Genomic DNA, 57671 nt, shown 5'->3' on the forward strand with positions numbered 1-57671 from the left:
GTTCGTCCTGAGCCAGGATCAAACTCTCAATTTTAAAGTTGACCTTTTGCTCAAGATGATATATTATCATCCATTATTTTGATTCTTAAAAGAATCGACTGGCTTAATGTACTCTGTTTAATTTTCAAAGACCATGTCGCATTTGCGACTTTCTTATATTATCATTTCTATTTATCTTTGTCAACAAGTTTTTTTAATTTATCTTGAAGAACTTTTGTCCTCTCAATCTTTATTGTTTTCTTTGTTTCTTGAGGACATGAGTTATTGTATCACATTAACCTCTCTAGATTATGCTATTAATATTATTTATTTAAAATTAGCATCATATATCTAAAGTTTTCAATGTTTTTCTTTATTTTTCGCAAGTGGATACACTAGGATAAGTATTTATAATAATTACAAGTTTTCTAATTAAAAAGAAGCTAAAATCAACTTTTTCATTGATTTTAGCTTCTTTTTATTCTCTAATTAATTATTATATTTTTAGTTAATCTAACAAATCTTATTTTAGCAACCTGGAGAAGTATAATTAGCTATTACCCTTACATTACAATCTAATGGTGAGCATAAATTACTCTCTGGAAGTAGGAAAGTAAATACTCTTGTTACATCTATACAAACTCCAGAAGGTCCACAATTACAATCCTTCATGTCATCAACAATTATGCTATCGTCTTCTATTACTCTGCCTCTATCCCTAGTAGCTATAAAGGTATCTGATTTGTAAACCAACGGATTTCCACTTGTATCTGTTACAATACATCCTAAGGTTACTTCTTTTCCAGGGCAAACATTCACTAATCTTATTCTTACTCTTAATAATCTAGATACATCAGCAAGACTTGGGTCTAACTCAACAGTTTTGCAAATTTGGCAGGCATTAAATCTCACATTTGTACAAGCTAAAGATCTATCATTATCAAAAAAGCTTGATAATCCTATGCTTCTATCTATATCTTTATTTTCTTTGTAATTATCTGTTTTACTCAATTACAATCACCACCACTTTCTTAAAATATTGTTTGTACTGTATTATATTAAGAGTAGTGTAAAATTGTTAATATTATTTCCAATCTGATTCAAAATATTGTCCTGTCATATTCATGTCATATTCAATTTCTACATCCACATCTTTATTTCTAACCGCCTTACTTATGTTTTTGGGCTCTTCAACTTTATTTAGCTTTTCTCTTTTAGGTAAAATTTCTATATCTTTATGTTTATCAACATCCCTACTATAAACAGGGCATGCAAGTAGTAAAAGTGAAATATAAAAACCTCTGTTACTGTTTTGAGTTATAATAACATCTTCAATAAAAACTCTAGTGTTTATTTCCTCACTCTTGCCATCCCCTATTGGAAAAAAGCATGAAAAGTGCTTATAAAACTCTACTGTTTTAATAGGCTTAGTAGTTTCATCTGCTACATATACCAGTTTTGTTGTTATTATCCCATGAATAAAAACTTTATTTTGCCCTTGTGTAGATATAGATTTGCTTTCTACAACCTTAGCATCAAAGAAAACTTGCAATGGAATGTCTATTGTAGCCATTTCTTCCGAAAAATCTATACCAAAAGTTTCACTTAGTTCTTTACGAGGATATTCCAAATTATAATTACTTAGTTCCTCCTGAGTAATAATCCCTGATATCTCTATATCATTAATTTTCATTTTTTACTCCTTTCTATATAAAATTACTAAAAATTCAATACTATTTTATGCAAAGAATTTTCTTTTGTTAACACTATCCACATAATGGTGCTATATAAGCTCTTGTTATCACCATTACTTCTTTAGGATTTACTATTTTATAATACAATTTATCCACTGGCACATATACTCCTTTAACATCACCTCTATCGTATCCATAGTATATCTCTGTAGAGAAGGGTATTTTATAATTTAACTGATGAACTTTATCCTTTGATTCTTCTGCAACATAATCAATGTCTATATTTCTAAATCCTATAATATTTACTTTACATCCTTTTTTTAACTTTGTTTTCTTAAATGTTTTTATACTAATACCTACGTTTATGCTTAATATCTTTGATATCTCATAAGGTATATAAGATAATTTAAGGGTATTATTATGGACTAAACTTGAATGTGGAATATTTCTTAAGTTTTTTAATACCTCTTTTGAAGGTGTCAAACCCTTAATTAATATATCGCCATCTTTCACTTACCTTCCTCCTTAAGAGTTTTTATATTATATAATATGTTTTATTACAATAAATTCCACAATATAATAAAAAAGTTTAAGTATTTAATATATAACTATTAAACACTTAAACTTTTTTTAATCATATTCTACTTATTATCTATATGACTACAACTTTAAATAAAGCTAAAATCAAAAGCACTGTTCCTATTACAATTCTATAAACAGCAAATACCCTCATTGGTTTTTTCTGAAGAAACTTTATAAATCTCTCTATTACTACTAGTGAAACTACAAAAGCTACAACGAAACCTATGCATAATGTAATTATTTCTATATTAGACATGACTAGTCCACTCTTGAATAACTTTAATCCTGAAGCTCCTACCATCATAGGTATCGCTAAGAAAAAAGAAAACTCTGCGGCAACTACAGGGGATAAACCTGCAATCCATCCTCCCATTATTGTAGAAGCAGATCTGGACATACCTGGCCATAGAGCTAAGCATTGAAATAATCCTACAAATAATGATTGTCTTAACTTAATTCTATCTACGGTTCTAGTTGTACTTTTTCTTCTATACTTATTTTCAACTAGAATCATTAAAATCCCACCTACAAGTAAAGCCGCGGCCACAGTAATTGGATTAAATAGTTTTTCATCTATAAAATCATCAAATAAAAATCCTAATACCGCTGCAGGTATAGCAGCCACCACTATGTTTATCCAAAATCTCAAATCTTTTGCCTCTAATTTAAATACCCCTTTTACACTTTCCCAAAGCTTATCCCAATAAACTACCACTACAGCAAGTATAGCTCCTAATTGAATTACTATTTGAAATAAATTCGCAAAACTACCTGTAAATCCTATAAAATGTCCTACAAGAATCATATGGCCAGTAGAAGAAACCGGTACAAATTCCGTTAATCCCTCCACAATTGCAATAATGATAGCTTTAAATATCAATAACACTAGACTTCACTCGCTCTCTTATTAAATTACCATTAATTATACTACTTTTTATATTCCATGTTAACTTCTCTTATTACTTTTTTTCCATCATTTGAAAATCTTATATTATTATTTCCTTCTTTTAAACTTAGGGTAAAAAAGCTTTTAACTTCCATCCAAGGCTTATTGTCAATACTTATATAATATTCTTCAATATTAGAACTATCCTTAAACACTGCACCATTAATAACAATTTCATCATTATTAGGCTTTTTATCTTCACTGGTTTTCCTTGTAAAAATCAAAGTAGCTACCTTATCCTTCTCTGCATTTTGTTCTTGTTGTACCAATCTTGGAGACTTGTTAAATAAAGTATCTTTTTTTACAAATATAGTAGGTCTTATAATATTTCCTTCTATTCTTATTTCAGGCAAATCATCCTTGCTATAGGTAATAAAAGAGTTGCTTTTAGGAACACCATATATATTATTATCAATTTCTATAGAATATGAATATAAATATGGCTTTAGCTTCTTTATGTACTTTTCAATGTTTTTTATTCCCATAGTATTAACTCCACTAAGCCCCGAGTTCAATACCTCAATAGCACTTAGAGGAATTCCATTACTTTCTATATAACTATTATTAACTACATCTAGCATAATCCATTTGCTGTATTTATCACTCCAAATCTCACATACTTTATAGTAAGACTTTTCTCCATCCTGTTGGCTATTTTCTATTCTAAATTCTCCCCTTCTTGCAAACATCCCTAAGGATGAGGCACTTTGACTATAAACTATAGCATAATCCTTATCAGATAAACTATTTTTATTTTCAGCCTGTTGCAGTAAGGTTAATGCATCTGTTTTTGTACTTAAACTACTTTTGCTATATTTCATTTTGTTACTAACCCAATTCATGAGCTTTATTGCTTTCTCAAAATCATCTTTACTATCTTTAACCACTTCATCTAAGTCATACTTATTCTTTAGCCTTTGAAGATTTGGATTGTCTTCACTTTCATAATAAAATATGATATTACTTCCTTCATAATAATTATCCCACTTTGTAATAAAAACGCCTTTATCACTATTTTTACCATTACACCCTGCTAAAGCAGACGTAAGAGCGATTAATAGTGCAATCGCTATATACTTAAAGAGTTTTTTCATAAAACAAACCCCCTCTTAATAAATTTATGTATATATATTATATCGAAATAACTACGGAAAAGTAAAAGGAATTTTGCAATGCAAAATTCCCTATAAATTTATCCTAATAGAACATAATTAAATCTGGCACCTTAAGCTTAGTATTTGCCTTAGATTTTGTATAACTATCATAAAGCTTTTTGGCCTTATCATAGTTGTCCTTTATAGTCTTTTTTGTATACTCATCCATGTCGTTTGTAATAGCTTTAACTGCAGCCTGTAAATTATATACTCCCCTTTGAATATCCGAAGGTATAGTTATATAGTAACATCCCGCATTATTTAAAGTTAATGCATCATTTTTATCAGCTTCATAAGCAAACCTGATTTCTGCTATAGCATCTTTTGTTTTTCCATTTAAATAATATACTGTACCCAATGTTCTATGGTACTTTGGCACATCATTTTTAATCTTTATAGCTTGTTTTAAAATCTCTATAGCCTTATCATCTTCTTTATTTGATAAATGAATAATGGCCATATTATATTTTATTTCTGCATCTTCAGGCTTAACTATTTCTGCAAATTTAAAGTATTCCATTGCTTTATCATCATTATCAGCATTCCAATAATGGTTTGCTATTGTAATCATTATATTATAATTATAAGGTTCCATAAACATAGCAGCTCTAAAATAAGGTTCTGATTCAATGGTTTTTCCTTTTTTCCTCAATATCTGAGGCATTAAGAAAGCATAATTATCCGGATACTCTTGATTTTTATATAAAGACTGTTTAGCGTAATCTTCTGCTTTCTCTAAATTATCCTTATTTAAATAATACCACGCTGCATTATGAAGAACTCTATAATCTCCTTTATGAGCAATCAAAAGGTCATTTACTATTTTTTCTGCTTCAGCATCCTTATCTAAGTTTTGTTGAATAGTTCCTTCAATTACAGCCCTTGCAATTTCCCCAATGTCTTTATCCTTTAAACTTTCCATTATAGATGATGCCTGAGCTACAGTATATTTACTCATAGAATAAATTTTAGCAGACCACATTTTATAAGCTAAGTCCTCAGGATTTTTTGTGGAAAGATTATGTATATCTTCTAATAAAGTATCCTTGTCGTAAAGGGCAATTTGAACTAGAACATCGTAAATTTTAAATTCATCTTTATCAATATCCCAAGCTTTTCTTAAGGTTTCAAATCCCTTTTCCTTATCTCCCATAAGCATTAACATTCTACTGTATTCCGCCATATCATAGGAAGATTTTGTATCTACAGGATAGGAAGATAAAATTTCCTTTGCTTTATCATAACTATCATTAGCCATATATACTGCAAACATTATTTTTATAAGTTCTTTATCTTGAGAATTATTTTTTAAAGCCTCTTCTCCATGTTTCAAGGCTTTTTTAAAATCTTTATTCATATATTCGGTAAAAATCGTAAGATTTATCACCTCTGGGTCCTTACCCTTTAGTTCTCCTACTTCTTTTAAATATTCATTAGACTTGTCCATTTCCCCTGTAACAGAGTAAATCTGTGCAATTTTAGCCTTCCACAAAGAAGATTTATCCTTTTCATAAAGTTTATTGAATTCTTCTATTGCTTTTTCGAACTCTCCACTATAATAAAATTGCTCTGCCTTATTAGTTGCTATACTAAATTTAGCTTTTTCAGTTTTATTTACATAAAAAAATATACTAAATATTAAAATACACGACAAAATTCCTGCTAAAACCTTTTTATTTTTTTTAGCCAAATTCATCAAATCCATAGGGGTTTCAGTATTATTCATAACAATCCTCCCAATTATAAGATTACATTTATTCTTACATATAATGATTTTATCAAATATACTCAAAAAATGCCACAGGATTATAATGTATTTTATAGTGACAGAGAGAAAAAAATACATTATTATTTTATTTAAAGAATGATTTAGACTTAGGAGGAATTTATGGGTAAAAAGAAAACTTCAAAATTATTGTTTACCTTTTTAATATTAGGAATGCTTGTTATTACTGGAATTGTTTCCTTTATTATGTATTATTCTAATGCAGATACTCCTGTTGCAGAGGAAGATAAGCAAGTTTCCACTTCAAAGGAAGAGAAAGAAGAAATTAAAGAAGAGGTTAAAGAGGATATTTATTCAGAGGTTCTGCTTAGCTTTGCTGGGGATTCTACTATTGGTCATGATAGTAACTTCGCCTTTGCAAATAGTCTTCCTTATGTGCTTAAAAATAACAATAATGACTTTTCATACTTTTTCAAAGGAGTAGCTCCAATATTTAAAGAAGATGATATTTCAGTAGTAAATTTAGAAACTACATTTACTAACGCAACCTCAAGAGAGGTTAAACAGTTTAACTTTAAAGCAGATCCAGAATATGCAAAGTCTCTTCCTTTAGGATATATAGAAGGAGTAAATATATCTAACAACCACATTTACGATTATAGGCAGCAAGGTTTTAAGGATACTTTGCAGTCATTAAAGAATGTCAATGTTAATTATTTTGGCGAAGGCAATGTTTGGACTACAGAGGTAAAAGGAGCTAAATTAGGATTTTTGGGATATATGGGGTATAATGATTATCCTGAATTTAGAAACAAGGTAGAAAAGGATATTAAAAAACTAAAAGACGAAGGGCGAATTGCTATAATAAATTTTCACTGGGGAGTGGAAAACAGCTACTACCCTGTAGGCTCCCAGGAAAACTTGGCTCGCTTTGCTATAGATAAAGGTGCAGATTTAATAGTTGGTCATCACCCTCATGTAATTCAAGGTATAGAACAGTATAAAGGAAAAATTATTGCTTATAGCTTAGGCAACTTTTGCTTTGGTGGGAATTTTAACCCAAGGGATAAAGACACTTTTATTCTTCAAGTAAAATATAAATTTAAAAACGGAAAACCTGAGTCCTACGGGATAAGAGTTATTCCAACTAGCATATCTTCTGTAGACTATATTAACGATTACCAACCTACACCTATGACTGGAGATAGTAAAACTAGACTTCTAAAGAAGTTAAATAATTTATCAAAGAATGCTGGTTTTAACATTTCTGATGAGTTTTTTGATATTTTGTATTATAATGAAGTAATGTGAGATTAATGTTAAATCCTAAATCTTAAATAAAGGGTGTGTTTAAAATTAATATTAGGTTTTACATAAGTGTAATAGCTTCAAAAATTGTTATGAAGCTTTCAAAAACCTTTTTTAAAGGAGGATCTAATTTCCCGGGAAAAGTAGCTTTAAAGCTAAATAAAAGTATATTAAAAACACTTGGAAAAGAATATAAGGTAATTCTTATTACAGGAACTAACGGCAAAACTACCACTACAAGTATGGTCTATAGCATGTTAAAAGATAGCGGAAAAAGGGTTATCACTAATCACACTGGCGCCAACATGCTTCCCGGTATTGTGGCATGTTTTGTAGAAAACTATAAATTTAATCATAGTTATAATGGCGAACAATATGCCGTAATTGAAATTGACGAAGCAAACGTAAAGTTAGTTACTGAGTTTATATCTCCTGAAGTAATTACCATTACAAATTTATTTAGAGATCAATTAGATAGATATGGCGAAGTTCACACTACTCTTTTAAAAATATTAGAGGGAGTAGAGAAGTCCCCCTTCTCTACATTGGTTTTAAATGGAGACGAATCTTCTTTAGGAGATATTCCAGCACCAAATAGAAAGGTTTATTATGGACTTAATTACGGACTAGAAAATGGAGATAACTTAGATAATAATGCAGACTCTAAGTTTTGCAAAAAATGTAAAAATCCATATACTTATAATTTCATTACTTATAATCATCTTGGCGACTATAAGTGTGAAAGTTGCGGTTATAAAAGACCTGACTTAGACTATAAAGTAGATGAAATAAAGGAGCTTTCTCGTGAAGGCTCAATGGTCTTAATAAATGGAGAGGAATTATACATAAACCAACCTGGGGTTTATAATATATATAATAGCCTTTGCGCTTATTCCATAGGAAAAGTTTTAGGACTAGATAAAAACATACTATTTGATGCCTTAAGAAAGCAAAAAAGTAGCTTTGGAAGACAAGAAGAAATTAAAATTGAAAATAAAGAAGTGAAAATAATTTTAGTGAAAAATCCCGCTGGTTACGACCAAGCATTAAGTACCGTTGCACTGGATTCTAGAAATATAAATTTAGCCCTTATGCTAAATGATAACTACGCAGATGGAAGGGATATTTCCTGGATATGGGATGTAAAGTTTGAAAAGCTTTCTTCTTTAGATGTAGAAAAGTTTATGATTTCCGGCGATAGATTATATGATATGGCTGTAAGATTAAAGGTTAGTGGTCTTGAAGAAGAAAAATTCACCCTATGCGAAAGTTATGATAAGTTATTAGAGGAAATTAAACTTTGCGAAAGCGATGTAGTGTATATTCTTGCAACCTATACCGCTATGATTAACTTTAGAAAATATCTTCATAGTAAAAATTATATAGAAAAACTTTGGTAAAAGGAGGGGTATTTTATGGAAATTAATATTTGTCACCTATACCCTGACCTCCTAAATGTTTATGGAGACATTGGTAATGTGCATATATTAAAGTACAGATTAGAAAAAAGAGGTATTAAAACAAATATAGTAAACCTATCTATAAATGAAGAGTTTAATGGTGAGAATTACGACATAGTGCTTTTTGGTGGAGGGCAAGATTGCGAGCAATCCATAGTTTCTAAAGACTTAATGGAAAATAAAAAAGAAGCCATAAAAGAATATATCGAAAGTGGTAAGGTAATGCTTTCTATATGTGCAGGATATCAGTTATTAGGTAAATACTATACCACTGCTGAAGGAGAAAGGCTTGAAGGACTAGATATTCTTCCTATATATACAGACAGTGGCATTGGCCGCTTTATAGGAAACACCGTAATAATAAATGAAGATTTTTCCGAAACCTATGTGGGCTTTGAAAATCACTCTGGAAGAACTTATATAGGAGACTTAAAACCTTTAGGTAGAGTAATTAGAGGTTTTGGCAACAATGGAGAAGATGGCTATGAAGGCTGTGTTTATAAAAACACCTTTGGTACATATTTTCATGGATGCTTACTTTCCAAAAATCCAGAACTGGCAGATAGACTTTTAAAAATCTCCTTAGAAAATAAATATGGTAAAGATATAGAACTCTCTCCTTTAGATGACTCTTTAGAGTTAAAAGCTAAAGATTATATAATAAAGAAAAATGATTAAGGACCAGATAATATCTGGCCCTTTTATTTTTTATCCTATAAATATTTTTATTGCATCTATGTAACTATATATTCTAAAGCCTGTACACACTAAAATAAAATAACATTCATTAAAAATCATATTTTTTACATCCCCATGGAAATCATTTTTTTAAGTCACTGTTAAATTATTAATTTTTCAAATTCACTACTTCTTAGAGGTTTGCTAAAATAAAATCCTTGAGCCTCATCGCAGTTAAGCTTTTTTAGCATTTGAAATTGCTCAAATAGTTCAACTCCTTCTGCAATAACTTTCAAATTTAAACAATGGGCCATTTCAATAATTTTTGATACTATTATTTCTTGCTTCTTATCTAAAGTAATTCCGTCCACAAAAGATTTATCAATCTTAATTATATCTATTGGCAGTTTGTTTAAATATTTAAAAGATGAATATCCTGTTCCGAAATCGTCTAAAGCTATTTTTATTCCAAGAGCTTTTAACTCTCTTAATATCTCTACCGTCCTCTCAATATTTCTTACAGCAATATTTTCAGTAATTTCAATTTCTAGCTGTTCTGGATTGAATCCCGTTTCATATAATATATCAGTAAGCCAAAAAATAAAATTTCTATTTTCAAATTGTTTAGCTGATATATTTACACTAAGTATCAAGTTTTTACCTTTCTTTAAATTCCATAAACTTGTTTCTTCACAGGCTATTTTCGTTACATAATCACTTATTTCGTATATTAAATTTGACTGCTCAGCTAAAGCTATTACTTTAGATGGCGAGATATTATTCCATCTTAATAATGCTTCCATCCCTATAATTGATTCATTTAAAATATTAATTCGAGGCTGATAATACACTTTAAGCTCTTCTTTTACTATAGAATTCTTTAAATTTTCTAATATACTCCCATTGTCTATATTTTTTAAATAGTACTCCATAATTTGTTGCTACCTCTTTTCGTCAATTTATTATATAATTAAATTTTTCACTTAACTATTGTAAGTATTTATACTTATTACAATATGAGGTCTTTTATTGAAAAAAATGTCAAAATAAAATGAGCCAGTACAATGTATTGTTTACATTAGCACTGGCTCACTTTTGGATAAAGTTTTCCATAATTACCCCTCCATTAGCTTAACCAATTATATAATTTTTAACACTATTACTTTTGAATTGTCTAAGATATTTTCTTCATCAGAAATAATAATTAATTCTTTACATAAAATTATGCATACCTGCTTTAGTATTTCTTCTGTCAAAATCGGTACTAATCCTTGCCTAAAATACTCTACCCTTTTATAATTATTTTCATGATTTAATACAGCTTTTTCTATTTCCGACAATATACCCCTAATCTCAATTGTAACATAATTACCTTTAATGTCAACCCTTGTCCTTTCTGGTCCTTTTCCACTAATTTTCTTTATTATTCCAGAGCAGCAACTTTCTAAAAGATAATTTATTTCTTTATTTACATTACTCAATATATTCACCTCCTTTCCATATCCTTCCCCCCTCCTTAAGTATTATAGGTTTTAATTATTGTATAAATTTAATAAATCATTTCCTTACTAATGCTTTCATTAAGTTGTATATCACATAATGCTAAATTGGTGATTTATGCCACCAAAATATATTGTATAATTCTTCACTAAATTTTTCAATATTTCTTATATTATTAAAACTTGTACTAAAATTATATAAATAACCAACAAAGCTAAGCTTGTCGGCTATCTTCTATTAACTATTCCCATTCTTATCATTGTTCTTCTTTCAGAATTAGTCATTTCTTCTAAAGTTTTAAATGTATATCCCTTAGCTTTAAGATCTTTTATTATACTATCTAAAGATTCTACTGTGGTACTTTTATAATAACTGTCGTGCATTAAAATAACTGCTAAGTTTGTATTGTTGCATCCATTTTTTATATTATGATTTAACACATTAACTGCAACTGTTTCCCCCTCAGCGTCTCCAGAAGATACGTTCCAATCTATATAATCCACACCTTTAGCATTAAGCTTATTCCTAATGGTTCTTAGTATTTCACCATTAGAAACCTGGTTATCGGAACCTCCTGGTAGCCTAGTATAGGTATAGTAATCTTTCCCCGTCAAATTGTTTATAACTTTAATACATTTATCCAAGTCTTGAAAATAATTATCCACGCTACTATACATTGCTTTATAATCGTGACTATATGTATGTGGAAGTATAGTCATGCCTTCACTATACATTTTTTTAATTATTTGTGGATTATTTTCTCCTAAAGCTCCAATAACAAAAAAAGAAGCCTTAACTCCATTTTCTTTAAGTATTTTTAATATTTTAGGAGTATTATTGGGGGACGGTCCATCATCAAAGGTTAAAAACACAACTTTTTCTTTATTATTATTTGCAGCTTTCACTTGACTAATTCCCGTTTTTAAAATTAATGATAGAATAAATATAAAAATGAGGAAATAAAGTCTCTTTTTCATAAAGTCACCTTCTTTTAAAATAATGTTTCTTTACTATATAGATTATCCTCTATTTCCTCATTCATGCTTACCAATTGAAGGAAGCTATTTAGTTTTTTCAATAATTATATTTTCATTTCTTGCATCTACCACTATAGTATCACCAGATGTAATAGTACCTTTTATTATTTCTCTTGCTATCTGAGTTTCTAAGGTGTTTTCAATATATCTTTTAAGAGGTCTCGCTCCATAAATTGGATCGTATCCTTCTTTACCCATAAGTTCTTTTCCTCTTTCTGTAACACTCAAACTTATATTCCTGTCTTTTAATCTACCCTCAATGCTTACTAGGAAAATATCAATAATTTTAGTAATTTCATCTTTAGTTAAAGGTTTAAACATAATGATATCATCAAGTCTATTTAAAAACTCTGGCTTAAATCTACCCTTTAACTCTTGCATAACTCTATCTTTATTGTTTTCTAGTAAATGTATACTTCCAATATTAGATGTCATTATAATTATGCAGTTTTTAAAATCTACAGTTTTTCCTTTATTATCTGTAAGTCTTCCGTCATCTAATATCTGAAGAAAAACATTGAATACATCTTCATGAGCTTTTTCTATTTCATCAAAAAGTATTACAGAATATGGCTTTCTTCTAACCGCTTCTGTTAATTGTCCCCCTTCCTCATATCCTACATATCCTGGAGGAGCTCCAATTAATCTAGATACTGAATACTTTTCCATGTACTCAGACATATCAATTCTTATTATACTTTCTTCACTATCAAATAGTGTTCTTGCCAAAGTTTTTGCAAGTTCAGTTTTACCTACACCTGTAGGACCTAAAAAAATAAAAGAACCTATTGGTTTTTTAGGGTCCTTCATCCCTGCCCTTGCTCTTATTACTGCATTAGATACTGCACTTACCGCTTCTTCTTGCCCTATAACTCTTTTGCTTAGTTCATCTTCTAATCTTAATAACTTTTCCTTTTCACCCTCCATAAGTTTTGCAACAGGTATTCCAGTCCATTTAGCTATTATCTCAGTTATTTCATTTTCTGTAACCTCTTCTTTTAACATATTGCCTTCTTGATTTTCATATATTACCCCTTCCTTTTCTTTTATCTCACTCTCTATGTTTGGTATCACTCCATATTTTAGCTCTGCAACCTTATTTAAATCATAAGCTCTTTCAGCCTTCTCTAATTCTCCTCTTACATTGTCTAATTTCTCTTTTAAATTTCTAACTCCAGTGATTTGCTCTTTTTCCTTATTATATTTAGAGGTCATTTCCTTATCTTTTTCTTTTAAGTTACTAAGCTCCTTTTCTAAGGCGTTTAATCTTTCTAAAGAAACTATGTCTTTCTCCTTAGATAAAGCTTCTTTTTCTATCTCTAATTGAAATATTCTTCTTTTTACAATATCTAATTCCGTTGGAAGGCTATCAATTTCAGATCTTATCATTGCTCCTGCTTCATCGATTAAATCTATAGCTTTATCTGGAAGATATCTATCTGTTATATATCTATTAGAAAGCTTTGCAGCTGCAACAATTGCTGAATCATGTATTCTTATACCGTGGTGAATTTCAAATCTTTCTTTTAACCCTCTAAGTATTGATATACTATCTTCCACTGTAGGTTCTTCTACCACTACTGGCTGAAATCTTCTCTCTAATGCCTTATCTTTTTCTATATATTTTCTGTATTCATCAAAGGTTGTGGCTCCAATACAATGTAATTCTCCACGAGCAAGCATAGGTTTAATAAGATTTCCAGCGTCCATGGCTCCTTCTGTTTTTCCAGCCCCTACTATGGTGTGTATTTCATCAATAAATAATATTATTTTTCCTTCGCTTCTTTCCACCTCTTTTAATACAGCTTTTAATCTTTCTTCAAATTCTCCTCTATACTTTGCACCTGCGATTAGTGCTCCCATATCTAGTGAAAATATAGTTTTATTTTTTATACCCTCAGGTACATCACCTCTTATAATTCTTAAAGCTAGTCCTTCTACTATAGCTGTTTTACCTACTCCAGGTTCACCGATTAGTACTGGATTATTTTTAGTTCTTCTTGATAGTATTCTTATAACCCTTCTTATCTCTTCATCTCTCCCTATGATTGGATCAATTTTATGGTTTTTAGCATCATCAGTTAAATTTCTTCCGTATTTGACCAAAGCTTCATAGGTGCCTTCTGGATCTTGAGAATCCACCCTTTGGTTTCCCCTTACAGATGATAGAGCCGTTAAAAATCCCTCCTTATTTACGTTAAATTTTTTTAGAATATTTCCCACTTCGCCCTTCTTATCAATATCCATAATAGCAAGTGCCACGTGTTCTACACTTATATAAGAGTCTCCAAATTTTTTAGAGATTTCCTCTGCTTTTATAAAAACTTCTTCAAATCTCCTTGTGGCATATACTCCTCCAGTTTGGGCTCCTTCCCCTAAAACCTTTGGCATTTTATCAAGTTCTCTAGTAATTTCTTCCCTAAGGCTTCTAATATTTACTCCCATTTTAGTAAATATATTAGGTATCAAGCCATCTTCTTGCATAATTAAGGATGCAAACAAGTGAATTATATCAATTTGTTGATGATTATGTTTTATAGCTATTGCTCCAGAATCATTTATGGTTTGTTGCACTTTTAATGTTAATTTTTCAATATCCATAGTATACCTCCTATACTTGTTTCTTCTTAATTTTTTTATACACCATTGGTCAAAGAAAGTCAAAGTCTAATTTCTCTTGAATAAATAAAAAAACCTATACTTTTTATAGTATAGGCTTCTATTTCTTATTTATATATATTTATTTAAATTTAAGGCTAAATTGAAATATTTTATAGAATCACTTATGTTTTTTAACTTAAAATACATATAACCCATTTCCATGTATCTATCTAATATTTGTCTCTTGCTACCAAACTTCATAAGTGAGTCTAAAGCTAGATTCATATACATTTCCTTTGAAGAAAGTTCTCCTTTTTTACCAAGTATTAGAGCTTTTAAATAATAAGCCTTTTCTATGTATTTCATATCCTTTAAATTTATTGAATAATTTATCGCTTCATCGCTTATGCTTTCAGCTTCTTCTATTACATTATTTTTTATAAGTTCTTCTACAGCTTTAAGCATATATTGAACAAATCCTTCTCCCTTTTCTTCTTCATAGTAAGTTAATCCCTTTTTTATATATTCTATACCTTGATCCTTCATATCTAAGTCAAGCATAGCTTCAGCGTAGCTAAATATTGCATCGGCAATTCTAACCTTATTATCTCCGTATAATCTATAGGCTTCTTTCTCATAATGAGAGAATTCTTCTTTGTTATTTCTAAGAGAAAGTAATGCCATTATATAGTAAGCTTCTGCTTTTTTTAACTCGTCCTTAAAAACATCTATTAACTCCATTAATTTTTTTCCTATTTCATAAGCCACTTTGTATTGCTTTGCCATGGTATAGGAATAGCATTCTCTTATCATAGCTCTTGCTACAATTTCCATGTTTCCAACTTTTTTGCCTTCTTCTTTTACTGTATTATAATATCCCGCAGCCTGTATATATTCTTCTGAATGGTAAAAGTATTTTGCTATATCCATGTAATAAATAAGCTGGTTTTCATTGGACTTAGATTTTAAGCAAATATCGTAGTACTTTGAAATTAAAACTTGAAGTTTTTCATATCTTTTCATTTCAATGTTATATCTAAACATCAAGTGCATTATTTGAAAAGCTTCTTCATAATAATTATAGTCTTCTGCATAGGAAAAATTATAAATAAGTTTTTCTTCATAATTTTTTCGTTTTGAGTTTTTCAATTTTTCTAAGTTTTTTCTTATTTGACTCTTTACATCATCTTTTAAATATCCCACATCTAAGTCTAGCTTTTTTGCCACAAAATCCAATATCCAATCTTCAGGTATAACTTTATCATTTTCAATGCAACTCATCTTTGATACAGATAATTTATCTTCACATAAATATTTTAAGGTATATCCTTTGTAAACTCTAGCTCTTCGAATCTTTTCCCCTGTAGAAAGTATCTCCATAATTCTTCACCTATCCATTTAACTCTCTTTTAATATGCCTAATTTCTTAAATACCTCAACTCCATAATTTAAATATTGAGCAGCTTCTATTTCTCTTCCGCAGTCTATATAAAACTTTCCTATAAGTATAGCTATTTCAGCCGCTTCTTTTAAATAATCCATATTCTTTACAAAGTTTAAAGCGAGAAGCAAGTTGCTTTCAGCCTCTTTTATATCTCCTTGTAACATATGAACCCTATGCTTTAATAAATAATATTGAATTAAAGCATTATTATCTCCATCTTTCATATTATCCATGATTTCATCTAAGGTTTTTTTAGCATTTAAAGAATCTCTTAATTTAATGTAGTTTTCGCATATGTTAACCAAGGTTTCAATTAATTTAGAATCCTTTATATTTTTTCTAATTTCCTTGGCCTTATTTAAATGAATGAAGGATTCTTCTATATTATCAAACTGATAGAATAGCTTTCCTAAATTATTTTCAATTTGACCAATATAAGATTCATTGTTTATATCTTTATATAAATTTAATGTCTTTTTAGAATATTTTATAGCATTATCTATATCGCCTTTTTTATTATATTGCTCTGCTAATAATAGCAATGTAGCAGCATAAGATTTTTTATCATCAATTTGTTTAAACTTTTCTTTTGCTAAAAAAGAATAATCAATTGCTTTTCCTGTATTCTCCAGGTGATATTGAACGTTTGCCATGTTATAATAAATTTCGCCTAGTAGAAAGTCATTTCCTATATTATTATCAATATAAACCTTTTCAGCCTGTTGAAAATAGCTAGCAGAAGAATGATAAGCATTCAAACTTAGGGTTATTTTACCCAAGTTAACAAAGGTATTAATTATCTCTTCATATCTATTTTCTCTTATAAAAATTACATTTGAAGATAAAAAAAACTGTTGAGCTATGGTCATTTCACCCTTGGACATATATATGATTCCTCTTAAATAAAGTATCCTAGCTTTTCTATAATCTAAATTATATTTTTCTGCATAGTAAAAGGCCTTCTCTACATATTGTTCCCCTAAGTAAAGATCTTTATTTAATATATAAGATTCAGCTATGTTTTCAAAATAACTACATATTTTTTCCGATTGAGTTTCTTCTGATTCCATTAAATACTCCACTGAGGTATTTAGGGCAACAGCTAAATATTCTAATAAATCCATACTAGGATTAGATTTACCTGACTCTACAAGGCTTATCTGGCCAGGAGTAATTCTATCTCCCGCTAAATCCTTTAGGGTCATATTTAGTTCTTTTCTTCTTCTTTTGATTTTTTCGCCCAGTGACAATATTTCCATAGTTCACTCTTCCTTTTCTTGAAAATTTATATCATATATTGTTTATATTTTGTTTATTTCTAAATCTTAGTATATTATAACATATTTTAGATTTAATATCTAAAATATATGCAAATTAAAGGACAATGTTAATTATTTTTAACATTACTTTTTATATTATTTACAAATAGTTAAAATTAAAAGGGAAGTACTATGTACTCCCCTTTTAATTCAAATATTATCTCATCCACTTCATCATGCCGCCATAAGCGTCTTCTGCCATATTTCTTACATACCTATTTGCTCTTTTCATTCTTCTTCTTGTGTTTCTGTCCATATCTGGCATAAGTAGCATAGTTGCAGCTGCTCCTAACATCATACCTGTTATTAATTTATTACGTGTCATCATAATCTATCACCTCTCCTATATAGTGTGTGTAAACATAGATTATGCAATTTATGATATTTTAATCAATTATTTTTATGGAATTTATTACATAAGCTCATCCATGGCTTCATTTGCTAATTTATCACATCTATTATTGTACTCGTTATCTGAATGTCCCTTTACTTTTATAAATTTCACTTTGTGATAGTCTAGAAGTTCTATTAACTTTTTCCAAAGTTCTTTATTTTTTACCGGTTCTTTCGAAGAGGTTTTCCAACCGTTTTTAAGCCAAGATTCTATCCATTTATTATTTATTGCATTTACTACATAGGCAGAATCACTATAAACTTCCACTTCACAGGGCTCTTTTAAAAGTGCTAATGCCTCAATCACCGCGGTTAATTCCATAATATTATTCGTAGTATTTTTTACTGCCTCTTTAATCTCTCTTTTATGCTCGTTATACATCATTACTATTCCATATCCACCAATGGTATTTTCCTTTCCATTGCCTCTGCAAGCTCCATCAGTGTATATTATCACTTTTTTCATGTAAAAAGTTTCCTCCCTTTAATACTCTTTTTTACTTTTACCTAAATCCTTAATTGTATCTACTAGTTTTTTTACATTCTCACTTCCAACCAAAGCAGATACATATTTTACCCCTTCTTTTACAGTCATTATAATGTCTTTTTCTCCTTGCCAATTCTGAAGAATAACCTCTTCTGGTATGTCATTTAATATAGAGTTTAATCCATAAAAAGCAATGGCAATATCGTCTATCCTACCTATTAAAGGAATAAAATCTGGTAAAATATCAAAAGGTAATGCTAAATATGAAATTGTTCCTGCCACTTTTGCTTTTGTTAAAGTATTTACCCTTTTGTCTTTTAATAATCTCCAAAGCAAAGCTACTATATCGGGTATAATCATTGCATACTCCACTATTTTTTCATATTTATTTGGAACCTTTTTACTAATTTCTTCTCTAATTTCTGTATAACAATCCTCTTGTGGAATGAATTCTATTACTTTGTCTTCGGTTTGAATTTTTGCAGTTTCTTTATCCTTTATATAAGCTAAATCTTCTAACTCTACTTCTAAAGAGGATTCCATAGGCTTGACCCCTTTTATTTTAAAGTTTACAAAAGGAACTAAGGTTAAAACCTTGGTTAGATCTACAGAAAAAATTTCTTTTTCCGACGTAATTCCATACTCTTCAAAATCCTTTATTATTTTTTTCATAGCGAAATTTTTGATACTATTTAATACTCCTATTTTACCAATCTTTACATTCATTATACTAAGATTTAATAAGCTATCATTTATACTTCCAATAGCTACATTAGCTTTGAAAGGAAAATTCACCTTAAATTTATAACTACCCTCTATAGTTATAAATTCATTTATAATTATATTATTTATCTCTAATCCTTCAACTTTCACATATTCCTTTATCAGTTCTAATATTTCATCTTCTTTTATTATTGCTTTTACATAGGAAATTTTCATATTATCCCCCCATTTTTAGTATACAAGGCTCCCCCTGATGGATGCATAGCCTGTTTTTAATAATTAATATTTATATATAAAGTATACATTAAAAATTCAATTCTGCAACAAGATACATGATTTACCATAGAAAATTTTATGATTTTCGTTGGACTAATATATAAAAATATTATAAGATAATTGTAAATTCACTTTTATGTCGAATTTTGCAACATACTCTTTATAGGGAGGTATCTAGATGAATAAAATAAAACAAAAACATATATATATTCCAATAATTACAGCTATTTTATCACTAGTTTTACTTATTGGAGTTAACTACGGTTTTAAATCTACAACTAATAAAAACTACACAGAATTTTTAAGAGATTTATCCGAAAAGAAAATCTCCACTGTATACTATACGGATACACCCAAAATTAAAGTTAAGCTTCTTGATGGAAAAATATACGAAACGGATAATCCGAGGATAGATAGTTTTAAAGAAACCATGCTAAATCAAGGAATTAGTGTTTTAGAAACCTCCCCTTCTGATGGATTAAATGTTGTATTCATGGTATCTTTTATGGTTTCTATAGTTTCATTGGCACTAGGACTAGCTAAATCCTCAAACATAAGTGCACGTAAAATGATGTCTGTTGATTCTTTAGATGCATCAGCTGTAGCGGATTTACCCTTTACTTTTCATAATGTAGCTGGCAATGAAGAGGCTAAAGAAAGCGTAATGGACGTGGTAGACTTTTTGAAAAATCCTGAAAAATATAATTCCTATGGCGCAAGAATGCCAAAGGGTATCATTTTATACGGGGAGCCTGGAACAGGAAAAACTCTACTGGCAAAAGCCGTTGCAGGAGAAGCTAATGTACCCTTTTATGCCATGTCTGGTTCGGATTTTGTGCAGGTTTATGTAGGAGTTGGAGCCAGCAGAATAAGACAATTATTTAAAAAAGCAAGAGGCCATGGTAAGGCTGTAATATTTATAGATGAAATTGATGCCATTGGTAAAAAAAGAGATAATTCCAAAGCAGGAGGATCTGATGAAAGAGACCAAACTTTAAATGCACTACTTACAGAAATGTCAGGTTTTAATGAAAAGGATGGCATAATAATTATGGCAGCAACAAATAGACTAGACATGCTTGACGAAGCTCTATTAAGACCTGGTAGATTTGATAGGCACATAGAAGTTTCTTTACCAGATTTAACTGCTAGAAAGAAAATTTTATCACTTCATTTAAAAAATAAACCTGTAAACAATATTGATATTGAATCTTGGGCTCATAAAACAGCTTATTTTTCAGGAGCTAAGCTTGAAAACTTAGTAAATGAAGGTGCTATTATTGCCTGTAAGGAAAATAGTACTTTTATAGAAAATTCTCATTTGGACAAAGCCTATTCTATTGTGATGGCAGGTTACGAAAAACAAAATAGGGACTATATCAAAGAACAGGATAGAAAAATCACAGCTTATCACGAGGCAGGACATGCTCTAGTTTCTCTTACTGTCCTTCCTAATGAGAAAGTAGATAAGGTTACTATAATACCAAGTACCAAGGGTGCTGGAGGGTACACTATTAGTATACCTGAAGATAGTATGTACCAGACAAAAAGCTATTTAGAGAAAAGAATAATGGTGCTACTAGGGGGACGAGCTGCCGAAGAGTTGATTTTTGGTTATGAAAATATAACTACTGGAGCTCACAGTGACTTAAAGCAATGCACGAACATTGCATTTCACATGGTAACTCAATATGGAATGGGTGAAACCCTAGGGCTTCTAAATATGCAACAACTGATGGAACTAAATATTGATCAAAATGAGATTATACTTGAATGCAAAAATCTTGTGGACAAATTATATAAAGAAACAAAAGAACTTTTAACACGAGAACTCTCTTCATTAGAAGAAATTTCAGAAAAACTTCTTCTTCAAGAAACCTTAAATTCAGAAGAATTATTGGGGACGATTCGATCTTTTAAGCATTAAATCCATGAATTTTAGGGAGAATTTTTAGGGACGGTTCGCGTTATAAAATTAATTTTTATTAGAAATTAATTTTATAAATAGCGAACCGTCCCCTACTTTTTCTATGGTTTTGATTTATTTTTTGATTAATACAAATGATAAAATTATTCCACCAACTAATCCACCAATATGTCCTAAATTATCAACGTTTGCCATTGAAAATCCAATAATTAAATTTACAAATATAACTGACATTATATTATTTATAAATCCTTTTCCTAACTTATCTTTATATCTCATTGAAACTATTAAACAAGCTCCCAATAAACCAAAAATTGATCCCGATGCACCAATTGATACACTCTCAGAAAAAAAATAGGAAAACGTTGACGAAACTATTCCAGATATCAAATATATTAACGAATATTTCCACTTACCGTATACTTTCTCTACGAATGGTCCTAGCGAATTCAATGCATACATATTAAACCCTAAATGAACTATTCCTCCATGCAAAAAGGTGCAGGTAACCAATCTATAATATTGTCCCATGCTAATTAACGGATTAAATTTTGCACCTAAAAATATTAGCACATTAACATTGCTATCTATTATATTTCCTGAAAGTAATGCAGTCACTCCATACATGATAATATTTATAGCCATAAATATATAAGTCATAGTAGCTCTATTTGTTTTCCTACTTTCACCAACTCTTTGTTTCTGCGTTTCTGATTCAGAATTTATATAATAAGATGCAACCTCTATAATTTCCTCATTGTCACTTGTATAGTAAAGTATTTTATCAACACTTTCATTAAGGAATACATAGGAGTATTTATTGCCATCTATGTTTTCTATATAAGCATTAACCCAGTTATAATCATCTGTAAAAAACACTTTAACTAAATTTACATTATCAATATTTAAATTTTTCAGCTCATCTATAACCCATTGATCATTTTTATTATCATAATATTCATCGCACATTATTATAACTTTATTGCTACCATCACCTGCAGGCTTTGTAAGAATCCATCTACTAACGACTCCTACATATTCAATTTTTAACTCTTGCAAGGTATATCCTAAACCTCTCATGAAATTATCTAATAAAAAATTTATAAATTTATTTTTATTATCCATAATATTCTCCTCTGACTGATATATTAATATCTATATCTATATCTATATAACATATATTATATATCATTGTATAATGGTATTCTATTTTAAATTAGTTTTGCTTACATTTCGCGAACCGTCCCTAAACTTTTACAAATACCATGCTGGGCACACTACAAAAACAGCTGCTAACCAATTGATTAACAGCTGTTATGCTTAATTATAATAAAAAATTTAAACTAAAGATACTACTGCCATACTTGGATTTTTTAATAAATCAATTTCATAAAATGGAACAGGAGCATTGGTTATGCTATCGTATAGTACTCTTATTATTGGCCTATCTGGGAAGCCTTTATTTTGTCTTACAACATACCCTTCTTCACCACTTGAAAGCCTTATACAACTTCCTAAGGGATAAATTGCAAAGGTATCCTTAAACTTCATTACTAAACTTTCATCAAAGCATACACCTGAACCAGCTAATATTAATTCATAAGCATCATTTGGATTAAACTTTTTTCTATAGCATCTATCATTACTTACAGCATCAAATACATCACAAATACACACTATCTTAGCAAACTTAGAAATATTATTATCTTCTAATCCATAAGGATATCCTCTTCCATCTACTCTTTCATGATGTTGTTCAACGATGTTAATAATATCAAAGGATATGGAGTAATTTTTTCTTAATATTTCTCCTCCATATAGTGTATGTTTTTTTATTTCATCAAACTCTTCTTGTGTTAATTTACCTTGCTTATTTAATATAGATATAGGAATTTTTGTCTTCCCTATATCATGCAATACCGCTCCTATGCCTAGCTCTTTAATTTCTTTTTCTTTAAATCCTGATGACAATCCTAAAAAAGATGACATTATGCAGGTATCTAATGAATGAACATATGTATAATTATCATAAGTTTTTATGTCATAAATACTCTTGTTTACATCTCCCATTTCAATAATGTATTGAACAAGGTTTTCTACTACACCAAGCGTTTGCTTTAACTCTTTTCCATTACAACTATGAATATTCTTAACTATTTCAGACATGCTTTTCATAGTGAATTGTTTTAATTCTACTAATTGTTCATCTTCTGGTAGTATATCATCTAATCTCGAATCTTCAATATATACGTAAAACACACCTATTTCCCTTAGTTTTTTTATGTAATTACTTGAAAGCCTAACTCCAGCTTTCAGGAGTATTTTTCCATCGCTAGTTAGAATACTTTTCCCCAGTATTTCATTCTCTCGTACACGATTAATAAACTCAAGTCTCATTATAATTCTCCTTAAATAATAACATTTCCCAACAATAAGCGTAATTATACTGGCTTATTCATCTAAATATGATAATAACATAGTAAATACATAAAATAAATACAAAATCTGAATATTTTTCATAGTATTATTATTTAATTCACGCTAATATTATACATTATTTAATTCTACATGTAATCTTCCTTTTTTAGTTTAATTTCATCAAATACTCTATTTATTTCAACCTCTATTAAACTACAAATTTCCCCTAATATTTCTTCCATCTGAACTATATCCTCAGTATGATCAAATTTAATCGCCCAAGTAGGATTATATTCATCGTCAATTGCCTGTAAAGGATAACCCGCCTGTTCAAAGACCTCTTCATTAAAGCAATCGTAAATTGCAGTGTATTCCCATTCTTCCACATCGTCTTTTGTATTAAAATATAGATTAACTTTCTCTCCATCATAAAAAAATTTGGCAATATACTTGGCGCCTTCCCCTACCTTATAACTACCTAATTCTTTTACAAAAATATTATTTTCTTTTTCCATTAGTATGAGTGATGAAAAATCCATTTTTCAACTCCTCCCTTTCAAATCATTTGCTTTTTTCCATTTTTTGTATATAATAAAACTATAACAGCTATAGTATTATATATGATATTGTTCATAAATTATTTATCGTAAGTTATAAAAAATTATTAAATATTTATAAACTTTTTGTTTCGAGGTGTTAAAATGAAATTACCACGTAAAAACCATAGTAAAATCTTAGTTTTTTTAATACTATTAATCTTATTTTCTTTTATAAGGTTTAAAATTATTCAAAACAACAGTAGAGATTTAGCTTATTCCGTAGAAAGATACTTAACTAGCAATATATTTAATCTTAATAAATTGCATCATATCGATAGCCTTCACATGACTTTTTCAGATGGAAAACTAGCTATTGTTCAAGTTGATGGAAAAGAAAAAAAATCTCCACACAAGAAGGTTAAATACGATGTTTTAGTACAAAAAAGCTCAAAAGGAATTTGGAGAGTAAAAAAGCTATACCAAATTCCTTAAATATAAATCTATTACTTTTTAATTCCACAATCCTTACACAGTCCTTTAAATTTCAAACTGACTTCTTGCTCTTCAAGACTAAATCCTGTTTTATTTTTAATAATTTGTTCTAATTGTTGAATGGGACAATCTATTTCAACTTCTTTGTGACAAAGGGTACACTCTAATAAATGAGTGTGCCTATTAGAGTTTATTACATACTTATATGTTCCATCTCCAATATCAAATTTATCCACAATACCTTTATTATTAAATAACTCCAAATTCCTGTATATAGTAGACAAATCTATATTGTAACTACTTTTAATACATTTATCGTAAATATATTCTGCCGTAACACCAACATTAGATTCTTTAAGAATTTCTATTATTCTAATTCTACCTTTTGTTATTTTCATATTATTTAATTTTAAGAATTCTTCAACTTTCATTTCAATCACCTTATACTAATAATAAATTATTATAACATAAACATAATACTATTATAACGAATTTTAAAAAAACATCATTTTAATTCCAAATAAAACTAAAATTACTCCTCCAATATAATCTGCATATTTCCCAACAATCTCAATTTTTCTTAGATGTTTCGTAATTACAAAGGCAATAATAGTCATAATCATAGTAATTAATCCAATAAGTAGCGTGCTATTTAGCATAACAATTGAATTATTTATATGATTTAGTGCAGTGAAACCAACCACAAGTGCATCAATACTAACAGATATCCCAAGAACTATCCACATTCCTGGTTTAATCAAAGCACACTCCTCTTTGTTTTCCATGCCTTCTTTTATCATAAGCAAGCCTACACCAGCTATAATAACGCCACCTATTATCTCCGGCACATCTACTATGTATGTATTAAATAAAAATCCTATATATGCTCCAACTAAAGAAAATAAAAACTGAAAAAAACTAAAAGATGCAGAACATAGACTTTTGTATCTAAGAGTTACGTTATTATTTAATCCGACACATAAAGCTACACCAAAAGCATCCAAAGACAGGGCTAACCCGATTAAAAATAAAGAATAAAAACTCATTTTGAACCTCCTATTTTGGGTCTAGTTAGGTAGTCAGGGACGGTTTGCTAATTTTATTATATCTCCTTCCAAATTTAAGCATTTTATATATACTGCTTAAATTTATAAATTATGTCTATAATAATATAAATTTAAACACAAAAACAACCTATAAATTTAAACTTTTTAGAGTTTATTTTATAAGTTGCTTTTATATATATTTACGAACCGTTTCTAACTATTGAACATTACCTTGCAACTTGCTAAGTCAAATTCTTCTTCTAGTAATAATTCCTTCTTGAATATTAAACTTAAAATTCTAGCCTTACCTGCATTAATTTCAAAGTTTTCTAGATCAAAAGCTCCATTAACAACTGTTCTTCCATCATAAGTTTCTATAGTAATAGGAAGCTTTTCTAATTTAATTGGCTCATCTACTCCATTTCTAGCTATCAAAGTCATTAGCAAATCATCATTTTGATACTGTGTTATTGTAAATACGGATATGCTAACTTGACCCTGTTCTAATTTAGGTAGTGTAGCTATAAATTCTTTAAATGTAGCAATTTCTTTTGCATCTAAACTCTCTGGTATTGCCTCTAATTCAATATTCGCATAAGTAACAGCTTTAATTCTGCTATCGAAAACAATCTTCCAATCATCTTGTGGAATTTCATCTACAACAACGTTTTTCTTATCAAAATAAATCTTCCAAGGTCTGGCTGAATAAGGAGGTATATCCCCCATCTCATTTAAATCAAATATTTCATATCCTAGCTCCTCTCCTTTAGAATTAACTATACAAAGAGGTGCTTTCTCAAAATTTATCGCTCTGGACAACCCGTTTACAATATATATTTTCGCTTCAAATTTGTCTCCCTCATCAAATATATATACTCCTGTAATATTTACTTGCCCATCTTCTATTTCAGGTATAACTTCATTCATTTCCTCTTCAAGATAATTCTTTTGAACATCAGATATTCTATCAATTGTGTTTTGATTTAATGAGAGTTCAATTTTCAACGAATCCTTTTCACTTATTTTCTGCGAACCGTCTCCTTTATTGCTCATCATATGTCCTCCAATTCTAAGTTAAGTTAACTATATCTACATCTACTTTACTAGTCAATACTAATAATTTCAAGGTCTGTTTCTGATTTTTCTTCAGCAATTTTTACCAATCTACTTTCTGCAATCTGTGATAAAACACCCGTCTGTCCTATCAAAGTAATATTTGAGTTGTTATTTATATTGCCCTTTATAAAGTTTTCATATGCAATTATATCTTCTTCACTGGCAATATTTCCACTTAAAATTAAAGGTGATCCAAATTTAGCTGCAGCCGCCGAACCTACTAACGCATCCGCAAAGTTTCTAATTCTATCATTACCACCAGATGCTACATAAAATTTATCAAAAGAAAGATCCGCTTTGAAATACTCTAGAACACTAATATTAGTCTTAAATCTATCCTTACCTTGAGCAATTCTAGTTCCATTAACTGGATTAATTACTGCATCTGGAAGTATTCCACTGCCCCCAACAGCCATTATTTGTAACTTATTATCATCTATTACTTTCTTAACTTCTGGATCCAACTTTGTGGAATTAGATATCAATACCGGTATACCTAATTTAGCTGCAATTGAAGAAACACTTAAAGCATCAGAATATCCATCTTGTCCATTAACTAATATAGCTCTATTTGCGCCTGTTAACTTAATTAACTCAGCTGCAACTACTGCATTAGTAGCAAATCTATTTCCACCTGCTTTATGATAACGTATAACATTGAGATTATTTGCTTTTAACGTACTATATATTGATGCGGTTACAACCCCTTCTCCACCAACAATATAAACATTTTTTGCACCTATTTTTTGAATTGTTTCTAATACACCATTAGGCAACTTATCCTTTTGAGTTAATAGTATAGGTGCATTTAGCTGCTTTGCTAATGGAGTAGCACTAACGGCATCTGCATATCCTTCACCATTTACTAAAACTACATTCTCACTACTGCTAAACATACTTTCAGCAACACTTCTTGCTGTTGTGAATCTGTCCTGTCCACCTACTCTATTTACAGATGCTGCAAATACATTATTGGCATTTAAAATAGTCGCTAAAGCTAATCCCATTGCAGCAGTTTTTATCATCTTACTATACTTCTTCTGTATCATCATTACCCTCCTCGATTTTATTAAAATCTATAATTATTATAACATAATAGCTTGTTTATAAAAAGTTTCATACGATAATAATTCTTTAACTAATAATGGATTAATATGAAGTAATATCAAGAGGAACATCATAAGAATTATTTGATATACTTAACGTTGCTTTTCCAATTATCTTCGTACCATCACTACCATAAAAATAAACTTGTACACTACTTTTATCCTTAATTACATTTACAGATGGCTCTCCTAAGTTAAATATGTAATCATTTCCTTCGACCTTATATTTTTTGATGTCTGGTCTTGTAGTTCCAGTAATATTTATTACCTTAAACATATCCAAAACTGGAGAAACTTCGACTTTAGCCATAGCCGTATTATCTCCTTGAATGGAAAACCTCATAATATTATCCTTCGTCAAAAATTTCCCATCTCTTCCCTTTGCGCCTTTGTTTATAGTTATTTGATAGTTTTGGCCTTTTTTATATCCACCAGATGGAGGATTGATTTTCACAGACATTCTTCCACTTTCCTCTATACTAACCGGTACAGAACTGCTTGTAGAATTATTATATACCTCATTTACCCTAATTCTATCCCTTACAGAATAAAAATCTACTTCCGAATTAAATCTAATAGTCCAAATCTTATTAACATCTGTTGTAACTTTAGCATTAATTTCTTTTGTTATTTCTTGATTAGTAGCTGCATAAGCCTTATTTTTTAAATTTGGTATGCCCTGCAAGTTTAGCTGAATCGTCCCTACCATTAATACGCACAAAACTATACTAAGTTTTTTATATTTAAATTTTTTTGTTAATTTCATGTTTATCTCTCCTTTCATTGCATAAAATTAATAGGGAAAGTTTTTTAACAGTCTCCTCTTTAATCTTTCCCCATTAATTTTATAGCTAGTTATTAAAATTAGTGAAACGTCTCTGTATTACTTTAAATTACTGCATTTGTGCTATTGTCTTGCTACATTTTAATATCTGCTTATTATAAGTTTGAACAACATACACAGTAGTTCCATTTGTCACCCCTGAAATTCTAGGATCCGATTGATTGCCTATTAAAGTCCATCCATCTACTCCAGCACCTAAATCTGGCATACTTCCACCTATCATATAATAGTATTGATATTGTGTATCATTATAAGCTTCATTAGGTATCATTGGCAAGTTGTATACTACTGCATCGATTCCTGCCCCAAGTATAGTTAAATTACCAAGAGTTAGTGGAATTCCTTTAGGAATTGCAACCTCTATAGCATCACTTTCAGCAAATTGGTTGCTTCTAGTTAAGAATATTTTATTACTTAAAGGTTTAGAAGCATCATATTCAATAGAACCTGCTGGAAGTATAATAGATACTTTGTATTTCTTTGGGTTAAATGGATTTGGATCTGGTTCAATTTCCACCATTTGTGAACCAATCTTTATTCTATTTCCTTCAACTTCCTTGTACACATGTACTATATCTCCCTGTTGAAGTTGTGTAGTAGGTGCAATTTCTACAATATCATTTTCAGTTAAACCATTTTCAAGTGTACCATAATTTATAACATTAATACTTAAATTATTCTTGTCAAAGGTTGGTCTTCCTCCAATTTCTCTTGTAATTTCAACTGGAACTACTTCACTTTCATTAGTATTAGGAGAAGTTCTTGTAACATAAACATATCTAGCATCATCCGTAATAGTTTTGTTTCTTCTAAGTATAATAGTAGCACTTAGTGGTCTACCACTACTTAAAGGAGGTAAAACTATGTCCTGTCCTAATAATTCAGCTTTGTAAGGATCTCTATAAACTCTAATTACATCTCCAGCCTGCAAATTAGCATTAGCCAAAATATTTCCTTTTTCGCCAACTCCTACAAACACTTTGTCATCTAAAAGACCTGCATTATTTATAACTTCAACTGAAGCTGCTGGTATAGATTCACTAGCCATAGATAGAGTTAAAGCAACCTTAGTGCCATATCCCACTATAGTTCCTGTATAGTTAATTACTGCTCCATTATTCTTTGACCCTGAATTTAAATTCCAGTTTACTAAAAGTTCACGTACGGAATTGTCACTCATAACTGCAGTAACCTTGTCTGGTAAATATTCTTCCAGATTACTTAAATCTGCTCCTACTGCATTTTTAGTTGGTACTGCAATCTTATCATAAGAAATTATTTTTAAACTTTGTTTTGGCTTAGCTACAGGTGTAGAAGAATATATGTAAATTGATCTTCCATAGCTATCCTTATTAGGTGAAATTTTAGGTTCATTTGCTATAAGCATACTACTTCCTTTAGTATAATAAATCTTATCTCCCACTATATTGATGAAGTTAGTGTAATCATCAGAGTACTTATCTCCAGAAATTCTTAGATAATCAACTAATGGTGCTCTGTAGATTTTATTTCCATCAGACGCATCTGAATAATACATGTATTTTCCATCATCAGTAATATTCATTGCTGAAATTACTGCATCCTTACCAGTACTTCCATTACTCACATTTATTGTTCCAAAACTTCCGCCATTTTTGCTAATCCATTTTAATTGCCCCGAATCGGTAACATAGTATATCTTATCACCAACTAAGGTAATAAATTTAGCACTATCTTTTGAAATCTTGCTTCTATAGGTTCCATCAGTATGAACAGAATAAATTGTATTACCTTGATACTTATTTACATAATAAATTACATCTTTATCCACAACTAAATATTCAGCTTCATCACTAGTTATGGCTGTCCCAACAGATTTATTGGCATTTCTATTAACTTTTTTGATATTACCAACACCAGTACCTGAGTGATAACTATAATAAATATATTCCCCAGATACTGCCACATAGGAAGCTTGATCTGTACATACTATTCTTCTACCAGTACCATCTTTTCTTATTTTATAAATTTTTTGCCCATCAGAATAGTTACTATAATAAATATAATCTCCCAATATATTTAAATATTTTGCATTATCATTGCATATTTTTTCATCAACTATTCCATTGCTTCTATATATTCCACCACCATCAGCTGAGTTACTATAGTATGTCCATTCCCCATTTTGAATAGTTAACCCATTATTATTTAAATTTCCTAATCCATTGACGTTAGTAAAGTTATTATCAGTTGGTGGTTTAAAATAATTATCCAACTTAAAAGTTACAGTATGTTTACCGTCAACAAGTGGCAGTTGCTTGGACTCTGTAGTTGCTATAGGCATTTTATCTGAAGAAAGTAATTGTAATCTAATATAAGGATCTGTAGTCGTCATATTTATTACATATGCATCCTCACTCTCACCCGTTGAAGATTCAGGCTTACCAACCTTCTTAATCAAATCACTATTATTGTTGTTGTATACTTTGAAATACTTAGCATCTAAATTATAAGGTTTTACATTTATTCTACTAGTCTCTGGTATTCTTACTCTGACAAATTTTATACCTCCACTACCTAAACTTGTTACAGTTATTTCAGCTTCAACTGTAGAACTAGTAGCATCTTCATTAAAATTTTTACTATTCGTATCAAAAGCATACACTTTCTTGTTACCATTAAGATCATAATATGTAATACTGCTTACTTCTAATTTCGTAAGATCACTTACTGTAGTACCGCTGAACAAGGATTTAACTGTATCTGAGGTATCCACATAATATATATCTTTAAAATTAGTTGAGTTATTTAATATATCATTTAATCGACTTGCATTTTTAGCAATGTAGTTTATATCATAGGCCTTATCCCCAATAATTACAGCACCATAAGGTAATGCTGCTGAAACAGAAGATGATATCATTGCAGCTAAAACTATTGAAGCTACAAAAGTTTTTGTCTTTTTCATTTAAATCCACCTTTCTAAATATCCATATATTTTAAAATTTAATTTGATACTACTTTAAGCACCAACAACACTGGTTTATCATAATGTTTAACTGTACCTTTAATATAATAAGTTTGTGGCGTTCCCATATCGATAAAAGGAGCATCCCAGGTAACGTCAACCCAAATCTCCCTATCATCAGAAGTGGTCGCTAATACTTGTCTTGGTAAACTATAGTAACTTCCCTGCACTCTTGTTTCTCTTATTTCTTTGATTTCCTTAATTTTTGGAGTAACTATCAAAGTTAAGTAAGCTTTATATGGCGAATCTTTCACAGTACCTTCAAGTCTTACTATACCTGTTTTACTAGTATCAATGCTTTGAGTGTTCCATGTTACTGACATGTTTTTATTGGTAATCTTATCAAGTACAGTTTTAGGAAGTTTATACGGTTCTCCTTGCACTATCTCTATAGTTGTATTATCAAATACATTCGAAGGATATCCAGAACCACTATCTGTTATCTGTAAAGTTAATTTGACCTTCTTATTATATTTATCTACAGTACCATCAAACAAATATATACCTGGAGAATTTTTACTCTGCGTTCCATAATCCCAAACTACTGGAACTTCAGCCGATGTACCATCACTTAACGTGGCTAATACCTTCTCTGGTAATATAAACTCATATCTACTTGGCGAAGTTTTATATACATCTGGTATTTTTATAGGTATTGGATGTACAACTAAATTTAATCCTACTCTTCCATAATATCCATTTACGTCACCATAAAAGTTAAATAATCCTGGTTTAGAAGTATTGACTTTTTTAAGATTCCAATTAACATCTACCTCTACCTTGGACCCATCTGTTGCACTAGCAATAATAGATTTTGGAGGAGTATAATCATCATTTTGATATATGACATCATAAACATCTGGCACATAGGATACTTCCTTAGGCAAATATTTTGCCGCCCCTTCTAAATCATAACCTATAACGCTTTCCCCTCCGAGTATTGTTAAATTATTTATAACCTCAGAAGTTAAAAAATTAATGGTAGAATTGGGCAATGGAATATCTCCTAAAAGAATAAACCCTCTATTTAATGCTGCTAAAGTCGAACCTGATAGTGCATCGGCATAAGCTCTACCCGATGCTAAAAACATGTTGTCAATTTCCAACTCATTTCTAAAGTAATTTATAATATCAATATTTCTTTGATATTTATCCCCTTTTCCAATTCTTTTAGCATTAGGTATAGAATTAAAAGATTTTCTACTTATAATATCTTCTCCACCTATAACATATATTTGCTCCGCATTTTTATTAGAGTTTATATAATTCATCACATCACTTTGAATAGTGTCTTTACCGACTAATAGTACAGGCATTCCTTTAATAGCAGCAATGGGAGCCATAGAAACTGCATCTTCAAAATAGCTACCATTAACAATAGCTATTTGCTTTGGTTTGCCAAGCTTTTTAGCTACCTCTAAAGAAGTTTCATACCTATCTTTACCACCAATTCTAGTCACTTTAATTCCCATAACTTTTAGCCCATCTTCCACGTTTTGAGATATAACACCCTTTTGCCCAACTAAGAACACATTTTTAACTCCAAGTCTTTTAAGTTCTACAGAAGTATACATATTAATAACGTTTTTATTTGTTAAAAGAATAGGTGCATTGTATTTCTTCGCTAAAGGTGCTGCAACTATGGCATCTGGGAAATTTTCTCCAGACACAATAACGGCATAATTACTCTTTTCTTTCCAACCCTCTTGGCTAACTTTTGAAGCTGTTTCATATCTATCTTGTCCATAAATACGATTAGTTTTGGGAGCAGCTAAGGTCTTACTTCCCATAAGGCAAAAAGCCAAGGTAAAAACAGCCAAAAATTTACATTTATTTCTCTTCATTCTCATCACCTTAAATTATATTTCTTTTTATTTATTATCGTAAAGATTTTATGAAAATTTATCCTCTTTTTTGACTTTCCATCAATTACCTAATTACATTTTATATGTTAATAAAAATATTATAGCCTAAATATTCCATTAAGTAAAACTTATATATAAATTTCACTTAATTTCGCAGATTTTCCCTAACTTTTGTCACGTTTCTTTTTTGATTCATTAATTTATTCTTAAAATATAATAAAAGGATTTTTATTTACGACATAGAATAAACTAAATTAGCAGTAAAAGTAAAATTTTGAGAGGATGAAAATCATGAAAGTTAAAAAGGCAATTATACCAGCTGCAGGTTTAGGTACAAGATTTTTACCTGCTACAAAAGCTCAACCAAAAGAGATGCTTCCTATAGTAGATAAACCTACTATACAGTATATTATAGAAGAGGCCGTTGCTTCAGGTATCGAAGAAATATTAATAATTACAGGAAGAAACAAAAGAGCCATAGAAGACCATTTCGATAAATCAGTAGAGCTGGAAAAAGAATTAGAAGAGCATAATAAAACAGAGTTATTGTCTATGGTTCAACAGATATCAAATATGGTTAACATATACTACATAAGGCAAAAGGAACCTAAGGGACTTGGTCATGCTATAAGCTGCGCTAAAACCTTTGTTGGAGACGAACCCTTCGCAGTTATGCTAGGAGATGATATAGTTCACAGTGAAAACCCTTGCTTAAAACAATTGATCGATTGCTATAATGAATACAAAACAACTATCTTAGGCGTGCAAGAAGTTCCTAAGGAAGAAGTATCAAAATATGGAATAGTACAAGGGTTACATATAGAAGATAGAGTCCACAAAGTAAAGGACTTAATCGAAAAACCTAGTATGGATGAGGCGCCATCAAATATAGCTATCCTTGGAAGATACATAATTACGCCAAAAATATTTTCCATATTGGAAAATACCACTCCAGGGAAAAACGGTGAAATACAATTAACTGATGCATTAAAAACTCTTATAAAAGACGAAGCCATGTATGCTTATAATTTCCAAGGAAGAAGATATGATGTAGGGGACAAATTAGGTTTTTTAGAAGCCACAGTAGAATTTGCTTTAAAAAGAGAAGATTTAAAAGAAGGGTTTATGAACTATCTAAAGGGAATAGTAGATAACAAATAAAACTAAGGGGAAGCCACTCAAGCTTCACCCTTTTTACTTTTTCTTTCAATAAATATGTTCCATATGAAAATTCCTAGTAAAGCTCCTAGAGTATCTACAAATACATCTACAATCTGTCCACTTCTTCCTGGAACAAATAACTGATGAAATTCATCGCTACAGGCATACAAAAAAGAGATTAAAAGAGAAAGCTTATAATTTCCTCTAAGAGTCATATCTTTATAAAAAGAATTTATAAGTAGTACACATAGTATGAAATATTCAGTAAAGTGTCCTAGTTTTCTCACCACTAGCATAGCTAATTCACCAAAAATGCTATTTATATCAACACCTATAAAAGCTAGCATTTCTATAACTAAGCTGCTTTTGCTATTGGATATGTCTGCAGTATCCGAAGAAAATTTATATATTATCATCATCCATAAAATAACTAAAACATATTTAAATACTTTTTTAATAATCTTTGTGTCCATCTTAACCTCTTCTACTCCTTCTGTAATTCCCATAAAAAGTTAAATAAGAAAATAGTATCCCTATTAAACTTCCGGTAAAATCCAATAAAATATCTCTTACAGAAGAAGTCCTTTCTGGTATAAAGCTTTGATAAAATTCATCTAAATGCGCCGTGCAAAGACATATAAATAATATATATATCAATGCTTTACTGTTGTCCACTTTAAACTGCTTAAAACTATTACAAATTAACAATGCTAATATAAAATATTCAAATAAGTGGGCACTTTTCCTCGTTAAATAGCTTTGGAAGGCATTATTACCTCTAATATTTGGGGATTTACTACTACTAAGCATCACCAAAGAATTCATAGGTTCGCTGTCTTTAGAACTATTTTTGTTATTCATTTTCATTTTATTTTTATAATATTTAAGTTGTACTTTTATATTATTCAAAAACTTAGTGCTAATGCTATGGGATTTTCCCCCATCAGCGGAAGAGTTAGAAAATATAAAAGTAATCCATAATATACATAAAACAATGGATAAAAATTTTTTCAAAAGGCATTCCCCCTACATATGTTCTATGGATACATATCTATTTATTTCTTCATCGCTGTAGCCAAAGTTTTTTAAAGGAGTAATAAAATCTTCATAAATATTAGGTACGTAACTCTTAAGCAAAGTGACATCTCCTTCTATTTCCCATTCCTCTAAAATAGCTGGCATAAAAACAGATCTTCCCATCTCTAATAAATATTTTTCACCCTTATATATTATTGTGCATTCACCTTCTATACAAGTGTAAATAATGAATTTTTTACTATAGCCTTTTATAACATAACTTCCCTTTAAAATGATTTCCTCAACTGCAAAATAGGAATTAGCAATTAAATATTTAATTTTAGCTTCTCCTAAATCTATAGATAATCCTTGAACCTTATGACTATTATCTTCCTTAAAATTTATTACATCTAATGCTTTTTCTACATGAAGTTCTCTTGGTTTTCCATCTAATCCAAGTCTACCCCAATCATATACTCTATAAACTAAATCGGAGTTTTGCTGAACCTCTACTAGAATTATTCCAGCTCCTATGGCATGTAATCTTCCTGCTGGAATATTTAGAACATCCCCTCTTCTTACCTCTATTTCTTTCAAATATTCCTTAACCTGTCCCTTTTCTATAGCTTTCTTGAAGTCTTCCTTAGTACTTCCATCCTTTATTCCAAAAACTAACTTTGCTCCTTCTTTTGCGTGGAGAACATACCACATCTCACATTTGCCTAACTGCCCATTTTCATAAAGCATTGCATATCGATCATTTGGATGAACTTGTACCGAAAGATTTTCCTCTGCATGAATAAGCTTTATAAGGAGAGGAAATTTTTCCATGTCTTTTAATTCCTCTCCTAATATTTCCTGCGGATATTTTTCCATGATTTCCTTTAAGGTTTTCTCCTCAAACTCACCATTTTCTATAATACTCATTCCCTTTTCATGAGCTGCCACATCCCAATTTTCACCTGTATACTCATAAGGACTTTTTCTATTATAAAGTTGGTTTAACTTGATTCCACCCCATACATTTTCCTTATAAATTGGTTTAAAAAACATTGGATAAAACATACTTATCCTCCTATAAAAAATATTAAAATTTGCGAACCGTCCCCTACTACTATATTATACCCAATTTCATCCATATATTAAAGAACAGGGAAAATTTATTCCCTGTTCTTTGATTTCATATATTCCACAATAAGCTCATCTAGGCATCTGCTAATAATAAGCCTTGCTTCTTTCTCTTCTTCTGTAGCGCTTATTTCATTTAATACTTCTCTTATGTCTGATATATATTTTTCTAATTCACTGTTATGTTTATCAAATTTCATCATAAAATCATCACCAATTTAACTATATTTTTGTAACTTCAACTTTGTTTCTTCCTTGCTGTTTAGCCATGTAAAGAGCTCTATCTGCACAGTTTATAAATTTTTCAACTGAATCTACGCCTTTTTCTCTTAGGGTACACACTCCAAAACTTCCAGTGGTTTTAATTATTTCCCCTTCAAAAATAAAGTCTTTTTTCTCTAAGGATTCCTTTATTTCACTTGCTATATTAAAAGCTTCTACTTCATTAGTGTTATTTAAAACTAATACAAATTCATCTCCACCATATCTTCCTAACCAATAGGAGGTTTCTCCTATAAATTCCATTACCAATTTACTAAACTCTCTTAGAACATAGTCCCCAGCAACATGTCCATAAGAATCATTAATTTCTTTAAAATGGTCAATATCGATAATAACAAGAGACAGCGGGGTGTAATTTTTAGAATTATCTTTAATAACTCTAGTAAGTTGCTCACTAATATATCTTCTATTAAAAGTATCTGTAAGAGAATCCTTAATAGCACACTGATTTAATTTATAAATTAAGTTTCCCATATTAGTAATACATTTATTATCGTAAACTGTATCAATTCCCTTAACTGTTACGTCTTTAAGTAGTTCTACAATATATTTATCTTGTCCCACGAAAATAGGAGACGCGGTTACGAAAAAAATTTCCCCTTGGACATTTTCTATTTTCATAAATGTATTCTCTTCTAAGAAAGCTCTCATAGAAATACAATTTTCACAACTCCCTCCCTTTTCCCAAAGCTGAAAGCAAGAATGATTTTGAAAATTCAACTCCTGGCCTACCTTATACTTTACACCTACTACTGTTTTTTTTATGGGGTCAATCACCCTTATAATGTCATAAAAGTTCTTAAAAATCGATAACCTCTCTTCAACTTCCGTTAATATATTCATATACACCCTTCCGTTTCTTTTTAAATATATTGAAATTTACTATATACCAATTGTAACTATTTTTCAACTTTATAGCAAATTAAAACTTATAGAATATTATATATGAAAAGGAAAAATATTGGATATTGGAGGAATAAAGGTGAACTCTTCAATTTATGCGCCTGTTTATATAAATAAAAATTTAATACTGGATTTACATTCCATACTAATTAATGGCTACATCGAAAGCAGAGGAGTACGATATTTACAAGACAATACCAATGCTTTTAAATTTCAAAGAGGGAAAAAAAGTAGTGAAAATAAAGGAAAAAAAACTTCTAATAATGATAAAGAAAAGAACTTGTCAAAAGACCAATCCTCAAATCTATCAAATGACTTTGTAACAAGTCTAGACAACAGAAATAGTACTAAAAACGAGATTAGTATTAAACAAATATATACAACCTTTCAGATTTTTGATAGCCTTAAAAACCTTATGCTCCAAAAAAATATATTAAAGTGCATTGGAAAGGATAATATTTCTAATCACAATGTCCTTCCTCAGGAATTTATAGAGCTTGAAGGATACATCTCCCCAACCTCTACATTATCTCAAATAAATACTACCATAGAAATATTAGAGGCTTATGATTGCAAAACTTTAGATAAGCTACTAAAGAAAAATGAAGATGAGAAGGAACCTTTAACAAATTATTCTGTAATACTGAAACAACTAAAAAACTTAAGTACAAATTTAACAAAAAACAATACTGTAAACATGATAATGGACTGCAATTCTTTTACTTCAGTGTTAAATGTGAATTTAAATAATTTCTTAGATAAAAATGCCTATATATATGACAATGTCCATTGTTCTTGTAAAGTTTTATGTAGGGTTGTTAAGGTTGTTAATAGCGATGAACATATAGATTTATTGTGCAAGACTTGCATGAGCGATTATTATTGTGATTTCTTTAAGCAAATGGGTCCATATTTAGATTTATTAAGTAAGAAAAATATTCTAGTGCCAAAAGAATTTACAACTAATATAAAAGGACCTGCTATTCAAGCTATTCCAATTGCCATATATATATAAATTTTCTAGGCATCTCAATACTATCATTGGGATGTCTTTTATAGTTAGCAATAAACTTTAAGGAATATTTAAGATATTTAGAGTATAAATCGAACGAAATTTTTACAAATATTTGATATAATTGTAAACATAGTTTTAAACCGTAGGAGGTATACAATGTTTGAACTTTTATTTGAATTTTTATTTAACCTATCGTTATCTCAAGCTATACTTTTCAATTTAGGTATAATATTTATAAACATTTTATTTTCCTTTCTTATAAAAGTACTAGTGGAGAAAAAATATAAAAAGACTAACTCCATAGAAGAAACTCTATATTTTCAACAAATACTAGGGAAATATCTTCAATTCATTACAATTCTCTTTACAGCTTTCTTTTCCTCCTTATCATTATCACCACATTTGGATTGGATGGGTGGATTACAACTATTAGGATTACTTATCATTATATATTTTTATTTATTTATAATATTAATTTTTAATCAGCTTATTTTATACGATTTGAATACATCTTTAAGAAAAACTACTTCATCGAAATGGGATCAAATAAAATTACTTTTAAGAGTTTTAGTGTTTACAGCTCTACCATTAATAATAATGCTAGTTATTATAGATCTTAAGCCTCTTAAAAACTTAGGAGGAGAAAAGTTACAAAAGTATATTAATATATTATTCCCCATGGTAATTTATCTTTTATTATCATTTGTAATGCCCCTTTTTAATAAATACATGCTGAAGGCAGAACTTTTTCCGGAAGGAGAATTAAAAAATGAGTTAACCTCCTTTGTAGAAAAGGCTGGCATAAAAAAATTCAAACTATATCTGTGGTTTACAAAGGATAATAAACATGCTAATGCTTTAGTATCTGGATTATTAACAAAACAAATATTTTTATCCGACTACCTTTTAGAAAACTTCACCGAAGAAGAAACCAAAAGTATATTGGCTCATGAAATAGGTCATATAAAAAAACATCATCTATGGATAAGAACTGGTCTTATTTTAGGATTATTTATTTTAGGGCCTCTCCTTGGTATTATAATGGAGGCTTATGAGGATAAATTTACCGAAATACCCTTATGGGTAGGTTTAGGAATAATAGCTCTATTCCTAATTAGTTACTTGATATTTTTAAGATATCTAACAAGCAGAATACAAGAAAGGCAAGCTGATGCCTTCGTTTTAGAAATGGGCATAGAACCTGAAGTATTCGCAAGTGCGCTGGATAAGCTTGCAAAACTTAACCACGCAATAAGAAGATTTAATAAAGTCGATGAAAAGTTTCAAACTCATCCATCTATAGATAGAAGAATAAAATGGATATTAGAAAAATCAAAGTAATTTTAAAATATATTATAAATCTGTGGTGAATTTTCATATATAAAAATTCACCACAGATTTTTTAAATTTAAATATTCACTAAATCATAAACTAGATATACCTTAGCCAATACCATTGATTACTTCTTTTGATAAAGACTTTAATTTAAAATCTACTTCATGGAAAGATAAGCCTTTTACCCCAAAATAAAACTTAACTTTAGGCTCTGTTCCTGAAGGACGTACTGCAATCCATGACTCATCCTCTAAGGTAAAATACAATACGTCAGATTTAGGAAGATTAATTTTTCTTTTCTCATTAGTTAGTAAATTAATAGCTTCACTGGATTTATAATCTATAAAATCCACTACTTTTATGCCATTGAAACTCCTTGGAGTGTTTTTTCTAAACTTAGTTAATGTATTTTTAATTTTTTCTAGTCCCTCTTTCCCCTTCATGGTTAAGGAATAAAGGTCTTCCTTATAATAACCGTATTTATCGTATAGCTTAATCAAAGCTTGGTATAAAGTAAGCCCTATAGACTTATAAAAGGCTGCCATTTCTGCTATGATCATGCAAGCATTAACCGCATCTTTATCTCTAACATAATCCCCCTTTAAAAAGCCATAACTTTCCTCAAAGCCAAAGATATACTCATAGTTATTATTTTTTTCAAATTCTAAAATTTTCTCTCCAATATACTTAAACCCTGTTAAAACATCTATAACTTCTACGCCGTAATTCTCTCCAATGTTCTTTGCCATAGGTGAGGTAACAATAGTTTTAATAATAGCTCCATTGGAGGGCAAAATATTTTTTTCTTTGCTTTGAGATAAAATATATTCCGTAAGAAGACAACCTATTTGATTTCCATTTAAGGTTATATATTCTCCTTGATTATTTTTTACCACCACTCCAACTCTATCTGCATCGGGGTCTGTCCCCATGATAATATCGGCATTTTCCTTTTTTCCAAGTTCAATGGCAATTTCAAAAACTTCTCTCTCCTCAGGATTTGGATACTTTACTGTAGGAAAGGCTCCATCTGGCATTTCCTGTTCTTTAACCACCAATACATGTTTAAAGCCTATTTCCTTTAAAACCCTTCTAACTGGAATGTTCCCAGTACCATGAATAGGAGTATATATAATTTTAAAATCTTCACCGAGCTTTTCTATACACTCCTTATTTATAACCTCTTCCTTCAATCTATCTATATAAAGTTTGTCAATCTCTTCTCCTAAAATTTCTATTAAACCTAAATTCTTTCCCTCTTCAAAGGCTAGAACTTTAATATCTTCAAAATTATCTATAGCATTTACTTCTTTTATAATTTCATCTGCATGGTATACCACTTGTCCACCATCTTCCCAATAAACCTTATATCCGTTATATTCCGGTGGATTGTGGCTAGCGGTTATAACAATTCCAGAAATGCAATTTAAAGTACGAACTGCAAAGGATAATTGTGGCGTTGGTCTTAGTGAATCAAATAAATAGGCCTTAATACCGTTACCTGCTAAAACTCTACAGACTTCCTCTGAAAATTCCCTAGACTTATTTCTTGAATCGTAAGCAATAGCAACTCCTCTATCCTTACTCTCTTTGCCAAACTTTAAAATATAATTACACAAGCCTTGGGTAGCACGGCGAACAGTGTATATGTTCATTCTATTAGTACCCGCTCCAATTATTCCCCTAAGCCCTCCCGTACCAAACTCCAAGTCCTTATAAAACCTATCTTCTATTTCCTTTTCGTTTTTCTCTATTCCTCTAAGCTCCACCTTAGTTTCCTCATCAAAATAATCCTTTGAAATCCACTGAAGATATTTATCTTTATATCCCATCATACTACCTCCCAAATAAATAATACATTTTCAAAACCTTATGTAAATTATACCCAAAAATCATAATGAAATCCATTAGGAAAATGAATTATAAATTTTTCTTAAGTAGCTCTTCCATGTCCTCCACTGATAAAGGCTTACTAAAATAATATCCTTGAGCTATATCGCACCCCATAGATTTTAGTAACTCTAACTGCTCCTTAGTTTCTACACCCTCAGCTACAACTTTTTGCCCAAGTCTTTTAGAAAGATTTATTATTACATCTATTATCAGTTCTTGTTCCTTGTTATTGCATATATTTTGCACAAAGGATTTATCAATCTTCAATTTATTAATAGGAAATTGCATTAAATAATTTAAAGAAGAATATCCTGTCCCAAAGTCATCTAAAGAAATTTTTACCCCCATGGACTTTAAATCTTTAAGCTTATTTATATTATTCTCTGTGGAGTCTATTAAAAGGCTCTCAGTTATTTCAATATCTAAATAACTGCTTGGTAGCTTTTCTCTCTCTAACACATTACTCACTGTATTAACAAAATCATCCCTTACAAATTGAATAGATGACACATTAATCCCTATATAATCATACTTAAAACCCTTGCTTAGCCATATTTTATTTTGTTGGCAAGCCTTCTTCATTACCCAGTTTCCTATAGGAACTATGAGACCATTTTTTTCTGCAATAGGTATAAATTCATTAGGCGAAACAAAACCTAATTCTTTGTTGTTCCACCTAAGTAATGCCTCCATGCCTTCTATTTTACCACTATACAAATTAATTTGAGGTTGATAATATAGTTTAAATTCATTCTTTTTTAAAGCATGCCTAAGATTATTTTCTATGGATATTTTCCTTAGAAGCTCTTTACTCATGGTATGATTAAAGAAACAATATTGATTTTTGCCCTGCTCCTTTGCCCTATACATAGCTGTATCTGCATTTTTTAAAAGAACATCAATCTCTTCTCCATCCATAGGGGCCACGGAAATTCCTAAACTTGCAGTTACATAGTTACGCACTCCATCTAATATAAAAGGCACCTTAAACATGTTTATTAAATTATTACAAATCTCCTCTAACTCCTTTATATCATAAAATTCAGGAATTAAAATTAAAAACTCGTCTCCGCCAAATCTACCTACCATAGAATTAGAAGGGCTATATTTTTTTAGCCTAAAAGCAATTTTCTTTAAAAGTTCATCTCCTTTATTGTGACCAAGGGTATCATTAACTTTTTTAAACTCATCTATATCTAAAAAAATCAATGCAGAATTTTTAATTTCAAATCTTTCCATAATGTAATTTCTATTTGGAAGACCAGTAACCTTATCATAATAAGCCATTTCTTCAATTCTATTTTCATTTTCCTGAAGCTCTTCGTACTGAGCTCTGAGTTCCTCTTCTGTGGCCGCCAATTCTTCATAAACAGCAGATAACTCATCATAGCTATTAGATAATTTCATTTCATTTTTTCTTTTCTCATTAATAATTATAGTCAAAAAAGAAATTACGGTAATTAAAAATAAAAAAGTCACTATAGCTCCAATAACTAAACTTTTATATTTTTCAAAAAAAGAATAGGGTTCATTAACTATAATGCTACCCTCAGGGAGAGCATTCACATTTATTCTAAATCTTTTTAATTGATTATAGTCGAACATATACTTATTTGGACTTTGAGATATGTTTGGTATAGACTCTAAAGAAGAACCTTTTAATATACTTAAAGCAATTTTCCCAACTTCCTCACCTTGATAAAAAGCGCTAGTAACCTTTCCTCCAAAAGTTCCATAGCCTAAATCAAAATCCCAAAAGGAAAAAAGAGGAACTGCTGAATTCTTAAAAAAATCATCTTTTAAATTATTAATATATCTATAATGATTATTTTCATCTATAAATGGATCTGTAAGAAATATAAAAGCAGTGTTCTTATTTGAACTTTCTATTTCTAACTTAACCTTGTCTATAGGTGTGTTTTCATAGAAATTAAATTCATAATTATCACTCAATTTATTAGGAAGTCTTTTTATATTGGCAAAATCATTTTTACCTGAAGTACTATCGCTGCCGAAAACCTTGAAGGTCCGTGTATTTGGAAATATGGATAATATATTTTTCACCATCTCTTCCACTTCAATATTTTCTACTACAATCTTATATTCAGAGTGCTTTGAAAGGATAGAAGGATTTATTTCATTTATCCCACAAAAGACCACTGGAACTTTATTAAATAACTCCTCTCCATACTTCGATAAATACTCCATAACTCCATTATCAGATGCTATAATAATATCAAATTTAATGTGCGAGTATTTGCTCTTTTGAAGTTCAAAAAAAGTGTGTATATACTCCTCACTAGAGTTTTCTTTTAAGTCCATATAGTCGTATTTTATATTAACATTAATATTCCCATTATCAAAAACAGAGTTAATGCCCTTTGAAATTGATCCTGTCCAAGCAAATCCTTCGTTATAGGAATGTAATACTAATATATTTTTAATTTCTGCCGAGGAAACTAAACTACTTTTAAGTATCAGCAAAGCTATAAGGAAAAAAATACATCCAAAAAACTTCAATTTTTTCATTTCATGCATTCACCTCCTGTTATTAATTACAATTATAGCATAAATTTTCTTAATGTTCAGATAAAATATAGAAAATAACATTACTCCATATTTTCACCATAGCAAATGTAATATTCATTGCAAATTAAGACAAAATACGTCATAATTGTGCTAATTAATCTAAATAAATACATAAATATGTCGATAAAAAAGAAAAGACTATTAGCAAAGTTTAAATTATAAAGTTAGCATAATTCAATTTGAAATTATGCTATACTGCATATAAAACTTTTGCTAAAATATTTAATGATTGTTATTTATTAGAAAGGAATTGAGGTAATGAAACTTTTAATTGTTGATGATTCTAGTTTTTCACAGATAGTGACTTCTAAGTTAATCAAAAACTTTTTTGAAGATATAGACATTATTTTAGCTAATGATGGAGAAGATGGGTTTAAGAAATATACAGAAATAAAGCCCGATTATGTCTTTGTAGATTTACTTATGCCTAAATTAAATGGTCACGGATTAATTAAACTAATAAAAGAATACGATAAAAATGCTAAAATATTTGTTATTTCAGCTGATGTACAAAATAGTGTAAAGAAAGAAATGGAAGCATATGAAATTAAATCATTTATCAATAAACCTTTTAATGAAGAAAAAGCTAAATTAGTATTTGATATTATTAAGGGTGATATGCAATGAGTGAGAATAATTTAAAATACGATATAATGAAAGAAATGTTTAATATAGGTGTTGGACGAGCAGCCAGTATGCTTTCAGAAATAACTAATAAAAAGATATTATTAGATGTTCCTAATATAGAAGTATTAAATTATGAAAGCACAAGCTTAGATTTAACAAAACCTTTCCCAAAAGTGCCAGCAGGTGCCTTAATTATATCTTCTATTTCATTTGAAGATAAGATAGCAGGAGAAGCTAATTTAATATTTCCAGCTGATAAGATGAGAAAATTTGTAAACCTGTGCCAGAATCAAGAAGATGAAAGCATAGATCAAAACATGAGTTTTACAGATATAGATTTCGACATAATAAAAGAAGTAGGAAACATAATTTTGAACTCTATAATTGGAGAAATGGGGAATTTTTTAGACGTCAATTTAATTTACTCCTTACCTAACGTGAAACTTTTCAATGAAAAAGAGTTTAAAAAAGATATGAAGGACAAAACCTTTCTTTATAGACTTATGTTATATATAACATTTATCATAGATGACACTGAAATAGAAGGAGCTATAATCATAGATCTTACTTTAAACTCATTACATGAATTAATGAAAATAATTAACAAAATGGAAGATGAGCTATATGGATAAAATTTTATTTGATATATTAAACCAGGTCAACGAAGGCATTATCATACTAGATGATACACTAAAGATTTTATTTTGGAATACTCATATGGAGTATATAACTAATCTTAAAGAATCTCAAGTACTGAATAATAATCTGTATGAAATACTACCTAATTTGCAGAAAAATTATTTTAAAGAATCCGTAAATGTTGCTATAGAAAAAGGTCATAAATCCTTTTTCTCCGCAGCTATGCATAAAGGTTTAATCTCAAACAATATAGAATTAAATATAAGGGTAAGTCAACTAAAAAATCATCGCTTAAAATATTTAATGATTGAGTGTATTGATGTTACAAATCAATTTATAAGGATTAATCAATTAAAAGAGCATGCACAAAACCTATCAATTTTAAATAAAAAGCTACGGGAAAAAGAAATTGAAATTGAAAAACTAGCATATTACGACAAACTCACAGGTATAGCAAATAGAACGCTATTTCATAGCCTTGCCGAAAAATTATTAGAGAGTGCAAAAAAAGATGGTAGCATATTAGGATTAATCTTTATTGATGTTGATAACTTCAAATTTATAAATGATAACTATGGTCATAAAGTTGGGGATAAGCTTTTAATTGAGTTAACAAAGATATTAACAAAATTCACAAGAACAAATGACATAGTTGCTCGATATGGTGGAGATGAATTTTTGATATTACTACCTGATATAAAGGAACTTAGTAACTATGAATTCATAGCTTCCAGAATAAAGGCTGAAGCTAGTAAAGTAACCATTGACCATATGGAATTTGAAATATTGCTGAGCATGGGAGTCAGCTTTTATCCAAATGATGGAGAAAACATTGACGACCTTATATCTAAAGCAGATAAAGCAATGTATAATGTTAAAGGTATAGGCGGTAACAAGTGTATGTGTTACTTAAATGAATAATAAAATTAAGGGAAGGGGGAGCATCTATGTGCTCCCCACTCTCTTCCTTACCAACTCTAAGTCAATCCTTAATTAAGCATACTTTATTTCTTCCATTATTTTTTGCGTTATAAAGTTGTAAATCAGCCATTTTCATGAGGTCGTCAAAGGATTCATATAGTGGAACAGGCGTATATACTCCACCTACACTAATAGTAACAACATTACACTCTGGTTCCTCATTGTATTTTATAAATAAATCTTCAACTTTTCTTCTCATTTCTTCACCAAGTATATATGCATCATTAAAATCCTCAACCATTGAAATATATACAAATTCTTCCCCACCGTACCTAGCAAATAAACTGTTCTTTCTTTTAATATTACTTATACACTTACAAATATCTATTATACATTTGTCACCTTTTAAATGGCCCCAATAATCATTAAATTTTTTAAAGCAATCAATATCCATTATAAAAATAACACAATATCCATTAGCTTTTCTATGATTAGTTAAAAGAGTTTCTAGCTTTTCATTTAATCCTCTTCTATTATAAATACCTGTCAATTCATCAAGTATTGATTCTTTTTTTAGTTTATCATTTATTTTTTTTAAATTTTCAACCTTCTCTAGGGAACTTGCTATTTCATTTTCCATAGAACTTCTAATACTCTTTAAATTTTCAATTTCATTTTTTTCTTTACTATATTCAAATTCTAGTTTTTTAATTTCAAGGCTTTTGACCATATTAGAAGCTTCCATCTCTTGCTGTTTATAATGATATTTTTTAAAAAACTCTAATGCTAATTTATAGTCATTTTCACTAGCATAATAATCAGATAAGCACTTATATGACATACTTATTTTTATATTAGAATGTATCTCTTCTGAATATTTTAGAGCTAAATTAAAATATTCCACTAAGCTTTTAGAAGTTTCATCTCCAAGTATCCCAATATTAATTAAAACGTCTATTATGTAATATTTATTTTTAACATTATTAAGCTTTTTTAACGCCTCAAAGTAATGCTGCCTTGCTACGTCTATATGCCCTTGTTTAAACATAACCTTTCCAATTTCATTTTCTACTTCCCCTAAGGTTACAAAGTCTTTTGATTCCATCAATATATTTTTACATTTACATAAAAAATCCAAAGCTTCACAATGCTTATCCATTCCACTATAGACTTTACCAATGTTTAGCATAATAGCAGCTTTATTTTCATAAAATCCATATAAATTTGAAATTTCTAAAGCTTCCATGTAATTTTTCATTGCATCTTCATTGTCCCCAGCTTCTCTGTATATTTCTCCAATATTAGCAATTACACAAGATTTTAAAAAGTGATAATCTGTATTTTTTAAAATACTTAAAGACTTAAACATATGCTCAATAGCTTGGCTATAGCTACCAAAATAAAAATAAATTATCCCTATTATGTTGTGTGCCCTAATAATTCCCTCAATATCATTAATTTCACTGAAGATATTAATAGCATCAAAGGAATATTTTAACCCTTTAACAAAATCACATTCAACTCTACAGGCATATGCCATATAAATAAGAGCATATCCTTCTTCTCTTTTTAGATTATTTTCCTTAGCTATTTTTAGTGCACTTTGGCTCAATTTCATTGATTCCTGTGGATTTTCCGTAGATAGCTTTTTTGATTGTTCAAGTAGAGCAAATATATTTTCAGATATTTTTATCACATTTTCACCTCCTACAAAACCAATATGAAATCTTTAATATACACAAAACTTTGTTTATATTATATACTAAATCTTTGCTTCTTTAAATCCTGCCTATATGTAATTTCATTCCTTAACATCAAAAATGTTCATCAAATATATAACTTCATAATGGTTAAACTATTTATCGAGATGATTTTTATCTCCATAATTCAAAAAAATTTTGAGAGGGGTAATAAGACATGGATAATAATTATATTCAAGAAGCAAAGAAAAAAATGAATGAATCAAAAAATAGCGCAGGTATGACTAATAACGCTATGGCTACAGGAATGACTAATGGGATGACTAGCTCAGCTAGTGAAAATGAAAGTGCATTACAGGAAGCTAGAAGATTAAATGCAGAATCCAGAGCTAAAAAGGGAACCTTAAGTTAATAGTTAAAACGGGAGCATATATAGATTTGTGCAAACAAATTTATGTATGCTCCCTTATTTTACTTTAATCGCCAAAACATATAGTTTCCCCTTTCCATATTTCTATATTATTTTCTATAAATTTTGTAAAGTTACTAAATTTTGTTACGAAAATAGACTAATTGTATTTTTATTCTGAATTTTCAAGGAGGATGTGTTTATGAACAAATTGAAATCACTAAAAGCAAAAATTTTATTGTTAGTAATACCTCTTATTATATTACCTTTAGTAATATCGGCATTTATTAACTTTAACAATTCATCTAAAATGTTTAGAAAAACAGTGGAGGATGGAACCCGCCAGTCTACAGAAAATATAAGTTATGGAGTAGATTCTTATTTAAAGGCAAAGTATGAAGCCTTTAGCATATTTTGTGATAATTCTAATGTAAAAGGAGTGTTAACTGTAAAGGATGATAAGGATGCTTCTAAAGATTTAATGACTTTAATGAAGGAATTTGCTGAAAATCAAAAGGATGATGTAACAGCTGTATATATAGCCACTAAAGACAAGAAATTTATTGTTCATCCTTTTAATCCAGACCTTCCAAAGGATTTCGATCCAACAGGAAGACCTTGGTATAAGGAAGCCATGGAAAATAACAAAACTATTTGGACTACTCCTTACTTTGATATCGGTACAAAGTCTCTTGTAGTTTCTGTAGTTAGACCAGTATATGATGAAAAAAATAACTTTGTAGGAGTTGCTGGAACAGATATATCCTTAAAATCATTATCAACTATATCACAAAACTCCAAAATTGGTAAAACAGGCAGGATATTTATTATCGATGATAGCGGACTAACCATTGCCCATTCTAACCCTGATGTAATTGGACAAGAGCTACCTGTTAAGGAGTTAAAGGATACTATATTTGCAAGTGATAATGGTCCTGTAAAATATAGTTATGAGAAAAAAGATTACTTTGGATATTTTTCTACAACAGCACAGACAGGCTGGAAAATAGTTGGATCTGTTGATAATACAGAAATTACCTCATCAACTTCTGGGATATTAAATACTACTTTATTTACAGGGATAATAATTATTATTATTGCTGTTTCTCTAGCCATTTTGTTCCAGAAACCAATAACTAGTTCTATTAAGAAGTTATCTAAGGACATGGAGCAAATAGGCAGTGGTAATTTTACTGTGGTAAGTAATATTGAATTAAATGATGAAGTAGGATTTTTATCTAAATCCTTAAATAATATGGCATCTAGCTTAAATAGCTTGCTTCTTAAAATAAATCATACTGCTTTAGAACTAAATCAATATTCCCATAGTCTAGCCTCTTCTGCTGAAGAAACAAGTGCCTCCTCAGATGAAATTGCAAAGACTATTACCGAGATAGTAAATACTGCAGTAAGTCAAGCTACACAAACAGAGGATGCTTTAACTAAGGCACACCTTTTATCTAACAATATTAATGGCGTTACCCATGCTATAGAGGAAATAAATAAAATATTTGAAGAAACTATAGAGCTGAACGAAAATGGAATTAAATCCGTTAAAGATTTAGATCAAAAATCAAAAGCAAACTCTCAATCTTCTATGAAAGTTGAAAAAGTAGTTAAGGAAATGGATGAAAGCGTTAAGGATATTAGAATAATAATTGATACCATAAGCGGAATAGCTGATCAAACTAATCTTCTTGCGCTAAATGCATCCATAGAAGCTGCTAGAGCTGGCGAAAGCGGAAAGGGTTTTGCTGTAGTTGCAGAGGAAATAAGAAAACTTGCAGAACAATCAGCTAATGCAACTAATCAGATTAGGAACATAATATTAAATATACAGACAAAATCAAACAATGCAGTTTCAGAAATGGACAAATCAAGAAGTATTTTAAAAGAGCAAGAAGTAGCTTTAGATGGAACAAATAAGATATTATCACAAATATTCCATACGGTAGAAATATTATCCCATCAGGTTGAGGATATAAATAGTTTAAATGAAGAAATGGTTCAAGCTAAAGATAGAATTGTAGTGGTTATGGAGGAAATATCCGCCTCCGCTGAAGAAACCTCCGCTTCCACCGAGGAAATATCCGCCTCTACGGAAGAACAAACTGCTACCATGGCTGAAATTGCTAAAGCTGCAGAAGAATTAAATAACATTGCTTTAAAACTTGGAGAAGAGCTACGTAATTTTAAGTTTAAATAGGAGCTGAAATGTAATTAAAATAAAGACAGAGTATTAGTTTGCTCTGTCTTTATTGCAACCTATTTATGAAGGAGATTTATTAAAATTCTATAGGCACCAGGCACTAAATTAGGAGTCTGACGATACCAAGCAAGGGATGAATAAGTGTAAGTACCCTTGCCATATTGAGTTGTAAGCAATGTACTGGTAAACTCAGCTTCTCCAGGGTCCCCAGTAGTTATAAGTTCTACATATCTATTATCCCAAATGGATGGATTATAAGCAGCTCTATCCTGAACCCAATTATCCCAATCTGCATCCATTATTTTATTTGGGGCATTGAAAAATTTATGATCTGGCTTCAATAGTGTAACCTTTGAATTTTCATCGGTAACACGCCAATTCATTACAGGTGTCCCTATAGTTAATGGATAAGGTGCCAATTCAGGCTTCCAGTTGTCTTCAGCTTTATTGTACTGAACTACCATATTCCCACCGTTTTTAACATATTCTAAAAGTCTATTATTACTTCTTATTAAATCAGGTCTGGCAAGGTATGATCTAATTCCAACTAAAATTGTATCATACTGAGATAGATTTCCTGATTCCAAATCTTCTTTACTAAGGTTTGTTACATTCAAACCAATACCGCGGAGGAATTCATCCGTTTCATCAAAACCACTAGCTATATATCCCACCTTTAGATTCTTGTCAAATTTAAGATCAAAAGCTTGAATTTTCATCTCAGAGCTCTTAACAAAATAGGTACGACCTATATGTGGATATTCTACAATTTGAATTGATTCTTCACTTACCACAGAATCCCTAACAGCTTTAGCCTTAATTTCATAAGTTCCATTTTTAACATTAGAAGAAGGTTTTACAACAAAATCAGCTACTTGAACCTCACCTTTTTTGCTAAATTCTACAGCTGCTGATTTAGGTTCTACTGACCAATCCTTAGGTAAATCTAGATACACTGTAGCTTTACTAGAAGAAGAAGTGTAATTAGTTAAAGTTACTGTCACTGGAATTGCCTTACCTGGTTCTAAAGTATTCAATATAGTTGCTGATGGATTAGGCGATACTGAAAACTCTGGCAATACTGCAAAAAGTTTTTCAGATTTAACTTTACATATAGCCTTTGAACCAAAATTTTCATAGGTTACTGTAGCTTTCATAATATTTTCTTCGTAGGGATGAAAGGTTTTTGCATCCTTTGGAACAGTTACACTAAATTCAAATACTGCTGTTTCACCGCTTTTCAAAACATTTTTCATGGAAGACTTAGTAGTTACTTTCCATTCACTTGGTAAATTTAACTGAGCATTTAATTGTTTAATATCTAAATTACCACCGTTGTAAACCTTAACAGTAGTAATAACAGTCTGACCCCTAGTTACTTCAAAAGTTTGTGGGATAACCCTTACTACTACAGAATTACTAATGCTACTAGCATTATGAAGTTGATTCCTTTTATTATTCAAACGATGTAAAAGATCATCCTTTAACTCTTTCTTTAAAGATGATTCCTTTACCTTCTTTATGGTAAGTTCTACATCCCCTAGCATCTTGTGTACATTCTTATTAACTTCTTCGTAGCTTGGGAATGCTTTTTCTATAACTTCTACATCCTTTTGAAGTTTTAAAAGAGCTTCTACAACTTCTCCAGAATTTTTATCTTTTTTAATTTCTTCTGCCAAATCTTTAAATGTGTAAGCTATGCCACCAAAAAGATTATCCTTTCCTTTAGCTTCAGGTTTTAGTAGTGTGTAATATCTATAGGATGGCCCTTCTTCATAATTTCTACCCATTCCCTGACACTTGTGCATATATCGAGATTCTTCTCCTAGCTGCAAATATGATGCGCCATATATTTTGTCATAAGCTCCAACATCTATAGTTGTAGTATGCTTGTCCTTATTTCCAGGTTCATATAATTTCTTAGCCTTCCAAGTAGTTAAGCCTTCTTTAAAATGTTCTGGATATTTGGTAGGATCCTGAGCTAGTTCATAAGCCTTTTTTGTCAAAATATTTATAGCTTGATGATGACCATGAGTACTTCTTACATTTTCAAATGCAGGAAAAAGCACGTCAGGACGATATTTTCTTATACTTTTTACAAGACGCTCTAAAACTAAATCCTCGTCCCATTTTTTTAAAGTTTCTTCCCAGGTCTTTGAAAATCCAAAATCAATAAGTGGTTCCTTGATGTCTTGACGAAGAATTTCTAAATCTACATTTAATATTTTAGCTGCCTCTTCATATTCTCTAGTCCTAAGCACACTTAAAGCATCTTCTAATTCTGGTCCAATTTCATTTTGACCTCCCTGCCCCCTAGTGACAGAAACAATAGATGTGTCTACTCCCAAACCCAGAGAAGTGTAGGCTAAGAGCGCGCTGTGTTCATCATCAGGATGAGCACATACATTCATAACACTACTAACTGTGGTTAAAGGTTTTATAGCTTTCCAAAGTTCTACAATACCACGTTCTGCTTTAACTTTAGTAGGAGCAACAATTGACATCATGATAATAGGTAATGTAACAATTGAAGCTATAAACTTGGCAAAAGATTTTGACATAAGATATCCTCCTTATTTACAATTTTAGTTAGTTAGTTAATTACACTAACTAACTAATTATTTATATATATTCTATTAATTGTAAATAATTACTTTTATTTTAATTAAAATGCAAAAATAGGCATGGAACTTTTTAGCTTTCCATGCCTACTAAAATTTATTTAATTGCTCTTATTTGTTTAATAACTTGTTCATAATCTTCTAATTATGAAGCTAGCTTGCTATTTCTTTATAGCAGGACCAGTCTCTGGAATATTTTCTGCTATACTTATATCAGCTTCATATAAAGAACCATCAGCAGTTGAGGAAATTAAGGACATCATAACCTCCATAAAAGTTTTTGTTAAATATCCTGAAGATTTTTGTCCAAGAGATTGCATATTCCCTCTCATTTCAACTAAAACACTTCCTGAACCTGCAATGCCATATGAATTTCTAGCTATACCTTCATAAGCTCCACCATCATATAAGCTTACTTCTGCAAATCCATACTTCTCTAAATCACTATAAATAACAGAACACATCTTTTTAGATAATTCTACAGCTTCTGGCTTAGCTTTAGGATCTGTAGGCCAAAGTATTGAAGTTTTTATCATATTACCATTTTCTTCATTAATATATGTTCCTTGATGATGTAAGTCTATTACCCATTCGGGCTTAATTTCTTTATATGCATTTAATACAGCTACAGCTTCTGGAACTGGATTTGTTGGGTAAGTTTTTCCTCCATCCTTTTTATAAAGAGGACTATCTTCCCAATTCTGCCAATGCCATCTGTTCATGTCATAACCAACACCTTCTACCGCATAGCTAACTTTAGGAGCTGTTGGATCTACATTGTATCTATGCTGTACTTCTGTTCCATCTACATTTACTCTAGGAATAATATAAACGGTTACTTCATTTAATATGTCTTTAACAGTTTTATTTCCCGTAGATAAGAATTTTAGCACTTCTAATGCAGCTTCTGTTCCAAGGGGCTCATTTCCATGCTGTTGAGTTATGACCATAACACTTTTAGGTCCATTTCCAACTTTAGCTAGATATATGTCTCTTCCCTGATTTGATTTACCGGCTACGGTTAGTTCCATAGCTCCCTTTGATGATTTTTCAATTTGTTTTAATGTTTTTGTTAATTCCTCATAGTTATGTAAGCTACTTAAACTAACATTTTGTGTTTCAGTTATCCAAGGTCCATTTGGCTTTAATGGCTTCTCCCCTGCATAAATAGTAGCAGAGGTCGTGAGCACCATTGTTAAGCCTAAAGCAGTAATTATTGATATTTTCTTTTTCATAACATTCCCCTTTCCCTTAATTATTACCTCTTTATTATAAGTCATAGTCAAATATTTTTTTGTCACAATATTGAAGTAATCACAAACATACTTTAGATAAAATACTTTATATTTTATAATCTCTCATTATTTTTTTACACTTCCTACACTTAAATAGCATTAAAGTTACACTTTAAGACAATTTTACACCCCAACTATTTTATCTAATTAAAAAAGCTTTGTATAATATTAGATTCTATTATACAAAGCCTTTTAATATTTCAACTCTTCAAGATGACATACCTATCCCCTATAATAGAACAAAAATATCCTATACTATAGGACACTTTTCATCTCATATCCAATTTAATGGGAAAATTAGGTTTAGGAAGAAGTAAAAATATTATTAATGATTTTGGTAAAATTTATGGGTATAATGGTAATATATTAAAAACTTTATATTTTAAGGAGGATAATTATGAGTAAAATTGCATTGATTACTGACAGTACCAGTGATTTAAATAAAGAAGACGTAGAAAAATATAATATTAAAGTACTTCCTTTAAGAGTTATATATAAAGATCGAGAGTATATGGATAGAGTAAATATTACTCCAAGTGAGGTATATGACAATCTTGTAAACGAAGTTCCTACCACTTCACTGCCTTCAATGCTAGAAGTTAATAACTTGTTTTCAAAGCTAGAGGAGGAAGGGTATACCCATGCTATTGCCATTTGTATTTCTTCTGGTATTTCAGGAACATATAATATGGTTAATATTGCAAGTGAAGATTATCCTACTATCAAAACCCATGTTTTTGATTCCAAATCTCTCACTATGGGTGAGGGTGCTATTGTAATTGAGTGTGGTAAAATGATTGCTTCTGGAAAAAGCTTTGAGGAAATAGTAGAGCTGCTTCCATCAATTCAAAGTAGAATTAAGGTTTATTATGTAGTGGAAACCCTAACCTACCTTATACAAGGAGGCAGAATAGGAAAGGTTGCTGGAACCGTTGGTGAACTTTTGCAACTAAAGCCAATTATCTCAATAAATGAAGAGGGTACTTATTACACTTATTCAAAAGTTAGAGGAAGAAATAAAAGTATAGCCAAACTTGTAGAAATCGCAAATGAAGCCTTAGTAAAAGATAAATCAAAGATTTGGGTTTTACATGGTGGCGCCCTGGAAGATGGGAAATCCCTATATGAGACTATCTCAAAGCTTCCAAATTTATCAGAAGTACACTTTGGTGATATAAGTCCTGTTCTAGGAGTTCATACGGGCCCAGGGTTATTGGGGATTGTTGTTATGAGAGATAATCAATGAGTTCTTTCTTGAAAGGCACATAATCTACGCACCATCCATTTTTATAAGCATAATTCTATCATTCTCATAAAGTTTACACAGATTATTTTGTATCATTAATTAAACATATGAAAAAGCCGGCGTTTAAACCGGCTTTCTTTTTAATCCATATTAATTATATGTGTATCTAATTCAGTATTTTGCATATATCTATAAACTGGCACCTCTTGATTGATATCTACAGGGAATAAATTAAACTCTACAAAGCTATCTTGAGCATCTGGTTCTAATGCTAGAGAAATTAAGTTTGCATTAGCTTGATCCATTGTAAATACGTAGCTTCCTTTAGGGAATTTAACAAATTTATTGGAAACCGTTACCGTAACTCTATTTCTAAAATGTCCTTCATAGTAATTTACATCAACCTTTTTGTCTTTAACTTTGAAGCTTTCCACTGGCAATTCCACGTCGTTATTTAATTTCTTTACAGTAACTCCTGAATAAGATAATCTTTCAGCTACTTGGTGATAAGCTGGTGGAAGTATATATGCATTTGGTCTTACCCTTTCTAAAGTAACTACTCCTTCTGTAGAATCAAACCATTCTGCATCGATTTGAACCTTTTTATTAGTTTCTAAATCTATAACATCAAATTTAACTGAATCCGCTTTTTTATTTAAACTTCCTAAAATAACCTTATCGCTCTCCTCTACCTTTTGTCCTAACTGAACTATTTTCTTTCTTGCATTGTCTACGGTATCTTTAACTGACTTAGCATTTTTTGCTGTAGTTCTTATTATATCTTGGCTGGCTAAAATGTGAACCATTACTCTTCTTTCAAAATTTTCCTTTCCTATACCTATTCCACGAGTTTCCAGTAGGAATGAGAAGGATGGCTGTAATCCATAGGCATTTCTTCCTATCTTAGCATCCGCTCCTGCTTCATATAAAGTAGCTTTTCCATCCTTTACTGAGGAAGTATAGTAAGCAAAGCTGGCATAATCTTTAGATTTCATTTCTTTATGTACATTGTCA

50 protein-coding genes (1 of these 50 running past the window's edge) are annotated in these 57671 nt (G+C 30.1%); 14 read left to right on the forward strand and 36 right to left on the reverse strand.

The window, feature by feature from the left end; genetic code table 11:
- Window positions 1-507: 507 nt before the first annotated feature.
- The 6 genes from ABDZ69_RS11945 to ABDZ69_RS11970 form a co-directional block, all read right to left on the reverse strand.
- On the reverse strand, window positions 508-990 hold the full coding sequence (locus ABDZ69_RS11945) for a hypothetical protein (RefSeq protein ID WP_343769924.1): 483 nt from the start codon (window positions 988-990) through the stop codon (window positions 508-510).
- 73 nt (window positions 991-1063) lie between these two features.
- Window positions 1064-1672 carry an SPOCS domain-containing protein gene (locus tag ABDZ69_RS11950; RefSeq protein WP_343769926.1) on the reverse strand — a complete coding sequence of 203 codons (609 nt, stop codon included), beginning with the start codon at window positions 1670-1672 and terminating at the stop codon, window positions 1064-1066.
- A 73-nt stretch (window positions 1673-1745) separates the two neighbouring features.
- Window positions 1746-2186, reverse strand: a complete 441-nt coding sequence (locus tag ABDZ69_RS11955) for an SPOCS domain-containing protein (protein ID WP_343769927.1) — start codon at window positions 2184-2186, stop codon at window positions 1746-1748.
- 139 nt (window positions 2187-2325) lie between these two features.
- Window positions 2326-3141, reverse strand: coding sequence for an undecaprenyl-diphosphate phosphatase (locus tag ABDZ69_RS11960; RefSeq protein ID WP_343769928.1), 816 nt, complete (start codon window positions 3139-3141; stop codon window positions 2326-2328).
- A 41-nt stretch (window positions 3142-3182) separates the two neighbouring features.
- Window positions 3183-4295: a transglutaminase domain-containing protein gene (locus ABDZ69_RS11965; RefSeq protein ID WP_343769929.1), complete on the reverse strand. Its 1113-nt coding sequence runs from the start codon at window positions 4293-4295 to the stop codon at window positions 3183-3185.
- A 103-nt stretch (window positions 4296-4398) separates the two neighbouring features.
- Window positions 4399-6081, reverse strand: coding sequence for a tetratricopeptide repeat protein (locus ABDZ69_RS11970; RefSeq protein ID WP_343769931.1), 1683 nt, complete (start codon window positions 6079-6081; stop codon window positions 4399-4401).
- Between the two features lie 162 nt (window positions 6082-6243).
- Between ABDZ69_RS11970 and ABDZ69_RS11975 the strand changes: the two genes are divergently transcribed.
- Genes ABDZ69_RS11975 through ABDZ69_RS11985 form a run of 3 tightly spaced genes read left to right on the forward strand, consistent with a single transcriptional unit; the run spans window position 6244 to window position 9527 of the window.
- Window positions 6244-7392 carry a CapA family protein gene (locus tag ABDZ69_RS11975; protein WP_343769933.1) on the forward strand — a complete coding sequence of 383 codons (1149 nt, stop codon included), beginning with the start codon at window positions 6244-6246 and terminating at the stop codon, window positions 7390-7392.
- 35 nt (window positions 7393-7427) lie between these two features.
- Window positions 7428-8789, forward strand: a complete 1362-nt coding sequence (locus ABDZ69_RS11980) for a MurT ligase domain-containing protein (RefSeq protein ID WP_343769935.1) — start codon at window positions 7428-7430, stop codon at window positions 8787-8789.
- A gap of 15 nt (window positions 8790-8804) precedes the next feature.
- Window positions 8805-9527 carry a type 1 glutamine amidotransferase gene (locus ABDZ69_RS11985; protein WP_343769937.1) on the forward strand — a complete coding sequence of 241 codons (723 nt, stop codon included), beginning with the start codon at window positions 8805-8807 and terminating at the stop codon, window positions 9525-9527.
- 161 nt (window positions 9528-9688) lie between these two features.
- On the opposite strand, the gene ABDZ69_RS11990 is transcribed toward ABDZ69_RS11985, so the two are convergent.
- From ABDZ69_RS11990 to ABDZ69_RS12030, 9 genes are all read right to left on the reverse strand, one after another.
- Window positions 9689-10459 carry a putative bifunctional diguanylate cyclase/phosphodiesterase gene (locus tag ABDZ69_RS11990; RefSeq protein ID WP_343769939.1) on the reverse strand — a complete coding sequence of 257 codons (771 nt, stop codon included), beginning with the start codon at window positions 10457-10459 and terminating at the stop codon, window positions 9689-9691.
- Window positions 10460-10666: 207 nt separating this feature from the next.
- Window positions 10667-11008, reverse strand: a complete 342-nt coding sequence (locus tag ABDZ69_RS11995; protein ID WP_343769941.1) for a Na-translocating system protein MpsC family protein — start codon at window positions 11006-11008, stop codon at window positions 10667-10669.
- A gap of 246 nt (window positions 11009-11254) precedes the next feature.
- Entirely contained in the window at window positions 11255-12004 is a 750-nt protein-coding gene (locus tag ABDZ69_RS12000; RefSeq protein ID WP_343769943.1) for a polysaccharide deacetylase family protein, read from the reverse strand.
- Window positions 12005-12088: 84 nt separating this feature from the next.
- Window positions 12089-14665 carry an ATP-dependent chaperone ClpB gene (clpB, locus tag ABDZ69_RS12005; protein WP_343769945.1) on the reverse strand — a complete coding sequence of 859 codons (2577 nt, stop codon included), beginning with the start codon at window positions 14663-14665 and terminating at the stop codon, window positions 12089-12091.
- 129 nt (window positions 14666-14794) lie between these two features.
- Window positions 14795-16045 (reverse strand): helix-turn-helix domain-containing protein, encoded by a 1251-nt coding sequence (locus ABDZ69_RS12010; RefSeq protein WP_343769947.1) that lies wholly within the window; start codon window positions 16043-16045, stop codon window positions 14795-14797.
- 18 nt (window positions 16046-16063) lie between these two features.
- Entirely contained in the window at window positions 16064-17368 is a 1305-nt protein-coding gene (locus tag ABDZ69_RS12015) for a helix-turn-helix domain-containing protein (protein ID WP_343769949.1), read from the reverse strand.
- Between the two features lie 217 nt (window positions 17369-17585).
- Window positions 17586-17756, reverse strand: a complete 171-nt coding sequence (locus tag ABDZ69_RS12020) for a YtxH domain-containing protein (protein ID WP_343769951.1) — start codon at window positions 17754-17756, stop codon at window positions 17586-17588.
- Between the two features lie 84 nt (window positions 17757-17840).
- Complete coding sequence (gene rnhA, locus ABDZ69_RS12025) at window positions 17841-18287, reverse strand: ribonuclease HI (RefSeq protein WP_343769953.1); 447 nt, start codon at window positions 18285-18287, stop codon at window positions 17841-17843.
- 18 nt (window positions 18288-18305) lie between these two features.
- The gene (locus tag ABDZ69_RS12030; protein ID WP_343769955.1) at window positions 18306-19247 is read right to left on the reverse strand and encodes a YkvA family protein; all 942 of its coding nucleotides are present in this window, start codon (window positions 19245-19247) and stop codon (window positions 18306-18308) included.
- A gap of 238 nt (window positions 19248-19485) precedes the next feature.
- On the opposite strand from ABDZ69_RS12030, the gene ABDZ69_RS12035 reads away from it, so the two are divergent.
- Window positions 19486-21234, forward strand: coding sequence for an ATP-dependent metallopeptidase FtsH/Yme1/Tma family protein (locus ABDZ69_RS12035; protein WP_343769957.1), 1749 nt, complete (start codon window positions 19486-19488; stop codon window positions 21232-21234).
- Window positions 21235-21348: 114 nt separating this feature from the next.
- Here the strand turns inward: ABDZ69_RS12035 and ABDZ69_RS12040 are convergent, their stop codons facing one another.
- The 3 genes from ABDZ69_RS12040 to ABDZ69_RS12050 all read right to left on the reverse strand — a co-directional run bounded on the left by ABDZ69_RS12040 (window position 21349) and on the right by ABDZ69_RS12050 (window position 24191).
- Window positions 21349-22359 (reverse strand): rhomboid family intramembrane serine protease, encoded by a 1011-nt coding sequence (locus ABDZ69_RS12040; protein WP_343769959.1) that lies wholly within the window; start codon window positions 22357-22359, stop codon window positions 21349-21351.
- Between the two features lie 213 nt (window positions 22360-22572).
- The gene (locus ABDZ69_RS12045) at window positions 22573-23631 is read right to left on the reverse strand and encodes an HD-GYP domain-containing protein (RefSeq protein WP_343769960.1); all 1059 of its coding nucleotides are present in this window, start codon (window positions 23629-23631) and stop codon (window positions 22573-22575) included.
- A 167-nt stretch (window positions 23632-23798) separates the two neighbouring features.
- The gene (locus tag ABDZ69_RS12050) at window positions 23799-24191 is read right to left on the reverse strand and encodes a DUF6762 family protein (RefSeq protein WP_343769962.1); all 393 of its coding nucleotides are present in this window, start codon (window positions 24189-24191) and stop codon (window positions 23799-23801) included.
- 162 nt (window positions 24192-24353) lie between these two features.
- Between ABDZ69_RS12050 and ABDZ69_RS12055 the strand changes: the two genes are divergently transcribed.
- Entirely contained in the window at window positions 24354-24683 is a 330-nt protein-coding gene (locus ABDZ69_RS12055; protein WP_343769964.1) for a hypothetical protein, read from the forward strand.
- A gap of 11 nt (window positions 24684-24694) precedes the next feature.
- On the opposite strand, the gene ABDZ69_RS12060 is transcribed toward ABDZ69_RS12055, so the two are convergent.
- The 7 genes from ABDZ69_RS12060 to ABDZ69_RS12090 form a co-directional block, all read right to left on the reverse strand.
- On the reverse strand, window positions 24695-25114 hold the full coding sequence (locus ABDZ69_RS12060) for a Fur family transcriptional regulator (protein WP_343769966.1): 420 nt from the start codon (window positions 25112-25114) through the stop codon (window positions 24695-24697).
- Window positions 25115-25177: 63 nt separating this feature from the next.
- Window positions 25178-25729 carry a manganese efflux pump MntP gene (locus tag ABDZ69_RS12065; protein ID WP_343769968.1) on the reverse strand — a complete coding sequence of 184 codons (552 nt, stop codon included), beginning with the start codon at window positions 25727-25729 and terminating at the stop codon, window positions 25178-25180.
- A gap of 213 nt (window positions 25730-25942) precedes the next feature.
- Entirely contained in the window at window positions 25943-26782 is an 840-nt protein-coding gene (locus tag ABDZ69_RS12070; protein ID WP_343769970.1) for an SLAP domain-containing protein, read from the reverse strand.
- A 50-nt stretch (window positions 26783-26832) separates the two neighbouring features.
- A complete protein-coding gene (locus ABDZ69_RS12075; RefSeq protein WP_343769972.1) occupies window positions 26833-27894 on the reverse strand; it encodes a cell wall-binding repeat-containing protein in 1062 nt (353 codons plus the stop codon).
- 100 nt (window positions 27895-27994) lie between these two features.
- Window positions 27995-28717: an Ig-like domain-containing protein gene (locus tag ABDZ69_RS12080; protein ID WP_343769973.1), complete on the reverse strand. Its 723-nt coding sequence runs from the start codon at window positions 28715-28717 to the stop codon at window positions 27995-27997.
- Between the two features lie 127 nt (window positions 28718-28844).
- Window positions 28845-31742, reverse strand: coding sequence for a DUF5050 domain-containing protein (locus ABDZ69_RS12085; RefSeq protein WP_343769975.1), 2898 nt, complete (start codon window positions 31740-31742; stop codon window positions 28845-28847).
- Between the two features lie 38 nt (window positions 31743-31780).
- Entirely contained in the window at window positions 31781-33646 is a 1866-nt protein-coding gene (locus ABDZ69_RS12090; RefSeq protein ID WP_343769976.1) for a cell wall-binding repeat-containing protein, read from the reverse strand.
- 312 nt (window positions 33647-33958) lie between these two features.
- Between ABDZ69_RS12090 and galU the strand changes: the two genes are divergently transcribed.
- A complete protein-coding gene (gene galU, locus ABDZ69_RS12095) occupies window positions 33959-34828 on the forward strand; it encodes a UTP--glucose-1-phosphate uridylyltransferase GalU (RefSeq protein ID WP_343769978.1) in 870 nt (289 codons plus the stop codon).
- Window positions 34829-34845: 17 nt separating this feature from the next.
- Here the strand turns inward: galU and ABDZ69_RS12100 are convergent, their stop codons facing one another.
- The 5 genes from ABDZ69_RS12100 to ABDZ69_RS12120 all read right to left on the reverse strand — a co-directional run bounded on the left by ABDZ69_RS12100 (window position 34846) and on the right by ABDZ69_RS12120 (window position 38098).
- Window positions 34846-35334 (reverse strand): VanZ family protein, encoded by a 489-nt coding sequence (locus ABDZ69_RS12100; RefSeq protein ID WP_343769980.1) that lies wholly within the window; start codon window positions 35332-35334, stop codon window positions 34846-34848.
- Window positions 35303-35842, reverse strand: coding sequence for a VanZ family protein (locus tag ABDZ69_RS12105; RefSeq protein ID WP_343769981.1), 540 nt, complete (start codon window positions 35840-35842; stop codon window positions 35303-35305). The genes ABDZ69_RS12100 and ABDZ69_RS12105 overlap by 32 nt, the downstream gene beginning before the upstream one ends.
- A gap of 12 nt (window positions 35843-35854) precedes the next feature.
- Complete coding sequence (locus tag ABDZ69_RS12110; protein WP_343769982.1) at window positions 35855-36910, reverse strand: type I phosphomannose isomerase catalytic subunit; 1056 nt, start codon at window positions 36908-36910, stop codon at window positions 35855-35857.
- 95 nt (window positions 36911-37005) lie between these two features.
- Entirely contained in the window at window positions 37006-37176 is a 171-nt protein-coding gene (locus ABDZ69_RS12115) for a Spo0E family sporulation regulatory protein-aspartic acid phosphatase (protein WP_343769984.1), read from the reverse strand.
- A 19-nt stretch (window positions 37177-37195) separates the two neighbouring features.
- Window positions 37196-38098 carry a GGDEF domain-containing protein gene (locus ABDZ69_RS12120; protein ID WP_343769985.1) on the reverse strand — a complete coding sequence of 301 codons (903 nt, stop codon included), beginning with the start codon at window positions 38096-38098 and terminating at the stop codon, window positions 37196-37198.
- Window positions 38099-38237: 139 nt separating this feature from the next.
- Between ABDZ69_RS12120 and ABDZ69_RS12125 the strand changes: the two genes are divergently transcribed.
- Both ABDZ69_RS12125 and ABDZ69_RS12130 read left to right on the forward strand, forming a co-directional pair.
- The gene (locus ABDZ69_RS12125; RefSeq protein WP_343769987.1) at window positions 38238-39173 is read left to right on the forward strand and encodes a DUF6414 family protein; all 936 of its coding nucleotides are present in this window, start codon (window positions 38238-38240) and stop codon (window positions 39171-39173) included.
- 156 nt (window positions 39174-39329) lie between these two features.
- Window positions 39330-40514 carry a M48 family metalloprotease gene (locus ABDZ69_RS12130; RefSeq protein ID WP_343769989.1) on the forward strand — a complete coding sequence of 395 codons (1185 nt, stop codon included), beginning with the start codon at window positions 39330-39332 and terminating at the stop codon, window positions 40512-40514.
- Between the two features lie 101 nt (window positions 40515-40615).
- Here ABDZ69_RS12130 and ABDZ69_RS12135 read toward each other — a convergent pair whose 3' ends face one another.
- Both ABDZ69_RS12135 and ABDZ69_RS12140 read right to left on the reverse strand, forming a co-directional pair.
- On the reverse strand, window positions 40616-42340 hold the full coding sequence (locus ABDZ69_RS12135; RefSeq protein WP_425544656.1) for a phospho-sugar mutase: 1725 nt from the start codon (window positions 42338-42340) through the stop codon (window positions 40616-40618).
- A gap of 88 nt (window positions 42341-42428) precedes the next feature.
- Window positions 42429-44930 (reverse strand): EAL domain-containing protein, encoded by a 2502-nt coding sequence (locus ABDZ69_RS12140; protein WP_343769992.1) that lies wholly within the window; start codon window positions 44928-44930, stop codon window positions 42429-42431.
- A 318-nt stretch (window positions 44931-45248) separates the two neighbouring features.
- Between ABDZ69_RS12140 and ABDZ69_RS12145 the strand changes: the two genes are divergently transcribed.
- The 3 genes from ABDZ69_RS12145 to ABDZ69_RS12155 are packed head-to-tail and all read left to right on the forward strand — an operon-like array spanning window position 45249 to window position 47177.
- Entirely contained in the window at window positions 45249-45617 is a 369-nt protein-coding gene (locus tag ABDZ69_RS12145) for a response regulator (RefSeq protein WP_343769994.1), read from the forward strand.
- The gene (locus ABDZ69_RS12150; protein ID WP_343769996.1) at window positions 45614-46249 is read left to right on the forward strand and encodes a chemotaxis protein CheC; all 636 of its coding nucleotides are present in this window, start codon (window positions 45614-45616) and stop codon (window positions 46247-46249) included. The genes ABDZ69_RS12145 and ABDZ69_RS12150 overlap by 4 nt, the downstream gene beginning before the upstream one ends.
- Window positions 46242-47177, forward strand: a complete 936-nt coding sequence (locus ABDZ69_RS12155) for a diguanylate cyclase domain-containing protein (protein ID WP_343769998.1) — start codon at window positions 46242-46244, stop codon at window positions 47175-47177. Before ABDZ69_RS12150 ends, ABDZ69_RS12155 begins: the two co-directional genes overlap by 8 nt.
- A 61-nt stretch (window positions 47178-47238) precedes the next feature.
- Here the strand turns inward: ABDZ69_RS12155 and ABDZ69_RS12160 are convergent, their stop codons facing one another.
- A complete protein-coding gene (locus tag ABDZ69_RS12160; protein WP_343769999.1) occupies window positions 47239-48873 on the reverse strand; it encodes a tetratricopeptide repeat-containing diguanylate cyclase in 1635 nt (544 codons plus the stop codon).
- A 221-nt stretch (window positions 48874-49094) separates the two neighbouring features.
- On the opposite strand from ABDZ69_RS12160, the gene ABDZ69_RS12165 reads away from it, so the two are divergent.
- Complete coding sequence (locus ABDZ69_RS12165; protein ID WP_343770001.1) at window positions 49095-49289, forward strand: hypothetical protein; 195 nt, start codon at window positions 49095-49097, stop codon at window positions 49287-49289.
- A gap of 199 nt (window positions 49290-49488) precedes the next feature.
- The gene (locus ABDZ69_RS12170) at window positions 49489-51492 is read left to right on the forward strand and encodes a methyl-accepting chemotaxis protein (protein ID WP_343770002.1); all 2004 of its coding nucleotides are present in this window, start codon (window positions 49489-49491) and stop codon (window positions 51490-51492) included.
- Window positions 51493-51551: 59 nt separating this feature from the next.
- Here the strand turns inward: ABDZ69_RS12170 and ABDZ69_RS12175 are convergent, their stop codons facing one another.
- Together ABDZ69_RS12175 and ABDZ69_RS12180 are read right to left on the reverse strand one after the other, a co-directional pair.
- Window positions 51552-54056, reverse strand: a complete 2505-nt coding sequence (locus tag ABDZ69_RS12175; RefSeq protein WP_343770004.1) for an NEW3 domain-containing protein — start codon at window positions 54054-54056, stop codon at window positions 51552-51554.
- 221 nt (window positions 54057-54277) lie between these two features.
- A complete protein-coding gene (locus ABDZ69_RS12180; RefSeq protein ID WP_343770005.1) occupies window positions 54278-55351 on the reverse strand; it encodes a M14 family zinc carboxypeptidase in 1074 nt (357 codons plus the stop codon).
- 457 nt (window positions 55352-55808) lie between these two features.
- Here ABDZ69_RS12180 and ABDZ69_RS12185 point away from each other — a divergent pair, with 457 nt between their 5' ends.
- Window positions 55809-56657, forward strand: a complete 849-nt coding sequence (locus ABDZ69_RS12185) for a DegV family protein (RefSeq protein WP_343770007.1) — start codon at window positions 55809-55811, stop codon at window positions 56655-56657.
- Between the two features lie 140 nt (window positions 56658-56797).
- On the opposite strand, the gene ABDZ69_RS12190 is transcribed toward ABDZ69_RS12185, so the two are convergent.
- Window positions 56798-57671: the 3' portion of a M14 family metallopeptidase gene (locus ABDZ69_RS12190; protein WP_343770009.1), read on the reverse strand. The gene runs 791 nt beyond the window's last position; 874 of the gene's 1665 nt are visible here — the last part of the coding sequence; the start codon falls outside the window, past its right edge — the gene reads right to left on this strand; the stop codon is at window positions 56798-56800.

The organism is Clostridium malenominatum, from assembly GCF_039521365.1.
In the GTDB taxonomy this organism is placed as follows: domain Bacteria; phylum Bacillota; class Clostridia; order Clostridiales; family Clostridiaceae; genus Clostridium_AW; species Clostridium_AW malenominatum.

Excerpts from the sequence above, each read along its gene's own strand:
- ABDZ69_RS12180 (WP_343770005.1), bottom strand. The coding sequence starts at position 55,351 with ATGAAAAAGAAAATATCAATAATTACTGCTTTAGGCTTAACAATGGTG.
- rnhA (WP_343769953.1), bottom strand. The coding sequence starts at position 18,287 with ATGAAAAAAGTGATAATATACACTGATGGAGCTTGCAGAGGCAATGGA.
- ABDZ69_RS12045 (WP_343769960.1), bottom strand. The coding sequence starts at position 23,631 with ATGAGACTTGAGTTTATTAATCGTGTACGAGAGAATGAAATACTGGGG.
- ABDZ69_RS12165 (WP_343770001.1), top strand. The coding sequence starts at position 49,095 with ATGGATAATAATTATATTCAAGAAGCAAAGAAAAAAATGAATGAATCA.
- ABDZ69_RS12030 (WP_343769955.1), bottom strand. The coding sequence starts at position 19,247 with ATGAAAATTTCCTATGTAAAAGCAATAATAAAAGAAGATGAAATATTA.
- ABDZ69_RS12175 (WP_343770004.1), bottom strand. The coding sequence starts at position 54,056 with ATGTCAAAATCTTTTGCCAAGTTTATAGCTTCAATTGTTACATTACCT.
- ABDZ69_RS12155 (WP_343769998.1), top strand. The coding sequence starts at position 46,242 with ATGGATAAAATTTTATTTGATATATTAAACCAGGTCAACGAAGGCATT.
- ABDZ69_RS12065 (WP_343769968.1), bottom strand. The coding sequence starts at position 25,729 with ATGAGTTTTTATTCTTTATTTTTAATCGGGTTAGCCCTGTCTTTGGAT.
- ABDZ69_RS12120 (WP_343769985.1), bottom strand. The coding sequence starts at position 38,098 with ATGAATATATTAACGGAAGTTGAAGAGAGGTTATCGATTTTTAAGAAC.
- ABDZ69_RS11990 (WP_343769939.1), bottom strand. The coding sequence starts at position 10,459 with ATGGAGTACTATTTAAAAAATATAGACAATGGGAGTATATTAGAAAAT.
- ABDZ69_RS12185 (WP_343770007.1), top strand. The coding sequence starts at position 55,809 with ATGAGTAAAATTGCATTGATTACTGACAGTACCAGTGATTTAAATAAA.
- ABDZ69_RS12140 (WP_343769992.1), bottom strand. The coding sequence starts at position 44,930 with ATGAAAAAATTGAAGTTTTTTGGATGTATTTTTTTCCTTATAGCTTTG.
- ABDZ69_RS12170 (WP_343770002.1), top strand. The coding sequence starts at position 49,489 with ATGAACAAATTGAAATCACTAAAAGCAAAAATTTTATTGTTAGTAATA.
- ABDZ69_RS12020 (WP_343769951.1), bottom strand. The coding sequence starts at position 17,756 with ATGATGACACGTAATAAATTAATAACAGGTATGATGTTAGGAGCAGCT.
- ABDZ69_RS12100 (WP_343769980.1), bottom strand. The coding sequence starts at position 35,334 with ATGGGAATTACAGAAGGAGTAGAAGAGGTTAAGATGGACACAAAGATT.
- ABDZ69_RS11975 (WP_343769933.1), top strand. The coding sequence starts at position 6,244 with ATGGGTAAAAAGAAAACTTCAAAATTATTGTTTACCTTTTTAATATTA.
- ABDZ69_RS12115 (WP_343769984.1), bottom strand. The coding sequence starts at position 37,176 with ATGATGAAATTTGATAAACATAACAGTGAATTAGAAAAATATATATCA.
- ABDZ69_RS12000 (WP_343769943.1), bottom strand. The coding sequence starts at position 12,004 with ATGAAAAAGAGACTTTATTTCCTCATTTTTATATTTATTCTATCATTA.
- ABDZ69_RS12035 (WP_343769957.1), top strand. The coding sequence starts at position 19,486 with ATGAATAAAATAAAACAAAAACATATATATATTCCAATAATTACAGCT.
- ABDZ69_RS12075 (WP_343769972.1), bottom strand. The coding sequence starts at position 27,894 with ATGATACAGAAGAAGTATAGTAAGATGATAAAAACTGCTGCAATGGGA.
- ABDZ69_RS12135 (WP_425544656.1), bottom strand. The coding sequence starts at position 42,340 with ATGGGATATAAAGATAAATATCTTCAGTGGATTTCAAAGGATTATTTT.
- ABDZ69_RS12060 (WP_343769966.1), bottom strand. The coding sequence starts at position 25,114 with ATGAAAGTTGAAGAATTCTTAAAATTAAATAATATGAAAATAACAAAA.
- ABDZ69_RS12010 (WP_343769947.1), bottom strand. The coding sequence starts at position 16,045 with ATGGAGATACTTTCTACAGGGGAAAAGATTCGAAGAGCTAGAGTTTAC.
- ABDZ69_RS12055 (WP_343769964.1), top strand. The coding sequence starts at position 24,354 with ATGAAATTACCACGTAAAAACCATAGTAAAATCTTAGTTTTTTTAATA.
- clpB (WP_343769945.1), bottom strand. The coding sequence starts at position 14,665 with ATGGATATTGAAAAATTAACATTAAAAGTGCAACAAACCATAAATGAT.
- ABDZ69_RS11985 (WP_343769937.1), top strand. The coding sequence starts at position 8,805 with ATGGAAATTAATATTTGTCACCTATACCCTGACCTCCTAAATGTTTAT.
- galU (WP_343769978.1), top strand. The coding sequence starts at position 33,959 with ATGAAAGTTAAAAAGGCAATTATACCAGCTGCAGGTTTAGGTACAAGA.
- ABDZ69_RS12085 (WP_343769975.1), bottom strand. The coding sequence starts at position 31,742 with ATGAAAAAGACAAAAACTTTTGTAGCTTCAATAGTTTTAGCTGCAATG.
- ABDZ69_RS11950 (WP_343769926.1), bottom strand. The coding sequence starts at position 1,672 with ATGAAAATTAATGATATAGAGATATCAGGGATTATTACTCAGGAGGAA.
- ABDZ69_RS11970 (WP_343769931.1), bottom strand. The coding sequence starts at position 6,081 with ATGAATAATACTGAAACCCCTATGGATTTGATGAATTTGGCTAAAAAA.
- ABDZ69_RS12145 (WP_343769994.1), top strand. The coding sequence starts at position 45,249 with ATGAAACTTTTAATTGTTGATGATTCTAGTTTTTCACAGATAGTGACT.
- ABDZ69_RS12090 (WP_343769976.1), bottom strand. The coding sequence starts at position 33,646 with ATGAAGAGAAATAAATGTAAATTTTTGGCTGTTTTTACCTTGGCTTTT.
- ABDZ69_RS12150 (WP_343769996.1), top strand. The coding sequence starts at position 45,614 with ATGAGTGAGAATAATTTAAAATACGATATAATGAAAGAAATGTTTAAT.
- ABDZ69_RS12080 (WP_343769973.1), bottom strand. The coding sequence starts at position 28,717 with ATGAAATTAACAAAAAAATTTAAATATAAAAAACTTAGTATAGTTTTG.
- ABDZ69_RS12015 (WP_343769949.1), bottom strand. The coding sequence starts at position 17,368 with ATGGAAATATTGTCACTGGGCGAAAAAATCAAAAGAAGAAGAAAAGAA.
- ABDZ69_RS12040 (WP_343769959.1), bottom strand. The coding sequence starts at position 22,359 with ATGGATAATAAAAATAAATTTATAAATTTTTTATTAGATAATTTCATG.
- ABDZ69_RS12050 (WP_343769962.1), bottom strand. The coding sequence starts at position 24,191 with ATGGATTTTTCATCACTCATACTAATGGAAAAAGAAAATAATATTTTT.
- ABDZ69_RS12070 (WP_343769970.1), bottom strand. The coding sequence starts at position 26,782 with ATGAGCAATAAAGGAGACGGTTCGCAGAAAATAAGTGAAAAGGATTCG.
- ABDZ69_RS12110 (WP_343769982.1), bottom strand. The coding sequence starts at position 36,910 with ATGTTTTATCCAATGTTTTTTAAACCAATTTATAAGGAAAATGTATGG.
- ABDZ69_RS12130 (WP_343769989.1), top strand. The coding sequence starts at position 39,330 with ATGTTTGAACTTTTATTTGAATTTTTATTTAACCTATCGTTATCTCAA.
- ABDZ69_RS11965 (WP_343769929.1), bottom strand. The coding sequence starts at position 4,295 with ATGAAAAAACTCTTTAAGTATATAGCGATTGCACTATTAATCGCTCTT.